Origin of the sequence: Vibrio rotiferianus CAIM 577 = LMG 21460, assembly GCF_002741985.1 — a bacterium.
In the GTDB taxonomy this organism is placed as follows: Bacteria; Pseudomonadota; Gammaproteobacteria; order Enterobacterales; family Vibrionaceae; genus Vibrio; species Vibrio rotiferianus.
Window position 1 is genome coordinate 57,672 of sequence record NZ_APHW01000010.1, and the last position, 57,671, is coordinate 115,342.

The following is a 57,671-nucleotide window of genomic DNA, read 5'->3' on the forward strand; positions in this document are numbered from 1 at the left end:
GCCATTGAAAAAACCAGCGACAAAGATGAAGATAAATATGTTTCGAGGAAGGTATTGATAGCTAAGTAGAAAAATGAAGTAGCTAATTAGTATTGGCGCCAATGCTGAAAGTATAAGCGTACTCGGTAACATCGATAGTGGTATGCCATGAATCAGGTGATTAATAAACATGGCAGGAATACAGAGCAAAAATGCCATGCGCCAGCCATACATCATGGTGAGTGTGGTGAGAGCGAGAAAATGTATCTGTAGGCCTTCCTTTATGCCTGCTTGTGCAGACCATAAAACACTTAGAGTGAAGAGAGTTGCAAAGACTAAGTGTTGAAATGGCTTCTCTTGTTCCATTTTAGGCCAAACGACTTTTCGCCAATCGGGTAGACAATAAACGACAGCGACCCAGCAAACAATGATGACCGAAACGAAATTAAACCAATCCATGTGTTGTCCCAACGCTTTTCCAGTGAACTTTACTTACTGTTTAATATCCCTAATACGTCTAACATGAGTTGGATAGGGCACAAAACCTGTTAGTTAGTTCGACTAGTTTGTACGAAACATATGCCGACGTATAGGTAAAAAAATACCAGCAAGTTGCTGGTATTTTTAATCTATTCAATAACCTGATATGACTTAGTATTTCACATTTGCGTGATATTGGGAAAGGATTGACTGGATTTCATCCATTGTCTCTTTTGATGGTGGATTTACACCCTCAAGTGGGTATTCAATGCCCAACGCTTCCCATTTATGTGCACCAAGTTTGTGGTAAGGAAGAAGCTCTACCTTCTCAATATTGTCCATATCTTTAATGAACTCGCCCAGCATGTGTGCTGCTTCTGGTTCGTCTGTGTAGCCAGGAACCACTACATAACGAATCCAAGTCTTTTGACCAATCTTATGTAGGTAACGAGCAAAGTCTAAAACACGACGGTTAGACACACCGATAAAATCTTGGTGGATCTCATCTTTCATGTGTTTTAGGTCAAGCATGACTAAGTCTGTCGCATCCAGTACTTCATCGATAACGTCAGTATGCTTGCGAATGTAGCCGTTTGTATCCAAACACGTGTGGATCCCTTCGGCTTGAGCAGCTCGGAAGAAATCACGCACGAACTCTGGTTGAAGCATTGCTTCGCCACCAGAGCAAGTAATGCCACCACCTGATGCGTTCATGAAATGACGGTAGGTTTTTGCTTCAGAAATAATTTCATCAACCGTCACTTCTTTACCATCATGAGTATCCCATGTATCACGGTTATGGCAATACTTACAGCGCATTAAGCAACCTTGCAAGAAGACGATAAAACGAATACCAGGTCCGTCTACGGTACCACATGACTCAAATGAGTGAATACGACCAGTTGTTGACATCTTTTGCTCTCATTTTTAATAAATTCTGACCGTTATTTTATTACAAATTGAAGGGTTAAAACAGTCTAAGAGGGCTTTCGATAGCTATATAGTGGGGAAAGAAAGCGGCGAAAGAATGCACTCACGCCGCATCTAGAGTTTTATTTAGAAGAAGGCGAATAACGAGAGAGAACCGGTGCCATAAACGTCGGTTTGAGCTTCTTTGTAATCAGGTGTTTTTACCGTGAACGTTAAGCTTGCGCCATAGTTTTGATTGTACCAAGTCGCGCCAGCAACCGCGCTAGCTTGCCAGTTCTGTAACGTTACATCATATTGTTCAGAGGGCTCTGGAAGAGCAGAACGGTCACCTTCAATGGTAATGTCATTGAAACGGTAGCGACCTTCGAATCCGGTAAACAAGAACCAGCTAGAGGTGCTTTTGGCCAGCATACTTGCGTGGAATGGGCTTTCAACACTGATATTCGCGGCGCCAATGCTGTTGCCTAGGTTTGTGCCCCAACGGAATATTACACCTTGAGATACATCGCTGCGGAAATTCCCCGCGTTAATGTCGTTTACATTGGTGATCTCCCACTGTGTGCTTTCACCTTCACTGCGCATCAGTTTGTTGAATGCACGGTAGCCAACGCTAAAAGCAATTTCGTCATCGATTTGATACTCCCAGCCTTGAGGATCTGTTGAGCCTGTAATGCCGTGAACGATTTGTTGTGCTTTCTCAGACAGTGAGCTTTCACCTGTTGCGCCAATAGTAAAGTTATAGCGAACCGCTTGGTCAGGGGTGAGTGAGATATAGTTGATTTCAGTATGCAAGTAACCGGCGTAAGGGCGATCATTAATGAGAGGGTAGTCAGCTTCAATGTCACTTGGAGTATACATTTTGTGGCCGAGCACGATTTCAATCTTGTCTACGTTATTTTGGCTGTTGTCATTTAGTGTGAGCCACTTCCACTCTGAGTCTTCACGCAGCTTTTCGGTAGCGTACGAGAGGAATAGACCGTTGGTATAGTCTTGGTCCACACCAAATATTCCGTCGTTATCTAGCGTGAAGGAAACTGTGGATTTAGAAGAAGCGAAGGCAGGAGAAGCTATCAAAGCCACAATGATATATTTATTAAGTTTCATAGGCGTTTTTGTGAGGATTTTCCGCATCATACTCAAGTTATGCTAGAAAATCTCAGGGTGGGTCACAACTTCGAACCAAGATAATAAAAAAGGCTGACGCATTGCTGCGTCAGCCTTTCAGTTATCACTCAAAGTGCTACTTCAATGAGTCTTATAGAGACTCAGTGAATGTACGTGCGATTACGTCAGCTTGTTGCTCTGCAGTTAGAGAGTTGAAGCGTACAGCGTAACCAGATACACGGATTGTTAGCTGAGGGTATTTCTCTGGGTGCTTAACAGCGTCTTCTAGAGTTTCGCGGTTAAGTACGTTCACGTTAAGGTGTTGACCACCTTCAATGCCAGATTCGTGGTGGAAGTAACCATCCATTAGACCAGCTAGGTTAGCGCGTTGTGAACCTTCATCTTTACCTAGAGCGTTAGGTACGATAGAGAACGTGTAAGAGATACCATCTTTAGCGTGAGCAAACGGTAGTTTACCTACAGACGTTAGAGACGCTACAGCACCTTTTTCGTCACGACCGTGCATTGGGTTAGCACCTGGTGCGAAAGGAGCACCTGCGCGACGACCGTCAGGCGTGTTACCAGTCTTCTTACCGTATACCACGTTTGAAGTGATAGTTAGGATAGACTGAGTTGGGATTGCATCACGGTAAGTCTTAAGCTGACGAATCTTGTTCATGAATACTTCAACAAGTTCACAAGCGATATCATCTACGCGAGCATCGTTGTTACCGAATTTAGGGTAGTCGCCTTCGATTTCGAAGTCGATTGCTACGCCATCTTCGTCACGAACTGGTTTAACTTTCGCGAATTTGATTGCAGATAGTGAGTCAGCAGCAACAGATAGACCAGCGATACCACAAGCCATAGTACGACGAACGTCACGGTCATGTAGAGCCATTAGTGCAGCTTCGTAGCTGTACTTGTCGTGCATGAAGTGAATGCTGTTTAGTGCAGTCACGTACTGCTTAGCTAGCCAATCCATGAAGTGGTCTAGTTTGCCCCAAACATCGTCGAAGTCTAGAACTTCGTCAGTGATCTTAGGCATTTGAGGACCAACTTGGATCTTCAGTTTCTCATCCACACCGCCGTTGATAACGTATAGAAGAGTCTTAGCTAGGTTAGCGCGAGCGCCGAAGAACTGCATGTGCTTACCAATGATCATTGGAGATACACAACATGCGATTGCGTAATCATCAGACTCGAAGTCTGGACGCATTAGATCGTCGTTCTCGTACTGGATTGATGAAGTATCGATAGATACTTTCGCACAGAACTTCTTGAAGCCTTCAGGTAGCTGCTCAGACCAAAGAACAGTGATGTTTGGCTCTGGAGAAGGACCCATTGTGTATAGAGAGTTTAGGAAACGGAAGTTTGAACGCGTAACTAGCGTACGACCGTCAAGACCCATACCACCCATAGACTCTGTTGCCCAGATTGGGTCGCCAGAGAATAGATCATCGTACTCAGGAGTACGTAGGAAACGAACCATACGTAGTTTCATTACGAAGTGGTCGATCATTTCCTGTGCATCAACTTCAGTGATCTTGCCTGCTGCAATATCACGCTCGATGTACACGTCTAGGAACGTAGAAGTACGACCTAGAGACATAGCTGCGCCGTTTTGTGATTTAACAGCTGCTAGGTAACCGAAGTAAGTCCATTGGATTGCTTCTTGTGCTGTTTCAGCTGGACGAGAGATGTCACAGCCGTATTTCTCAGCCATAACTTTCATTTGGCCAAGTGCACGGTGCTGCTCAGCGATTTCTTCGCGAAGCTGCATAGTCATCTGTAGATCTTCACCGTTCTCAAAACGCTCTTGTAGAGACTTGAATTGAGCCAGTTTGTCTTTCATTAGACGGTCGATACCGTAAAGAGCAACACGACGGTAGTCACCGATGATACGACCACGGCCGTAAGCATCTGGAAGACCAGTTAGAACGCCTGATTTACGACATGCTAGGATATCTGGAGTGTAGATATCGAATACGCCAGCGTTGTGTGTTTTGCGGTATTCTGTGAAGATTTTCTTAACTTGTGGATCAAGCTCGCGATCGTAAGCTTTGCAAGAACCTTCAACCATACGGATACCACCGTTAGGGATGATTGCACGCTTAAGAGGAGCTTCAGTTTGTAGACCTACGATAGTTTCTAGGTCTTTTTCGATGTAGCCTGCATCGTGAGCAGTGATGGTAGAGATAACTGAAGTATCGAAATCAACAGGAGCGTGAGTCGCGTTCTCTTGTTTGATACCTTCCATTACCTTAGCCCAAAGCTTGTTAGTCGCTTCAGTACCTTCAGAAACTAGGAAAGATTCGTCGCCTTCGTACGGAGTGTAGTTCTTCTGAATGAAATCACGAACGTTTACTTCGTTTTGCCAGTCGCCTGCAGCAAAACCTTCCCAAGCTTTAGCAAATTGCTCTGCCATGACATACCTACCTTTTTAGTAGAAAAAAATACGTACTGCTTCGCCGTTGAGCCAGCTATCTCCATTGTTACATGGAGAACAGTACACTCTTAATGAATAACAATATTTATAGTCTTAAATAAGAATATTTGGGTAATAAAACTATAAATATTGTCACTAGTACTAATGTGGGTTCTTCCCAACCACAATTCAAGGCTACACTAAAAAATTTTTGCAAACCTTAAACTAAATCAATAAATCCTAAAAAATCTCGATAAAAATGGGGTAGCGACAAGCGCTACCCACACATTTTTTGAAAGGATGGTATTAAAGCCAAGCTTTAATGCCATATTGTCCTTCTAGCATACCTACTGCAAGCATAGCGACCAAACAGATAATCAGTACACCTACAGGGATCACAATCTTGTCGACAAATGAAAGGCGAGCCGCACGCTCTTTGTCACCAATTAGACCGTTGTTGTCTAGCAGCATAGTTAGTGCCCAAGCAAGTACAGGGTTAACAACCGCTGAACCGAAGATACAGATACCGGCAGCTTGAGAATCTTTCGAGTCTTTTACCATTTGCATACCAGCTTCAAGTAGCGGTAGAGATACACCTACTAGAAGAGCAACACGCATCACTGGTGGCCATACCGCGATATCCATTGGGAAGCCAAGGATCGCGATGATCATAACTAGAAGACCTAGAAGGATAGCACCACCAGGGATAGGGCGTTTTGCGATCGCTGCTGGGATCATGTAAGTACCCCAAGATGAAGTGATGTTACCACCACCTACTGCTGTACCTACCATCTGACGGATAGAACACATAGTCATCGTGTCATCAACGTCCATCAGTACTTTTTCAGTCTTTTTAGGGTAGTTCAGTTCTTGGAAGATACGGTGACCTAGGAAGTCAGGAGACCACATTGCCACGGCAAGGATTGCAAATGGTAGCGATGCGATGAAGTGTTCCATGTTAGGAAGACCTAGCATCCAACCTTCTTCAGTGCTGCCCCACCAGTAAACTGGGTTTAGGTTAGGAAGACCTGTTTCAGTGACGAATTTAATATCGAAACCAGCACCTAGCACTAGAGCGATCGCAAGACCGGTGAAAGCACACACTGGGATTGCTAACCAACGTTTGTTTACTTTTGCAAGGAATGCGTATAGCGCGATAGTGACGGCTAGTACAATAAGACCAACGTAACCCATGCTGCCAGCTTCAACGGTAGAAGATTGTAGGCCAACTGCCCAATCTTGAATCGAAGTGATCTGGCTCATGGTACCCGTTAAGCCCAAGAAGATAAGCAAGCCACCGGCCGTACCTTCTGAGGTGAGGTTCACCAGTTTAGAGCCACCTTTCAAGGCACTCAATAAAAGACCGAATACACCGATTAGAATTGCCAATGCAAGAGGGTGAGCACCAGCTAGAGCGATGGTACCAATAAGAGGGATCATTGGACCGTGGTTACCCGCAAGGTTGGCTTTAGGGTTAATAAAACCAGAAGCAAGTACACAGAAAAGAAGTGCAGGGATAAGCATTTCTACACGCGCAACTTCGATAGCAAAATCTTTGCCTAAGTTGACGTGGTCCCATGCTGCAGTAAGACCTTCAGCCCAAGACATCATTACCGCAGAGTACATTGCGATAATACCGATAGTACCAGCCAGTGCTGGAACAAGGTCTTCAAGCTCAAAGCGGAAATCACGACCTGGCAAGTTCAAGCCAAAGCGACGTGGCTTCATGATTTGCAGTTCGTGGTCTAGGTAGTCTGAACGGCTTGCGAACTCAGAAGATGGACGATGAAGCTCTTTGTAGCTCTTTGTCTCAATATCTGAATCAGAGTGCGCTTTATTTACTGCGTCTGACATAGATTCCTCATATGTTTAAAAAGTTATTAATTCTGAATTGAATTTTAAAATCCGCATCCTGCGGTACTTCCTATGCTAGCTATTATTAGGATTTTGTTGCACGCATACCTCGTGCCTAAGCATAGCTAATAACCTGTTGTGTTGAGGCACAAAAAATTCCTCACCATTGAGGCGGAGTCTAACAAGATAGCCCTTTGGGGTGATTGATTTAGATCACTTTAAGAATAGATGTGAAAGAAAACTACAGAAAGTGTCCAATATGAGAATGAACTGGTTTTTATTGATGTAATTTGATTACACAAGTTGCATAAAATTAGACTGATTGGGTTCTCATTCTAGAAGTAAATAACGAAATGGAGTGAAACATATTTTTAACGACTAAAGATGTTTCAAAAAAACTATTAATGCATTTAGTGTAGAGTATTATGCCTAATTCTGAATATATATGCTTATATTGTGTTGTCTTACTCTGGAGTGGTAAGGTTAATAACTTGTTGCATGTTTTTTTGTGTGGTGATAATTTGTTCCAAAATAAGGAGGGCGGAGTCCCTCTAAGCAGTGACATTACACAGGGAGTAAAGCGCAATGAATGATGTACCAGCGCTAGATATAAAAGACCTGCACAAAACATTTGGCCAGAATGAAGTACTAAAGGGTATTTCACTTGCCGCACATAAAGGGGATGTTATCTCTATCATTGGCTCTTCTGGTTCCGGTAAGAGTACCTTCCTCAGATGTATCAACCTTCTTGAAACTCCAACTGCCGGTGAAATTTGGGTAAACGGTGAGCTTATCCAGATGAAAAACAATCGAGCAGGGGAGTCCGTTCCTGCCAACGAAAAACAAGTACAACGTATTCGCTCTCGCTTAGCGATGGTTTTCCAAGGCTTCAACCTTTGGTCCCATTTAACCGTTCTAGAAAATGTGATTGAAGCACCAGTTCACGTACTTGGTGTACCTAAAGCGCAAGCGATTGAAAACGCGGAGCTACTGCTGAAGAAGGTAGGGTTGTACGAGCGTAAAGACTATTACCCTGGGCATCTTTCCGGAGGTCAGCAACAACGCGCGGCGATTGCTCGTGCACTTGCCGTTGATCCAGAAGTAATGTTGTTTGATGAACCGACTTCTGCTCTTGACCCAGAGTTGGTCGGTGAAGTTTTGGGGGTAATGAGAGATTTGGCAGATGAAGGCCGAACTATGCTCGTTGTAACCCACGAAATGGCATTTGCACGTGATGTATCTAACCATGTGATGTTTTTGCATCAAGGCTTAGTGGAAGAACAGGGAGATCCAGCTAAGCTATTTACAAATCCAGATTCAGAACGATTACAGCAATTTATCTCATCTATCTACTAATATTTCTTGGTTGGCAGTCTTTTGCCACCGATTAAGCACAACAATCAAAACCAAATAAAAGCAATCACAGGAGTATGGAAATGAAAAAGTGGTTATTAGCAGCAACGCTTGCTGCAACAGCAGCGTCTGGTGTCGCCCAAGCGAAAGAATGGAAAACCGTTCGCTTTGGTATTGAAGGCGCTTACCCTCCGTTTAGCTGGACAGAAACGGATGGCTCTTTAAAAGGCTTCGACGTGGATATGGCGAATGCACTTTGTGAAGAGATGAAAGTGAAGTGTAAGATTGTTGCTCAAGACTGGGATGGCATCATTCCTTCTCTACTCGCTCGCAAATATGATGCGATCATCGCTGCAATGTCGATCACTGAAGAGCGCAAGAAGAAAGTGGACTTCACAGGTAAATATGCTCTGATTCCAAACAAATTTATTGCGAAGAAGGGTGCAAATCTAGATTTTGACAACCTCGATGGTCAAAAGATTGCCGTTCAACGCGCAACTACTCACGATAAATACCTGACAGATAACTATGGCGATAAAGTAGATATCGTTCGTTACGGATCGTTCGACGAAGCCTACCTAGACCTTGCAAACGGTCGTGTTGCAGCAGTACTTGGTGATGCATCAGCACTAGAAGAAGGTGTACTAAACAAAGCTGGTGGTGACGCTTACGAATTCGTTGGACCTTCTCTGACGGATCCTAAGTGGTTTGGTGATGGCTTTGGTATTGCGGTTCGCAAGCAAGACAAAGACCTAACTAAGAAACTAGATGCTGCTATCTTGTCATTACGTGAAAAAGGTGTTTACCAAGAAATCGCAGGTAAATACTTCAACTACGATGTTTACGGCGATTAAGCTGTAACTAAGCGACCGTTGGCTTGTTCCTAGAAGTAGCCAACGGTCGATCTTTTGAGTTTAGGGATTAGGAACTCACCTATGCTGGATCTACAAGGATATGAAGCCTCGATCTTAAAAGGGGCTTTAGTAACTATCGAAGTCGCGGTACTTTCTCTGCTGTTAGCTGTCATTCTCGGTATGCTTGGGGCGTTGGCAAAACTAGCACCATACAAGTGGGCGAGGGCTATTGCGACACTTTACACCACCATCATTCGTGGCATTCCAGATTTAGTTCTGATGATGCTGATCTTCTTCGGTGGTCAAATTCTATTAAACAACAGTCTTTATTCGATCAATGAGACACTCAACGAATGGTTTACTGCCAGTGATCCTAACCATGAGTGGACTTCTTACTTGCCGGATTATATTGACGTCAGTCCTTTTATTGCTGGCGTGCTGACCATTGGATTTATCTTTGGCGCTTACATGGCTGAGACGTTCCGTGGCGCGATCATGGCCGTAGACAAAGGCGAGCTAGAGGCGGCAAAAGCTTATGGCATGAGCCCGGTGATGTCGTTTCGCAGAATCTTATTACCTCAAATGATTCGACATGCCTTACCTGGCTTTGGTAACAACTGGCTGGTTCTACTGAAAACGACGGCATTAGTATCCATCATTGGTTTGGAAGATATGGTACGCATGAGCTCGTTGGCGGCGGGTACAACCAAAATGCCATTCACTTTTTATATGGCGGTTGCGATCATCTTCTTGTTCTTTACCAGTGTTTCAACAGGCTTACTTAAGCTGGTTGAACGAAAATTCAGTATTCACGCGAGGTAAACCATGGATTTTTCATTGATCGTTGAAAGTTTCCCGGTCTACCTTGATGGGCTGTGGACAACAGTATGGCTTGTTGCTTTAGCGCTGGTGATTGGTCTGTGTGTATCGATCCCTCTCGCAGTTGCGCGCAATAGCACAAACTACGCCTTGAGTTTACCATCATGGGCATTTATCTACTTTTTCCGTGGGACTCCATTGCTTGTGCAGCTCTACCTTATCTATTACGGTATGGACCAGTTCTTCCCGGTGAAAGACACACTTTGGGAAAACGCGTGGTTCTGTGCGCTGGTGGCTTTCGTACTGAATACATCAGCCTATACGGCGGAAATTATTCGTGGGGCAATTAATGGTTTGCCTAAAGGTGAAGTGGAAGCCGCTAAAGCATACGGTATGAGCAAGTTTATGACTTATCGCCGCATTATTCTGCCAAGTGCATTGCGTCGTGCACTGCCAGCTTACTCTAATGAAGTCATCTTCATGCTCCACGGTAGTGCGGTTGCAGGTATTATTACCATTATGGACCTGACAGGGGCTGCTCGTTTGGTGAACTCTCGTTATTACGCACCATTTGAGTCATTCTTGACTGCGGGATTGTTCTATATGGCACTGACCTTCATCATTTTGTGGTGCTTTAAAATGGCAGAGAAGCGCTTCTTGGCATACCTAAGGCCGTTAAGCTAAATCCTTAGACAGCTAACAAGCAAAAAGAGCGCCTATTGGCGCTCTTTTTCAATTTGAAGACTTTTTCGATTTGGAGAAAACCTAGAACTATTTGAATGTCGACCAGATCGGTGCGTGATCAGACGGTTTCTCAATACCACGTAGTTCGTAATCAATGTCCGATTCAACGCATTTCTTCGCAAGTGATGGTGTTGCCAGGATAACGTCAATGCGAAGGCCACGGTTGTCATCAAAACCACGAGAGCGGTAATCAAACCATGAAAAACGGTCATCGACTTCTGGGTGTAAGTTGCGGAAAGTATCCTCGAAACCCCAATCTAATAACGTTTGCAACCATTCACGTTCTTCTGGTTGGAAAGAACATTTACCTGTCTTCAACCAACGTTTACGGTTTGGTTCGCCAATGCCGATATCTGAGTCAATAGGGCTGATGTTAATGTCACCCATGACAATCAGTTGTTCATCGTTAGTGTGGTGATCGTTCAGGTAAGTCATCAAATCGATGTAGAACTGACGCTTATATGGGTACTTGGTTTCGTGAGCAATGTTATCACCTTGAGGGAAGTAACCATTTAGAACCGTTACCTTCTCACCATTCTCATCTTCAAATGTAGCCATGATCATGCGCTTTTGGTGTTCTTCATTATCAGTTGGGAAGCCTTTTTGAACGCTGAGTGGCTCTTGTTTACATAGCATCGCCACACCGTAGTGGGCTTTTTGGCCGTGAAAGTAAACTTTGTAGCCCATCGCCTCGACATCTTCGATAGGGAATGCTTCATCGTGTACTTTGATTTCTTGAAGACCAATCACGTCTGGTTGGTGTTTGTCGATAAGCGCTTGGAGTTGATGCAGACGCGCACGAAGTCCATTGATGTTAAAGCTAATTACTTTCATTTTTTATCCTTCTCAAGGGGCGTGTTTGCGTATGATGTTACCATTGCAAAAGGAAGGTGCAAATGGTTCTCATGTAAGGGAATAGAGTAGAAAGATATGGTTAAATCGCGAGTTGCTACTGTGCCTTAAGTTTGTTCTCCAGATCACTTTGTACGATCTTTAGCGCTTTAAGTGCAGTCTCAGGATCGATCTCGTTTGTTTCTAACAGGTAAATCAAATCGACAGCGAGTTTGATCTCTGCTGGCGCGTCATCAAGAGGGGATTTTGGCTGTTCAGGCATTACTGGTTTTTTTCCCTATGAGTAATTTGGTTTTCCAATTTAAGAAGTGCAGCTTCGCAACGTTGTAGTCGTTGTTCTGTTGCTAATAAGACTTTCTGAGCTTCAGCCCTTGCAAAGCTTGGTGCCATTTCGACGGCCCGTTCTTTTTCTAATACCATTTCGCGTAAACGACGAGCCCATTCTTGGTGCTGAGCCAGTTCTTGGTAGAGAACGTTAATTGGTTTTCTGAAATGGCTGCTGTGTTTGATTTCACCTTTACGGATTTTGGTCGTAGAAATTTCGCGTTGAATAGCTGTTATTTGAGCGACAAGTCTTTCGGTCAGGTACTCTGCACGAAGTGCTGTGAGCTTTTCTTCTTTCTGTTCACGGACAATAGAATCAAGTGTTGCAGTTGCTTCTTTAACACAAGGGACCAATAACCGAGAACGGCAGTGGAACAAACGTTCATCAAAGAGAGGGACGTGATGTTCACCGCGTTGGCGATCAAGTGCCGCTGCTTGGTTAGACATCTGTTCTAAGCTTTCAGAAAGTTGATTAATGTTCATGTTAATCCCACAAACCACGCGTCATAAGCAAGTTTAATTGCTAATACACTTACTACGGTAACAAATACGGGGCGAATGAATTTAGAGCCAAATCGAATCGCGGAATGCGCACCAACAAAAGCGCCCGCCATTAAACAGACCCCCATGGTTAAGCCCAGTACCCAGTTGATATGACCTAAAATTGCAAAAGTGATAAGAGAAGTAAAGTTGCTAGTAAAGTTCATTGCTTTGGCTAAGCCTGACGCAAGCAAGATGTTCAGTCGATAAAGAGCCATCGAACTTACCGTCCAAAACGCGCCTGTACCAGGCCCTGCTAATCCATCATAGAAGCCGATCGTAAAACCTTGCATATACTGCTTTTTATTGAGCATAGGGCAAGGTTCAGGGGTTGGACTTTGATGTGTTGATTGCGGTGTTTTGTGGAATACGGTGTACATGGCGGCCGCAAGAATAATTAGAGGTAAAACCTTCTCTAACCATTCTGTACTAATAGCATCAACAAACAGCGTTCCTAATGTAGCACCAATGAGTGTTGCTACAAACGCTCGTCCCCAGCACTGTGGTTTGAACAAGCGCTTTCTATAATAGGTAAAAGCGGCAGTGGAAGAAGCAAAAGATGCGGCTAACTTGTTGGTACCTAATGCAATATGTGGCGGAAGGCCTAACGATAGCAAAGCAGGTACGGTTAACATGCCACCACCACCGGCTACAGCATCAATAAATCCAGCAACAAAAGCGACGAGCGCCAGCACCAACAACATGGTTGGCTCAATCATTTCCATAAATAGTTATTCTTCTAATATTCGATCTTGCGTTTAAACGGCGGAAGCGAGTCAATTAAAGCTTGCCCGTAGCGTTTTGTTACTAAGCGTCTATCAAGGATGGTCACTCTACCAGAATCGCGTTCTTTGCGCAGTAAACGACCGACACTTTGAATCAGCTTTTTGCTCGCATCAGGCACGGTGATCTGCATAAACGGATTCCCGCCTTTCTTCTCTATGTATTCCGAGTGTGCTTGTTCTACCGGAGAAGTAGGGACACCAAATGGAATCTTAGTAATGATGAGGTTTTCTAGTAGCTCTCCCGGTAAATCAAGACCTTCCGAGAAGCTTCCTGTACCAAAAAGAATGCTAGTTTTCTGCTGATCTACGAGCTTTTTATGTTTTTTTAGAATTTCTGCGCGTGAACTTTCGCCTTGAACTTGTAGTGCCCAGCCCCGTTTTATGAAATCTGAACTTAACGCATCCGCCACTTGGTTCATTTGCCAATAAGAGGAGAATAATACTAAGTTTGCTTTGTTGTCTTCTAAATACTTAGGCAAAATTTCAATAAGATATTCGGTAAATTGCGGCGCTTGAGGCTCATACTTCATCGCTGGAATCAAAAGCTCGGCTTGGTTTTGATAGTCGAACGGAGAAGCTAATGCTAAAAATTGAGTTCCTGACTCAGGTTTCGCATCGACACCTACTTGATGACAGAAGTAATGGAAGGAGTTTAGTGCGCGCATCGTTGCTGATACTAGGACTGCACCAATGCAGCGGCTCCAGATTTGTTGATCGAGTTGCCAGCCAATCTCCAGTGGCGAAACACTAACAATATAATCGCCTTCTTGGTCTGGGTGTTTTTCCAGCCATCGAGCCAGAGGAGCGCCTTTGTCGCGGGTAGGCTCTGCCATTAGGTTCCACACCTGTGCTAGGTTTTCCAAGCGCTGAATGTAAAAACCTAATTCAGCGAGGGCAGGTTCTGCCAACCTTGATGAAAGTTCACCATCTTTAACTCGCTCAGCTATAAGATCGGCGATCTTAGCCACACTTTGATTCGCTTTCTTACTTAGTTGCTTAAGATCTTTAGATTGATTTTCTAACCAAGTGGGCAGCTCGCCATGTTCAAAGCGATAAATGTACTCTTCGAACTGTGCAGGATCGAACTGTTTGGTTAGTAGGCTCAGTGCAGGGATGAGCTCTTGCACCGATTCCTGTAAATCATTGCGAAAACGGGCGACACGCTTCTCATCAGCTAAGGATGAAAACTTACTGGTCGATTGGTTGAGCTTCTCTAGCCAAGCTGCCGCACCTTTCAAGCTTGCAGATGCGGATGCGTGGTCGCGAGCTACATGGGGTAGGTGGTGGGCCTCGTCAAACACATAAATCGTGTTTTCAGGCTCAGGGAGAATCACGCCACCGCCTAAGTCTGCATCAGCCATCACTAATGAATGGTTGGCAATGATGACATCATTCTTGTCTAACTCTGCTCTAGCCTTCTGAAAAGGGCAGTTGCGATGGGCAGGTAAGCTATTATTACAGCTGTGCTTATCACTCACAATAAGCTGCCATAGACGATCATCTATTGGCTTTGGCCAAGAATCACGGTCGCCATCCCACTTACCTTGAGCAAGAGAACGATACATGGTCTCTAGAAGCTCGATGTCTTTCTTCTTTGGTTTTGTCTCAAACATAGCGAGCTGACCACCATCAACTCCGCTTGCAGTAGCAAGTTTCTCTGCACAGCAGTAGCGTTGGCGGCCTTTGGCCAAAATAAAGGAGAACTCTCGATCTGTAATACGGCGGAAAAGAGGCAAATCTTTGTTTACTAACTGCTCTTGTAAAGCCACTGTTGCAGTCGATATCACAACTTTACGGTTGTTATGTACCGCAACGGGAATCGCCGCCATTAAGTAAGATAAAGACTTCCCGATCCCGGTACCAGCTTCAGCAATTAGCATACGATTTGATTTGTGGTATTGCCCGCATAGCGTTTTTGCAATCTCAGCGACTAGATAGTTTTGTGCTCGACGTGGCACAAAGTTGTCCAGTTGAGCTTGTAAGTTCTGATAGCTGTTTCGAATCGACTTTTGAATGTTACTGGTTAGCATACGGGCCTCAAATGCGTTGGTGGCGCATAGTAGCACACTTCACTAGCTGTACAGTAGTTCACAAAATGGAATGCTTTTGTATGGAATGTAGATCTTGTTCACAAAAAAATATTGAACCTAATTCAAATGAAAATAATTTCATGGAATGAAATATATAAAACTTCAAAAATGCCAGTTTAGTAGTGTTTTGTTCTTTATTGGTGATTGTATAGATTGGTTTTTAATGTTTTAAACTGCTTATTAATGAAATGATAAATTAATAAAAATCAAGTCGATTGTTTAGAAGTTCATCGAATAATTTAAATATAAAAAATCAAGTTATTGTTTTTAAAGTGTATTTTTGTTTTTTGATGTAAATGTTTAGAAAATTTGACAGGCAGAATAATCTTTTGCACTCTAGTGCCCAGATTTTGCAAACCAACATTGTTACGCTTCGATAACAAGTGGTTTCGAAAATAAAAAAAGGGAATCGGACAAGGATATCCCAAACTAAGAAAAGGCAGTGGATTAATTATGAAAAAGACTCTATTAGCTCTAGCTGTAGTTGCGTCTGCAACTTCAGTAAACGCAGCTGAAGTATACAAAGCTGAAGGCGGTTCTGTTGATTTTTACGGTCAACTACGTCCAACTCTTTTATTCCTAGATAGCAACGACCACACAGCTGAGCTAAACACTAGCTCTTCACGTATGGGTGTTAACGGCGTTTACGTTGTAAACGACAGCCTAAAAGTTCTAGGTGAAGTTGAGCTAGGTGTAGGTCTAGGTGACAACTACGGCGCTGAAGAAAACTCAAGCGAGCGTACAGACGATACAGTATACGTTCGTCGTCACATCATCGGTTTCGACATGGGTGAAATGGGTACTATCCGCTTCGGTAAAGAAGGTACTTTCGCGGATGACGTTTACGGTGCTGATTACTCATACTTCTTCGGCGGTTCTGCACTTCTTTACGGACACGCTTGGAACAACTCTTCTCAAATCAAATACGCATTCGAAAACGATGCATTCTGGCTAAAAGCTGGTTACGCACTAGGCGAGAATGACAAGAACGAAGAAGTTCGCGAAGTATTCGTAGGTAAGTCTTTCGGTGACCTATCTATGCACGCGGGTGTTCTATCTTCTGAGAACAAGATCGCTTCTAAAGGCAACAACAGCGAAAACCTATCTTTCGAAGTAACTGCTGAGTACGCTCTAGGTGAACACACTCTAGGTGCAACATACTACTACAACGAGAACGATGACAAAGCTGCAAGCGAAACAATCGACTCTCACGCTCTTTCTCTAGCGGGTATGTTTGCAGTTGCTCCTAAAACAACTCTTTACTCTGGTTACGAGCTAGTAGCATCTTCTTCTGACAAAGCTGGTAAGAAAGACGGCGACCAATCTAAGTTTTACGCTGGCGTTGAATACAAGTTCTCTAAGTGGGCTCGCGTATTCGCTGAAGCTGGTTACAACTTCGATGGTGATAAGCTAGAAGCTGGTAAAGCGACTGCGGCAACAGATTCTAAAACTGACTTCGGTGTTGGTGCACGTTTCTACTGGTAATCAAAACCCAGTTTGATATTGTAAGACCCAGCTTTATGCTGGGTCTTTTTTTATTGAAGATAAGGAATATAAGTCTATGCAGTTATCACTAAAAGCAGCAATGGTATTGTCTTTGTTTGCAAGTGCAAACCTGTACGCTGCGACAACTCTGGTAGTGCCTGAGGATGTGAAATTATTGTCTGTAAATATGGAGAAGCCAAAGTTAGAGGGCGGCTTATTTTCAGATGAGAAAACGATGGAGATCCCGGACGGAACAAACCAGATTGTTTTCAAATATCAGCCAGAGTTTGAAATCGGTGATGACATTAAAGGCGTTTATGGTGACGTCATCATAGCCAAATTCGATGCAACAGATGAAGAACTAACGTTCGAGTTACCTAAATTCAAAACTTATCGCCAAGCACAAACAAACATTTCTCCTTTGGCGTGGCAGTTGCTTGATTCTAAAGGGCAGCCAATTGATTTGGTTGAAGACGTATTAGAATCTGATGGCGTTCAAATCGGTCGTAACTATTCTCAAGAGGCACGCAACTACAATATCGCTGGTGGTCTTGCTAGTGTCGCGGTTACTTACGTGACGGTTAACCAACACCAACAAGCGGTAAGCGAAATAGAGCCTAAAGCTCAGGAAATTAAGAGTAGCCAGAAATCCACAACTCAAGACAGCCAAATGGTTGATCTTTTAAAGACGATGTATAACAAAGCAACGCCACAAGAAAAAGAAACATTTAAGAAGTGGGTCGCTCAACAATAATCGTTATTTGTAGTAGTAAAAGCTAAAAAAGCAGGCCAATGCCTGCTTTTATGTTTTTTGAGGTTTGAGGTTTGAGGTTTGAGGTTTGAAGTTAGAGTTTGGTTTCTTTCCACTCTCCGGGTGTTAAATCATTAAGCTGTATATCGCCCATTGAGTAACGAACTAAACGCAGCGTTGGGAAGCCGATATGCGCTGTCATACGCCTAACTTGACGGTTTCGACCCTCAATGATGGTAATGGATAACCAAGTCGTAGGGATATTTGCTCTAAACCGGACGGGGGGGGATTCTGTCCCAGATCGCTGGCTCAGGCATTATTTCAACTTTTGCTGGTAACGTCATGCCGTCTTTCAGTTCCACTCCCTTTCGTAGCTTCTCTAAGTCTTCTTCTTGAGGCGCACCGTCTACCTGTACCCAATAGGTTTTTGGTGATTTCGATTGAGGCTGCGTTAACTTAGCCTGCAAGATGCCATCGTTTGTTAGCACCATCAGACCTTCACTGTCTCTATCCAATCGCCCTGCAGCGTATACATCTTTCACTGGGATGTAATCCGCTAAGGTTTTGCGACCATCCCCATCAGTAAACTGGCTTAACGTGTCATATGGCTTGTTGAAGATAATCACTTTACGATCTTCAGGTGCAATGCGTTGCCTCGCGGGTTTTGAGGATCGGGTTGTGCGGCCTGGCCTATTTTTAGCTGGTCCATTTGAATGGTTTGGCTTACTTGAGCGTTTAAAATGGCTTGATTTAGATTGGTTGCTGCGGCGACCTTTCTCATGACCCGTGCGAGATGACATGTTAACTACCTTGCAAAAATGTAAATGAACTGTGTTTGAAAGTTTTAAGTTTTCTTCTGATCGGCTATCATTTGCGCGCCTAAAACTAACAAAAGCGCACAGAATAATAGACTATTTAGTGTTATTTGTTTAATGATATAGCCAAGTTGCTTTTAGGGCGGTGTTCCTACATAAGCACAGCATAAAAGTAAACTTGGCACAAAGTGTACTCATGGATAGAGAGCCATAGAGCTTCAAACTATAAAAAAGAGTGCAAACCGCATGTCGCGTTGGTGAGGAGAAATGCACTACTAACGTTTAGCAATGCGTCAATTCAACAAACTCAGTTGCTGAGTTGTTCAGCTTAGTTGAGTAAAAAATAGGGAAATTTCATGCCTACAGAAAAACCTACAATTATCTACACAATCACTGATGAAGCCCCGGCGTTAGCAACCTATTCATTACTACCAATCATTCAATCGTTTACCGCATCGTCTGGCATTAATGTAGATACACGTGATATTTCGTTAGCGGGTCGTATTATCGCTAACTTCCCAGAGCATTTAAATGAAGATCAACGCATCGGTGACGCGCTAACAGAACTTGGTGAGTTGGCAAAAACACCGGAAGCAAACATCATTAAGCTTCCAAACATTTCTGCGTCTATCCCACAGTTAAAAGCGGCTATTAAAGAGCTACAAGCAAAAGGCTACGAACTACCAAACTACCCAGAAGAACCGAACACTTACGAAGAAGAAGCGATTAAAGCGACTTACGACAAAATCAAAGGTAGTGCGGTTAACCCAGTTCTACGCGAAGGTAACTCAGACCGTCGTGCGCCACTTTCAGTAAAGAATTACGCGAAGAAGAACCCACACTCAATGGGTGCATGGTCAGCTGATTCCCAATCTCATGTTTCAAGCATGGCGGACAACGATTTCTTCGGTAGTGAAAAGTCGACAACGGTTTCTGGTGCGACTGACGTAAAAATCGAATTTGTTGCTGCTGATGGTTCGGTAAAAGAACTTAAATCAGCATTCCCTCTGCAAGACAAAGAAGTGATCGATTGTTCAGTAATGAACAAGAAAGCGCTTGTTGAGTTCTTTGAGAAAGAAATTGCAGAAGCAAAACAACAAGGCGTCCTGCTTTCTCTGCATATGAAAGCGACCATGATGAAGGTGTCGGATCCAGTTATCTTCGGCCACGCAGTTAAGGTTTACTACAAAGACGTATTTGCGAAATACGGCAAGCTGTTTGAAGAGCTAGGCGTTGATGTAAACAACGGTATCGGTGACGTATATGCGAAGATCGATGCGCTACCTGCTGAACAAAAAGCAGAAATCGAAGCGGCTATTCTTGCGGTATACGAAACGCAACCAGCACTAGCGATGGTGGATTCAGATCGTGGTATTACTAACCTACACGTACCAAGCGATATCATTGTTGATGCTTCTATGCCTGCAATGCTACGTGCTTCTGGCCAAATGTGGGGACCAGACGGTAAGCAGAAAGATACTAAAGCATTGATTCCAGATCGTAGCTACGCAGGTATTTACCAAGCGGTTATCGACTTCTGTAAAGAGCACGGCGCGTTTGACCCAACAACAATGGGTAGCGTTCCAAACGTAGGCCTAATGGCTCAGAAGGCCGAAGAATACGGTTCACACGATAAAACATTCATTCTAGATGCAGCAGGTACTGTACGCGTTGTAGATGCTTCTGGTGCAGTTCTTCTAGAGCAAGCTGTAGAAGAAGGTGACATCTTCCGTATGTGTCAGGTCAAAGATGCGCCGATCCTAGATTGGGTGAAACTTGCTGTAACTCGCGCTCGTGCTTCGGGTGCACCGGCTGTGTTCTGGCTTGATGAAGCGCGTGCTCACGATGCAGAGCTTATCAAGAAAGTAAATGCATACCTTCCTGCACACGACACTTCAGGTCTGGAAATTAAGATCCTTGCACCAATCGATGCATGTAAATTCTCTCTAGAGCGTATCAAAGAAGGTCTAGATACAATCTCGGTAACAGGTAACGTACTTCGCGACTACCTAACTGATTTGTTCCCAATCTTAGAGCTAGGTACATCTGCGAAGATGCTGTCTATCGTTCCACTTATGAATGGTGGCGGCCTATTCGAAACAGGTGCGGGCGGTTCAGCTCCTAAACACGTTCAACAGGTAGAGAAAGAGAACCACTTGCGTTGGGATTCTCTAGGTGAGTTCCTTGCACTTGCTGCGTCTCTTGAGCATCTAAGTACAGTTGCTGGCAATGCAAAAGCTCAAGTTCTGGCCGATGCACTTGATAAAGCGACAGGTGAGTTCCTCGATGAAAACAAATCACCTTCTCGCAAAGTTGGTGAGTTAGATAACCGCGGTAGCCATTACTACTTGGCATCGTACTGGGCGAAAGCTTTGGCTGAGCAAGCGGTAGACGCCGATCTTGCGGCAGAGTTTGCACCAGTAGCAAAAGCGTTGGCAGAGCAAGAAGACGCGATTGTTTCTGAGCTAAACAATGCCCAGGGTGTAAAAGGTGAGTTAGGTGGTTACTACTCTCTGGATGACGCGCTAGCATCGACATTGATGCGTCCAAGCGCGACGTTGAACGCTATTATCAACAAGTAACTCTGTACGCGCTACTTAGGTAGCGCGTGTCAAAGACTGATAAAAACAACAAACCCGCTTTAAGCGGGTTTATTTTTCTCTTCATAAAAGCAAGTTATGTTGTGCTTTGACGAGAGCAAATGGTTTGTCTTTCCGACAGCGCTCTATTTATTTGGCTAGGTCTTCTATTGGTACTACGCTGCTTGCGTGTGAACCTTTTGGACCTTTTTCAACCTCGTATGAGACTTGTTGGCCTGCTTTCAGTGTACGATAACCGTCCATTTGGATAGTAGAGTAGTGGGCGAATATGTCTCCCTCTTCTTGATCCGAACAGATAAACCCAAATCCTTTGGCATTGTTAAACCACTTTACTGTACCTGTAGCCATGCGTTTACATCCCTCATGCATTTTTTACTGATGTTGTTCTTCACTTCGGCCATACCTTTAGCCAAAGTACTTCTCTTAGCAATAATGCTAATACACGTCATTGTTGCGCAAACTCTCAGCGAAGCAGTAAGCCTCCAGCTACAACACCACTGAAAAAATATGCATCAACACATTCCACTGTAGTCAAAGAGGTGAGACAGTCAATAGCAAATATGTACAAAAAACAACATATTTGAAAACAAATCACTTTTGAGATTAACAATTTTGCAATGTCTTTTGTCAATATAATCTGAGAATTAGAGTATCGGTCTATAAGTGTGATTAAGAGTGGTAAAAGATACTATCCACAAGGCTTATATTAGAAAAATGTGTGGTAAGAGTTGAAACTGCATAAATAGTGAAATTAAGAGGTTGCTCGTGGAGTAAATGTGATCTCTGCCTTTTGCTAGAGAGGGGGATAAATTCCACCAACGAAAAGTACTCAGTTGCTGGTTTAATAATCGGCTTTTGTCCGTATCAGAAAATCTTTTATTTGCAGCGAGTGAACTGGTGGATTAGGCTCTATGTAAGAGAAAAATTTTATCAATCAAAGTGCATTTAGGTGCCTTATCTCACTACACCGCACGGTATGCTTATGGTAGTCTGTTACGAAGCAGGTAAAACCATCAACCCTTTGATACGATAACTTTTAGATAGCCATGAGTAAAAATTTTGAATGGGTAACTCCAGACTCCGATCTTCTGGAGAAAGAAAGTACAAAAATTCAGCCTCCTAAGCTGTATAACGTTGTACTAAATAATGATGATTATACCCCTATGGATTTCGTCATAGAGATACTTGAGCGTTTCTTTTCACATGATATCGACAAAGCGACGCAAATTATGCTCAAGGTTCACTATGAAGGAAAGGCAGTCTGCGGAACCTTTAGCGCAGAAATTGCCGAAACAAAAGTAGCGCAAGTGACGATGTACTCAAGGGAAAATGAGCATCCGCTACTATGTACTATGGAGCAAGCGTAATAAGAAGACTTGCTCGAGCAACCCAAGTTGTTCTTTCGGGAGGTACTTATGCTAAATAAAGAACTAGAGTCAAGCCTTAACGGTGCATTCGCTCGTGCACGTGATAAACGCCACGAGTTCATGACTGTCGAACACCTCCTACTTGCATTATTGGAAAATGATGCAGCTAAGGAAGCCCTTCTAGCCTGCAAAGCGGACCTTGATGCTTTGCGAAATGAACTCGATATTTTTATCGACCAAACAACGCCGCTCATCCCAGAAAGTGATGAGACGCGCGAAACCCAGCCGACATTGAGTTTCCAGCGTGTACTTCAACGCGCCGTCTTCCATGTTCAGTCGTCTGGTCGCAGCGAAGTAACAGGGGCAAACGTCCTCGTTGCCATTTTCAGTGAGCAAGAATCTCACGCAGCTTACCTGCTCAAAAAGAACGACATTTCTCGTTTGGACATTGTTAACTTTATCTCTCACGGCATCACTAAAGCATCGGGCTCAAGTGAAGATTCTTCTTCGTCTGATTCGTTTGGCTCAGAAGCACCTGAAGAAACCAACCCAGAAGAGCGTCTGGAAAGCTTTGCAACTAACCTAAACCAAGTTGCGAAAGCGGGTAATATCGACCCATTGATTGGTCGTGACAAAGAGCTAGAGCGCACGATCCAAGTACTGTGCCGTCGTCGTAAGAATAACCCATTACTTGTGGGTGAAGCTGGCGTAGGTAAAACGGCTATCGCGGAAGGTCTTGCCTGGAGAATTGTGGAAGGCCAAGTGCCTGAAGTGATTCAAAATAGCGTGATTTATTCCTTAGATATCGGCTCCCTACTGGCTGGTACTAAATACCGTGGTGATTTTGAGAAACGCTTTAAATCTGTTTTGAAGCAGCTTGAAAAAGAAGAAGACGCGATTCTGTTCATCGATGAAATTCATACCATCATCGGTGCGGGTGCAGCTTCTGGTGGTCAAGTCGATGCTGCTAATCTGATTAAGCCTCTGCTAAGCAGCGGTAAGTTGCGTTGTATCGGTTCAACGACGTACCAAGAGTACAGCAACATCTTTGAGAAAGAGCGTGCATTGTCGCGTCGTTTTCAAAAGATCGATGTAGTAGAGCCTTCTTTGGATGATACGACGAAGATCTTGATTGGTTTGAAACCTAAGTACGAAGCTCACCATGAAGTGCGTTACACCAACAAAGCGTTGCGCGCAGCAGTAGAGCTATCGGCGAAATACATTAATGAACGCCATCTACCAGACAAAGCTATCGACGTGATCGATGAAGCGGGCGCTCGCAGCCGCCTAGCACCAGCAAGTCGTCGTAAGAAGACCGTTGGCGTTGCAGACATCGAATCGATGGTTGCTAAGATGGCGCGCATTCCGGAAAAATCAGTGTCGTCTTCTGATAAAGACATTCTGAAGAATCTTGATGACAAGATGAAGATGTTGGTATTCGGTCAAGACAACGCGATTGATGCACTCTCTGAAGCGATTAAACTGTCGCGTGCAGGGCTTGGTGTAGATAATAAGCCTGTAGGTTCATTCCTGTTCGCTGGTCCTACTGGTGTTGGTAAAACAGAAGTCACCGTTCAGCTTTCAAAGCTGCTTGGTATTGAACTACTGCGCTTTGATATGTCTGAGTACGGTGAGCGTCACTCAGTAAGCCGCTTGATTGGTGCGCCTCCTGGTTACGTAGGCTATGACCAAGGTGGTCTGTTGACCGATGCTGTGCTTAAGCACCCTCATTCAGTCGTTCTGCTTGATGAAATCGAAAAAGCGCACCCAGATATCTTTAACTTGCTACTTCAAGTGATGGATAACGGCACGCTGACAGATAACAACGGCCGTAAAGCAGACTTCCGTAATGTTATTCTTGTGATGACAACCAACGCAGGTGTGGCTGAAACTGAGAAAAAATCGATTGGTCTTATCCAACAAGATAACAGCCATGACGCGATGGCGGAAATCAAGAAAGTGTTCACACCAGAGTTCCGTAACCGTCTAGATAATATCATCTGGTTTAATAGCTTGGATGAAGCAGTTATCCATCAAGTAGTTGATAAGTTTATTGTCGAACTACAAGTTCAATTGGATGCTCGTGGCGTATCGATGGAAGTATCACAAGATGCTCGTCATTGGTTAGCGCACAAAGGTTACGACAAAGCTATGGGGGCTCGCCCAATGGGACGTGTTATCCAAGAGCAGCTTAAGAAACCTTTGGCGAATGAACTTCTGTTCGGCTCATTGGTTGACGGTGGTACAGTGAAGGTGACACTAGTGAAAGACGAGCTTAAGTTTGAGTACTTGAGCGAGAAAGAAGCTGCGCTTCACTAACATTATCAGTTAGTCCTGATAAAAGCGTGCGACGAGTCGCACGCTTTTTTTTTATTTTTATAGCACGCTGACGTCGCAAACTAATTCTGTTTTAGTCATGGGTAGGATATGGACTGGAGCGTCAATTCAATGAAACGGCTATTAATCGTGCTGTGCTTGCTGTTGGTTGCTTGTGACAATAGTCATTTGCATATAGAGAAAAATACCGCAGTTTTTGAGCCTATAGTCGCTCGCATAGAACGAGGTAAAGCGGCAAACATCCATAGTTTGTTAGTCTGGCAGAATGATCGTTTAGTACTCGAACTTTATCGAGAGGGAAGCGGAAGAAATGGTAATTACCACACCGCTAACTTAGCCGTAGGTCGCGATGTCCTTCATAATGTTCACTCAGTAACCAAGTCGTTTGTAGCCACCCTTATCTTCATTGCGATTGATGAAGGTAAAATAGAAAGCTTAGATGTACCAATTTTTAGCTTTTTTCCTGAATATCAAGCTAGTGATCGAGATAAGAAGCTGAACATCACCCTTCGAGACGTGATGAATATGTCGACTGGCTTTGCGTTGGATGAATTGAGCTCTCCGTACAAGCAGGGCAATATTTTTGCTCGGCACTATAATGCCAAAAACTTGCTTGAGCAGTTTTTGTCTACACCTCTCTCTTTTGAACCTGGAACTCGCTTTGCCTATAGCGGGCTCTCAACCATTGGGCTTTCTAAGGTGATTGAGAAAGTCTATGAAAAGCCTTTTACAAAGGTAATGAAAGAGAAGCTTTTTTCTCCTCTCGGTATTGTTCAGTATCAATGGTTAACTCAATTAGGAAGTGGAGAGCCTGGGGCAGATTGGGGCTTACGCTTAACCTCTACTGATATGGGTAAATTTGGTCTTATGTGGCTGCATAAAGGTGAATATGCGGGCAAACGAGTTGTTGGCAACAAATGGTTTAATGAATTGAGATTGAGCCAATTTACTGGCTATGAAATGGGGTACGGTCTGCATTTTTGGCAAGTATCAAATGTCAATAACGCTGTTGCCGCGGTAGGCATTGGTGAGCAATACATTATGATGCTACCGAGTAAAAATGCGGTAATTGTCGCGACAGCAGGTAACTATGATGTCGGTAACAGGCCGGTATTACAACTCACAAAGGAACTGGCTGAATTGCTTTAGCATTAACTAAAAAACGGAGCAATAAGCTCCGTTTTTTATTTGCATCCGAAAATCTATGATTAACGAGCGCGGAAGACGATGCGGCCTTTAGATAGGTCGTATGGAGTCATCTCTACAGTTACTTTATCACCAGTAAGAATACGGATGTAGTTCTTACGCATCTTGCCAGAGATGTGTGCAGTCACAACGTGACCGTTTTCAAGTTCAACGCGGAACATAGTGTTTGGTAGAGTGTCAAGCACAGTGCCTTGCATCTCAATTACGTCTTCTTTAGCCATTTAATCCTCTTTAGAAATTAGGCGGTATTAGCGCGCTTATTTTGCCGCTAAACAGTAATTATGTAAAGTTGGGGCGTATTCTACCCTTGCCAACGCTGATTTACTAGCCTTTGGTGTCGTTGAAAGCGAGTTTTGTAGTTCATCGCTGGACATTCATCGATCTGATAGCCCAAATATAACCAATCTTTACTCTGTTTTTGGCAGTACTCCAATTGAAACAGTACGGCTAACGTACCAAGAGATAAAGGAAAGTCAGGATCAAAGAAGGTATAAAATGCGCTTGCACAATGCTCCATTATATCGGTAACAGCAACGGCTAATAAGCGATGACTTTCGTCATAAATATGAAGGAACCCAGTGGTTAACCATGTCGTTTGAGCAAATCGTTCAAACTCATCTTCTTTTGGGGGGTACATGGTTCCATTTTTGTGCCTTTGGCAAATGTAATGGCTGTAGAGTTCAAACCAACCATCGTCGAGTTTACTTTTCATTTCCCAATAAAAGGTTTGGCCTTTCTTGAGTAACCGCTTTTGACTCTTTGAGGCGACAAAATCCTGCACTGCGATACGAATGGGCTGGCAAGCATTACAGTTTTCACAATGAGGTTTATAAATCGTGTCACCGCTGCGACGGAACCCATTGGCCATCAAAATCTGATAGTTCTGTTCGTTGTGTAGACTAGCATCAAGCGCAACGGCCACGCGCTCTTCACGCTCTGGTAAGTAGCTGCATGGATGATTGTTCGTTAAACCGATACGAATTTGTTGCAGATCCGTGCTCATGATACGACGCCTTGAAGAGTTTGTGGTTCGAATGTTCCCAGATTGGTTTTCTTGTCTCTTAAAGATAGTAGTTTTTGGACGAACTCGTCACGTTCAATTTCAATTGCTCCAAGTGACTTAAGATGCGGGTTCATTACCTGGCAATCGATCAATTGACCCTGGTTTGACGCCAAATGTTCGCATAAATACCACAATGCAATTTTGGAGGCGTTGTCTTTAAGGCTGAACATTGATTCACCACAAAAAAGTTGCCCTACGCTAATACCGTATAAACCGCCAATTAACTGCTCATCGTGCCATACTTCTACAGAGTGGCAATGGCCGCGTTTTGCTAGCTCAATATATGAAGTTTGCATCTCTTCATTGAGCCAAGTTTCTTCTGCTGGGCGAGTTGAAGAGCATAGCTGAATGACGCGTTCAGTTGCGTTGTTTATTGTTACTTTATACTGTTGTTTACGCTGAAACTTTTTTAAGCTTTTGGAAGGCTTAAATGTCAAAGGATCAAATACAGCGCGCGGTGATGGGCTCCACCAAAGAATCGGCTCTCCGGGACCATACCAAGGGAAAATACCTTGATGGTAGCCATTAAGAATACGTTCAGGATTCAGGTCACCACCAAAAGCGAGCAAACCGTTTGGATCGCTCAATGCTTCGTAAGGTGATGGAAATGAGAGCGAATCACCAAGTTCAGTTAGATAGATAGCCATAAAGATAAAATTACCAACATCAGAGCCTATAGGAGCTTATTATGAGCGGAGTAATATTTAATATAAAACGATGGGCATGGATCATACTGTTTTTGCCATTTTTCGCCAATGCAGCTTATGAAAGAAATGTAGCAAAACCCGTGAATCAAGTCGTGTATGGTAAAGTTGATTCTGTGCGATACATAACGCAGCAAGAGATAAAACAGTCACAAAGTAACGGCTGGGAAACATTGCTCGGAGCTACCATCGGTGGTTTAGTTGGTAACCAATTTGGTGGTGGTACGGGCAAAGAAGTAGCGACTGCAGTTGGTGCGCTTGCTGGCGCTGCGGTAGTCAGAAATCGCGGCAATTACGAATATACCGTGGAATACAAGTTGGTAGAACTGCTGATCAAGGTTGATGGCAACAAACTTATCAACGTAATACAAGACGTTGATAATACTATGTTGTTTTCCCGAGGTGATGATGTTCGAATCTTGTACTTTGATGATGGCGTTAGAGTCGACATTGCCTATTAAGCCAACGTTTGCGTTACAAAAGCAAGGCTGATTAATTATTCAAAAAATAGCTTAGGTTTGCTCTGGTTTTGTGGCGGTTTTTTCGTTAGTCTGAATTTACGAAGAATTGTTTAGCTCTCAAAAACGGTTAAGTTGAGAGCACAAAGGATTATCAACTTTTAATGGAAAGCCTAACGTTACAACCTATCAATAAAATTCAAGGGGAAGTGAACCTTCCTGGGTCAAAAAGCGTTTCCAACCGAGCTTTGCTTCTTGCTGCACTAGCAAAAGGCACCACTCGTTTGACCAACCTTCTCGACAGCGATGATATTCGTCATATGTTGAACGCGCTGACTAAGCTTGGCGTTCAATACAAATTGTCTGAAGACAAAACGGAATGTGTCGTAGAAGGTCTTGGCCGACCTTTTTCTGTTTCTGAACCAGTTGAGCTTTTTCTAGGCAATGCAGGTACAGCGATGCGCCCACTTGCAGCGGCTCTATGTTTAGGTGAAGGTGAGTATGTTCTTACCGGCGAGCCTCGCATGAAAGAACGCCCAATTGGCCATCTAGTTACTGCGTTGAAAGCAGCGGGTGCAGATGTAACTTACCTAGAGAGTGAAAATTATCCACCACTAAAAATCATAGGAACGGGACTTAAGTCTGGCTCTGTATCTATTGATGGTTCAATCTCTAGCCAATTCCTTACCGCATTTCTTATGTCAGCACCGTTGGCTGAAGGTGAAATTCGTATCAATATCGAAGGTGAGTTGGTTTCTAAACCTTACATCGATATCACGTTGCACATCATGAAGCAGTTTGGTGTTGAAGTGATCAACAATGATTACCAAGAGTTCGTGATTCCTGCTGGCCAGCAATATGTCGCTCCAGGTGATTTCTTGGTGGAAGGTGATGCGTCATCGGCTTCTTACTTTTTGGCTGCCGCAGCGATCAAAGGTGGTGAAGTTAAAGTCACTGGTATTGGTAAAAATAGTATTCAGGGTGATATTCAATTCGCTGATGCGCTTGAAAAAATGGGTGCAGAAATCGAATGGGGCGATGATTACGTCATTTCTCGTGTTGGCCAACTGAAAGGCATCGATATGGATTACAACCATATCCCAGATGCGGCAATGACCATTGCGACGACTGCGCTGTTTGCTGAAGGCACCACCGCTATTCGTAATGTATACAACTGGCGTGTAAAAGAGACTGACCGTCTATCTGCAATGGCGACAGAGCTTCGTAAAGTTGGCGCAGAGGTGGAGGAGGGTGAAGATTACATCATCGTGAAGCCAGTATCACAGCTTACGCATGCTGCGATTGATACCTACGATGATCACCGTATGGCGATGTGCTTTTCGCTGGTGGCGCTAAGTGATACGCCGGTGACGATTAACGATCCTAAGTGTACGTCAAAGACATTCCCAGACTACTTCGATAAATTGAAAGCATTGAGCTGCTAATTAATCGTATTGAAAGAGAAAAGCCAGAGTGAGTGCTCTGGCTTTTTTATTGAATTTTAATTATTTATTTATTCAATGTGAATTCTTTAGAAAGATGATGCGCTAGGTATTTAAACATGTTGAATACCGCGGTTGTCTTCGGTGTCGGTAGGCCTTTCTCATCCAAGAAATATTCACCTTTAAATACCAAAACATCGTCTTTTTCTTCAACACTTGTTGCACGCATCCCTTCGATAAAGTCATCGTGCTCTTGGATAATTTGGTTTGCAATCAAAAGAAGGTCAAATTCTTCAATGTGTTTTCTGTCAGACATAGCACTCTCGTCATTCAATGAAAATTGATGGGGCGCAGTATACCCTCAATTGTCTTAGGTTTGCAGGCTAAAAACTGTGATTGCGTGTTTTACGAACATCGCACGTTAATATAGAGGGAGTAGCGAAGCGATTCGCATCTGCAAATAGCCAATATTTCATTGCCATAACTTAAGGTTACGTTCTAATCGCTTATGACAAATTATTTTGTGATGAGAGACAAAATTTATTGAATTCGACTAGCGAGAGGAAACTTTGCCTGCTTAGTATATGCCGCTCAAGACCTTTTGCAGAACCCTGACTTGTCAAAGTATAAAGGCGATGAATTGTCAACCAATCGGATCTGAATTTCAAAAAAGCAGTTGATCTTCTTTTCATCTCGCACAATAGTAAAAAAAGAAGCAATGAAATAGAACATTATGCGGGTAGCTTCCTTTGGGAGTTTTAACCCGCATTATTATGAAGGACGTTAGAGTCAGTTATGGGTAAATCACTCGTTATAGTGGAGTCACCAGCCAAGGCAAAGACGATAAACAAGTACCTTGGTAAAGACTTTATTGTTAAGTCTAGTGTTGGTCACGTGCGTGATCTCCCTACGGCCGGTCAAAGCACTGGTGAGAAAAAAGCCGCGGCAATTTCTACAAAAGGAATGAGCCCAGAAGAAAAAGCGCGAGTCAAAAAAGAAAAAGACCGTAAAGCTTTGATCAAAAAAATGGGGATTAACCCATATCATGACTGGGAAGCGAACTACCAAATCCTTCCAGGTAAAGAAAAAGTTGTAAGCGAACTGCAAAAATTAGCCAAAGATGCTGACCACGTTTATCTCGCAACCGATTTGGACCGCGAGGGGGAAGCAATCGCATGGCACCTTCGTGAGATCATCGGCGGCGATGAAGAGCGATACAAACGCGTAGTTTTTAACGAGATTACTAAGAATGCAATCCAACAAGCTTTCCAAACACCTGGTGAGCTAAATATGGATGGTGTTAACGCACAGCAAGCACGTCGATTCATGGACCGCGTTGTAGGTTTCATGGTTTCGCCATTGCTATGGAAGAAAGTGGCACGTGGTCTGTCTGCTGGTCGTGTACAGTCGGTAGCGGTGAAGCTGTTGGTTGAGCGCGAGCGTGAGATTAATGCTTTTATTCCAGAAGAATTCTGGGATATCAACGTAAATACGCACACTAAAGACAAGACAGCATTCAAACTTCTTGTTGCGCAAAAAGATGGCGTTGCGTTTAAGCCTGTCAACGAGACAGAGACCAAAGCAGCGCTTTCAGTACTGGAAAAAGCGAGCTACGAAGTTTGTAAGCGTGAAGACCGCCCAACAAAGAGTAAGCCGTCTGCACCGTACATCACTTCAACACTGCAACAAGCGGCAAGTACTCGTCTTGGCTACGGCGTTAAGAAGACAATGATGCTCGCGCAGCGTTTGTATGAAGCGGGTTACATCACCTATATGCGTACCGACTCAACCAACTTGAGTGCGGAAGCAGTAGATGCGGTTCGTGGATTCATCGGCTCTGAGTATGGAGACAAGTACCTTCCTGCTAAACCGCTAACGTACGGTAGCAAAGAGGGCGCACAAGAAGCGCACGAAGCGATTCGTCCTTCAGATGTTTCTGTGAAATCAGAAGACCTACAAGGTGTTGATGCGGACGCACACAAACTTTATTCATTGATCTGGAATCAGTTCGTTGCCTGTCAAATGACGCCAGCAGAATACGATTCAACGACAATCAGTGTGAAGGCGGCAGAATACACGCTAAAAGCGAAAGGCCGTATCCTCAAGTTTGACGGTTGGACTCGCGTACAACGCCCAATGGGTAAAAACGAAGATACGATTCTTCCAGCCGTTCAGTTAGGCGAAAAGCTAGACCTAGAGTCACTAGAGCCTAAACAGCACTTTACTAAGCCACCTGCACGTTTTACAGAAGCGGCATTGGTTAAAGAGCTTGAGAAGCGCGGCATTGGTCGTCCTTCAACTTACGCTTCTATCATCTCTACGATCCAAGATCGCGGCTATGTGAAAGTTGAGCAGCGTCGTTTCTACGCAGAGAAGATGGGCGAGATCGTTACAGACCGCTAGATGACAGCTTTAACGACCTAATGAACTACGACTTCACAGCTCGTATGGAACAGAAGCTTGACCAAATCGCAGAAGGCGATGTGATGTGGAAAGATGTCCTAGACAACTTCTTCACCGACTTCACTGGCGATCTTGAGAAAGCGGAACAGGATGAAAACGAAGGCGGCATGAAGCTGAATCACATCGTGATGACAGACATCGAGTGTCCGACTTGTAGCCGTCCAATGGGTATCCGTACTGCATCTACGGGTGTATTCCTGGGCTGTTCTGGTTATGCATTACCACCTAAAGAGCGTTGTAAGACAACGATTAACTTGGGTGATGAAGATGGCATCATCAATGTTCTAGAAGAAGATGTAGAAACTGCAGCGCTGCGCGCGAAGAAGCGTTGTCCTATCTGTGAAACGGCGATGGATGCGTACCTGATCGACGATAAGCGTAAGATGCACGTTTGTGGTAACAACCCGAACTGTGAAGGCTACATCGTTGAACACGGCGAGTTCAAAGTGAAAGGCTACGATGGCCCAGTTGTTGAGTGTGACAAGTGTGGCTCTGACATGGTGCTTAAGAACGGTCGCTTCGGTAAATACATGGACTGTACGAGTGAGACGTGTAAGAACACTCGTAAGATTCTGAAGAATGGCGAAGTTGCGCCTCCGAAAGAAGATCCAGTTCATTTCCCTGAACTGCCATGCGAAAACTCAGATGCGTACTTTGTTCTACGTGATGGTGCTTCTGGCCTGTTTATGGCAGCAAGTAACTTCCCTAAATCACGTGAAACTCGTGCTCCATTGGTATCTGAACTGGCGCGTTTTGAAGAACGTTTGCCTGAAAAGTTCAAATATTTAGCAACAGCACCGCAGGAAGATCCGGATGGTCGCCCAGCTGTAGTTCGATTTAGTCGTAAAACTAAGGAGAACTATGTGCGTTCTGAAGAAAACGGAAAACCAAGTGGGTGGACCGCTCTTTATAACGAAGGCAAGTGGGATATCACTGATAAGCGTAAAAAAGCGAAGTAATTCGATTCTATAACGATAAAGGCGGCTAACAAGCTGCCTTTTTTATTTTCAAAACCCTTCAATTCTTGATTGTCATAGAGCTTTCATCAAGACGCCGTATTTTTATTAAACACACCTATTTGTGCGCTTGCTGTGTGTAAATTGTTTTCATGATGTAAACGATTGCGTTGCTTAGTGTGACCGGATTATCGTCTTGAGCAAGTAACCTCTGTACGTGACACAGAATGGCATATTTAAAATTGTAATTTAATTCCAATTCGATAATTTAATACCTAATAAGTGCAACTGATTGCTGCCAATTAGTATAAAAACAAATCGAATAAATACGGCAGTAGAAAGGAAAGCACAATAGCTTAATTTTGCTCGCTAACTCACGGTTAGAGTTGGTGGAGTAGATACTATAAGGTATCCGCTCGATTACCCCTGAGGCTTATCATGATCGAGTGGATATGGAAATCCAAGCTATAACTATATGGAGAACAACGAATGGCTGGTGTTTTGGGAATGATTCTTGCTGGCGGTGAAGGCTCTCGTCTGAGGCCTTTAACGGAATCCCGCAGTAAACCTTCGGTCCCTTTTGGCGGAAGTTACCGACTTATTGATTTCGCTTTGAACAACTTCGTGAATGCGGATTTGATGCGCATTTACGTCCTTACTCAATTTAAATCTCAATCTTTATTCCATCACATGAAAAAGGGATGGAACATCAATGGCATCACAGATCGTTTTATTGACCCGATCCCTGCCCAGATGCGTACGGGTAAGCGTTGGTATGAAGGCACAGCTGATGCTATCTACCAAAACCTGCGTTTTATGGAGTTGGCTGAGCCTGATCAGGTATGTATTTTTGGTTCAGATCATATCTATAAAATGGACATCAAACAGATGTTGGCTTTCCACGAAGAGAAAGAAGCTTCGTTAACGGTTTCCGCATTACGTATGCCACTTTCGGAAGCATCCCAGTTTGGAGTGATAGAAGTGGATGCGGAAGGGCGTATGATCGGTTTTGAAGAAAAACCAGAAAGTCCGAAATCTATCCCAGGTGATCCAGAGCATGCACTTGTATCTATGGGGAACTATGTATTCGAAGCTCAGACCCTGTTCGCTGAACTGATTGAAGATGCTGACAATGAAGCTTCAACGCATGATTTTGGCAAAGACATCATTCCTAAGATGTTCCCACGTGGCGATGTGTTTGTTTATGACTTCAGTACTAACCGCATCACTGGCGAGAAAGAAGAAGTATACTGGCGCGATGTAGGTACGATTGATGCGTACTGGCAAGCTCATATGGATCTTCTCGAGAAAGACGCACCGTTCTCTTTATACAACCGCAAGTGGCCACTGCATACTTATTACCCACCATTGCCACCGGCGACCTTTACTGACTCTGTTAATGGTCGAGTGCAGATCATCGACAGCTTGGTATGTAACGGCAGCTACGTGCGCGGCTCACGTATTGAAAAGTCAGTACTTGGGTTTCGCAGCAACATTGCTTCAGCGTGTGACATTAGCCAGTGTATTTTGTTGGGCGATGTGAAAGTCGGGGAAGGTTGTGTGCTTCGTCGCGTGATTGTCGACAAAGATGCAGATATTGCTCCAGGTACACAAATTGGGGTAAATCTACAAGAAGATAAGAAACACTACCATGTGTCAGACGATGGCATTGTTGTAATTCCAAAAGGAGCACGTGTTGGCTACTAACAATTTGTCTGTTCTGTTTGTAGCGTCTGAAGTCGAAGGACTGATTAAAAGTGGTGGCTTGGCTGATGTAGCCAAGGCACTGCCGGAAGCCCTTCAAAATCTTCAGCAAGATGTACGAATTTCTATTCCAGCTTATACCGGTATAGAGCAACTGTCAGAAGCTGAGACGGTTCTAGAGACAGAGCTAACGAGTTGGCCTAATACTGCTTATCGAGTTCTAAAACTGATGCTTGGGGACAATCTGGTTTACTTAATTGATTGTCCGCCGTATTTCAATCGTCCTTCTATGTATGCGGAGAATAACCAAGCTTATTCGGACAATGGCGAACGTTTTGCATTTTTTAGTGCTGCTTGCCTTGATATGTTACCAAAGCTTGGTTTCCAACCAGACATCGTACACGCTAATGATTGGCATACGGGCTTAGTTCCATTCCTACTCAAACATCGTTATGGCGACGACGCCTTTTTTGCAAATACTCGCAGTGTAATCTCGATTCATAATGCGGTATTTAAAGGGGTATTTAGTTACGACGATGTTCAGTGCCTCCCTGAATTTCATAGTCGAAACGTACCAGACGCAGCGGTAAGCGCGACACACATCACCATGCTCAAAGCGGGCGTGATGAACGCAGATAAAATCAATGCAGTAAGTCCGACTTATGCAGAAGAGCTTAAGACTGAACTCGGTAGCCATGGCATGGCATGGGAGTTTCAACAACGTGCTGATGATTTAGTGGGCATTCTAAATGGCTGCGATTACAGTGCTTGGAATCCGGAAACAGATCCTAGTTTACCACTGAACTACAAAGCGAATCGGCAAAGTATGGTGCGTGGTAAGAATGCCTGTAAGAAAGCCCTACAAGAAAAGTTGGGGCTTGGTGCGTCAGATTGCGCAATGTTTGGTATGGTGTGCCGCCTCACGCAGCAAAAGGGTGTACATTATTTGCTACCAGTATTGGCAGATTTTCTGAAACACGACGTTCAAGTCGTGGTGGTGGGAACGGGAGACCCTATTCTTGCCGCTCAATTGAAAGAAGTCGCAGCACAGTTTGCAAATAAGTTTGTTTTTGTTGAAGCATACGATAATGAACTCGCACACCTTGTTGAGGCTGGTTCTGATTTCTTCCTGATGCCTTCAGAGTTTGAACCTTGTGGTTTGAATCAGATCTACAGTATGGCTTATGGCACCTTGCCTATCGTTCGTGGAGTTGGTGGCTTGAAAGATAGCGTTAATGACTACGATGTGGACATTGAAGAAGCCACAGGTTTTGTGTTCTATGAGCCGACACCGCAAGCATTGCTGCTGACTATGCTAAGAGCTCTATTGCTCTACGCACAGAGTCCGAACGAAGTAAAGCGTGTTCAGCTTCATGCGATGCAAAGGGATTTCTGCTGGCATAAAGCCGCAGAAGAATATTTGCTGTTGTATAGGTCTGCGTTAAATTAACGCAAAATTTTAAAAAAATGTAACTAAAGGCACCGAATGAGGTGCCTTTATTACCTTGCCCTTATAGAGTGTGGTAGGATTTACTCACTCTTTTTATACAGAACGTTTTCCAGACTGATAAATGACTCAGCCACTTCTATTCCATAAAACCTATTTACACCCTACCAGTAATGAGTGGGTCGTTTTCGTGCATGGTGCCGGTGGCAGTTCTTCAATATGGTTCAAGCAACTTAAGGCTTATAAAGAACATTTTAATTTGCTCTTAATTGACCTCCGAGGACATGGAAAGTCAAACCAGTTAATCAAAGAATTGATGACAAGTCGCTACACCTTTACGGAGGTAACGCAAGACATTCTAAAAGTGTTGGATCACTTGAAGATACAATCTGCACATTTTGTTGGTATGTCACTTGGAACGATCATCGTCCGTAACCTCGCGGAGCTTGCTTCCGAGCGTGTTCGTTCTATGGTGCTTGGTGGTGCGGTGACACGTTTGAACACCCGTTCACAAATTCTGGTGAAGTTGGGTAATTTAGGCAAACACATTTTGCCTTACATGTGGCTGTATAAGTTGTTTGCCTATATTGTGATGCCACAGAAAAATCAGCGTGAGTCGCGTCATCTATTTATCCGTGAAGCGAAAAAGTTGTGCCAAAAAGAGTTCAAGCGATGGTTTATCTTGGCCGCAGACGTTAACCCGTTGATGAAATATTTTAAGGATCGTGAACTCCCGATTCCGACGCTGTATTTAATGGGTGATCGGGACTATATGTTCATCAAGCCAGTTAAGGAGATGGTCGCAGTGCATAAGCAGAGTGTATTACGCGAAATCCCCGATTGTGGCCACGTATGCAATGTAGAAAGACCAGATGATTTTAACCAACATTCCATCGAGTTCATCAAGCAGCAAAGTTTAGCTGCTTAACGCAACGCTAGGTCAAAGCAATGGAAAAAGTAGGGGATATATCACTGCTCCCCGATTTGATATCTGCATTGCCAACACGCACCAAACTGCCCCTCATTTATCTCTGAACATTTTGGACACCGCCAATCTCGATAAGTCTGATTTGCTTGTTTTTGGTAATCTTCAACAATAGCAGCAGCTTTCAACTGTTGCTCTGGGTGTAAAAGCCAAATATAGGGGTCTGTATCGTCACCAAACGGCAATTCGCCCTTTAGCCCAAACATTCCTTCACCTCGAACTTCACAGCCAATTTGCTCGGTCTTGAGAAGCTCACAGACTATGTGAGCTTCAGCTGGGTTTCTCGCGATGAAGATTTTCATTGAGCGTTTCCATTTTGCTGAACTTGAGTTGGGCGAATCTTACTCATAACCCATTTGGCAATGATTGGAAACAAACCAAGTAAGGCAAATGACGCAAGTACGGTGGGTGACACAATGCCAGAAAGACTATCTATGGTGGCTAATTGAGTACCAGCGTTCAGATAAACTGCTGTACCTGGCAACATACCAACTTGGCTAGTGAGGTAGAATCGTGCAATGGTCATTGGTGTCAAACCCATCAGCAAGTTGATAAGGAAAAATGGGAAGACGGGAATAAGACGTAGTGAGAAGAGATAAAACGAGCCGTCTTTCTCAACGCCTTCGTTGATCGCACCTAGCTTATTACCAAACTTGCCTTGTACCCACTCTCGCAGTAAGTAACGGCTGCTAAGGAAAGCAATGGTCGCACCAATAGTGCTGGCAAAAGAAACCAATAAGAGACTGGTCCAGAAACCAAATAGAGCAGCACCCAGAAGCGTTACTACGGCAGCTCCGGGAATGGAGAAAGCGGTGATAGCTATATACGCAAAGAAATACGTTGCTGCAGCAAATACGAAGTTTTGGCTAATAAAAGCATTTAACGCCTCTTGCTGCGCCTTGGCATTTTCTAGGGTTAGATATTGACCAAAATTCAAACCTAAAAAGATAATCGTCGCGAGTAGGATCAGTCCTAAAATCAGTTTCTTATTCATATCTATCACTCCATTTCTGCTTCTTAGATAATAAGACAGAATGGAGTGAGAAAAAATTTCAAAAAAAACCGCAGTGTAAAACTGCGGTTTATGAATACCTGGAGCTCAAACTTGTATTATGAGAGGTGGTTAATTAGCTCTTCTCGGCGAGACTGAGGAACAACGCTCCAATGAGTACCGTTAATAGCGCCTTCAAGGGCCCACAGTAACTCGATGCTTACAGAAGCGGTATGCGTTTCCTGGATCGCTTTATAGGCGTTTAGCGCACCTTGTTCTTCGAGCTGAGTGACAGAGTCAATACCAGCTTTTTTAAGCATTCTCTCTGTCGCTAGTCTAAGGTTCGGTAGGTCTTTTAAACGCGTTGGTTTAGAACTGGCTTGCTGTTCTTTTTCAAGCTTTGCAGTTTCGAGTGAACTTTTGGCTACTTCCACTAAGTGTTGTGGTGTATCCCAAAGGTCTGGTGAAACGGCGTAGTACTTAGTAACAACAGGAAATCCACGCTTCTTGTATACGTAAGGTTTAAGTCCCTGAGTTTCAAAGTCTGAAGATGTCTTTTTATCTGCTCTGATATGAAGCTGGTTGTTAACGACTAATGCAAACATTGTTTCATCAGCAAAAAGGCCAAAGCCGCCAAACATTGAGCGTGACTTGATCGTACCAAGCACCTCAAAAAGCTTCATAGAGTCTTTGAGTATCGGTTTATCCATGATGTGTTATCTCGGTGTAATTTAAATTACGCCACCAAAAATCAGGTCCGAGAGAGTAGCAAACGCATGCAGACACAATGTCATTAAAGGGTAAACTCGTCATATGCATACTTGCCATCGGTAACCCCGCTACCATGCTATCTCATGCGATAGTTTAGGCCGGAAGCTTTGCGTCCCACTCTTTAGAGTGGTTTGCCCTGTGCGTGACACTGAGAGCATACTTGCTATATTGGACTAATATCACACTCTGCGTTTATAAATGTGATCTTGGTTCAATTAATAGTTATTTTTTAGTGAGTTAAGTTTCATAGATTAACAAAGTGGTCTACTAGAAAAAGGTCAGTACTAGAGAGTAGAGTGCACGAAGAAATAACAAGCCTGCAAAGTTTTACATACAAACCTGTTGCCGCGGATGAAATGTGAAATAAAAAAGCACCCATGTGGGTGCTTTTATGATGAGTACACGAGTACTACCTAAAGACTAGTTGAGCTTTCTAACCGTATTTCTAATCACGATCTCTGGCTGCATTTCAAACACTCGTTTTTCGTGTTCTTTATCTTTGATACGCTCTAGTAGGATCTCAAACGCGTTTTTACCCACACGACGTTTTGGTTGGTGGATAGTCGTTAGTGGTGGTGAGAAGTACTCTGCCAGCTCAATGTTGTCATAGCCGATAACAGAAACATCATCTGGTACCTTGATACCGTTCTGCTGAAGGCGGCTCATCAAGCCAAGTGCCATAGTGTCATTGAAACAGAAAACTGCGGTAGGGCGTTTTTCCATTGCAGTAATGTTATCTGCCGCTAGCACAGCGGTATCACATTCAAAGTTGCCTTCAAGAATCCAATCTTCGTTAACCGCAAGGTTTGCTTCTGCCATTGCACGGCGATAACCCGCAATACGCTCTTGGCACGCAGCTTTTTCGAAGTGACCGCTTAAACACGCGATGTCTGTGTGACCATTGTCGATCAGATATTTTGTCGCGATGTAACCGCCTTCTTCTGAGTTATCAATGATCTTGTCTGCTTGTGAGCTTTCTGGACCCCAGTCCATCACAACTTTAGGTATGTCTGAGTGACGATCAAGCATCTCTTTTAGTTCTTCCGTCAGGTCAGAACACATTACTAGAATGCCATCTACACGCTTTTCAGCGAGCATGCGGATGTAGTCACGTTGCTTCTCGTAAATACCGCCCGTGTTACATAGGATAAGAGTGTAACCTTGACGGTAACAGTAGCTCTCAACACCATCGATCACTTCAGAGAAGAACAGGTTGGTAGATTGAGTTACTAGCATACCGATGGTACGAGTTGAGTTGCACTTTAAACTGCGCGCAACGGCACTTGGTGCGTAATTAAGTTCATCCACCGCTTTCATTACTTTTTCTTGAGTTGCTTCTGCAACAAAGCGAGTTTTATTAATTACGTGCGAAACCGTAGTGGTAGAAACGCCGGCTAAGCGAGCAACGTCTTTAATAGTGGCCATAAATGATGTCCTGTATCGAGCTACTGTAAATACCGTAGTGAAGACAACCATACGCTTAGGGTCTTGCGCAAACCGAGCAACTGCGAATAGGGGCATTGCTGAGATATTTGGCAGCGGTTGTTCCGAAATCGGTATAAAAAGGTTTGTAGCAACATTTATCGCTGAGTTTCATATTCCTTTCTTATACTAAGTGAGGAATTGGTCAGCAATCCTGTTAAGAAAACACAAAAACCGCTTTATTTCAGCGGTTTACATATAAATCATATTTAATCGTTTGCGCTCACATTTTAGACTGATGCGGGCAAGCTGGCAATGTTTTAGGTGGTTGTTTTGTGCCTCGGAGGTCACAGTTTAACGGCTAAATGGATTGTATTTCTCTGCGCCAGATTAAAAACAAACGAATAAAATAGGGAGTCTGAATGACAGACTCCCCAAAATAGGCGGCAATTATTCACCAAGAAGGTAGGTGCTGTCCAGTTTACAAAATGCAATTAATAGTTGCGCGACACTAACATAGAAGCCAAATTCATCAAATTGCTTACATTTAGCGGCAAACTGAGGTAGCCATGTCAAAAGGTGTTGCTGGATGAACTCATTTTGCTTTTCGAACGCATCTTCCATGTGTTTTTCCTGCTCGAGTTCATTTGAGCGGATAATCATATTGCCTAAAAAATCTAACTCGACTGCTAAATGATCCGCAGGCTCTTTTAGATTTTCGTCAACTTGCACACCAAAGTCTGCCATCAGCTTTTCCATCTCTTCTGCTGGTTTATCGTTTAATAAACCAGATTCACCGATGTACATTGAGGCATAAGGTAGCGCACCGTGCTTTTCTGTTTTAAGAAAAAGTTCACAGAAGTCCGCAGCTAGCTCTAACTGAGCATCTTCACGATCTTGTAGGCGATTAAGCGCATCAACAAGGGTATCAACCGATGGTTTGAGTGTTTCATTTTCACCCAAACCAGCTAAAAAGCTTCGAATTTCAACACTATGATAAGATTCCAGCTCCTTGTCTGTTAGCTCTTTTGCGAACAGGCTAGAAAACCACCAATAAATCTCAGCTCGTTTTTCGTTAAAAGCTTTCACTTCTTGCATTTTTTTGCTCCCAAATAGTTATCCCCTAAGTGTAAACAATTAAAATGAATAGCAGTAACTATAATTGTTATGGTTTATTGGGAAATATGCATGTTTATGAATGGCGGCAAATAAGCTTGTTTTGCATCAATAAATCCACAAAATCTTGCTTTTTATTGTAACTATTACTAGATATGTTACTAGTTATGAATAGAATACGTCTTGGAAGATAAAAAAGACAGAAAGTGGTGTAAATGAGCTATCACGTATTAGTCGTAGAAGATGATGTTGTAACTCGCAGTAAGCTTGCGGGCTATTTCCAAAATGAAGGTTACAAAGTTAGTGAAGCAGAAAGCGGTGCTGAAATGCGCGAAGTGCTTCAAGAAGGCGATGTAGATTTGATCATGCTGGATATTAACCTGCCGGGTGAAGATGGCCTTATGCTTACGCGTGAATTACGCAGCCAATCAGATATCGGCATCATATTAGTGACAGGACGCACGGATAGCATTGACAAAATTGTTGGCCTAGAAATGGGCGCAGACGATTATGTAACAAAGCCTTTTGAACTAAGGGAATTATTGGTTCGCGTTAAAAACTTGCTGTGGCGTATCTCAGCGGCTCGTAACGGTTCACAAAAAGCAGCAAATGATACGAATGAAGAACACATAGTGCGCTTCGGTGAGTGGACGTTTGATATTCAGCGTCGTGCTCTAAGCCGAAATGGTGAGCCAGTGAAACTAACGAAAGCAGAGTATGAGCTGTTAGTTGCATTGTCTTCATACCCAAATCAGGTATTAAGCCGCGAGCGAATTTTGAATATGATCAGCCACCGAGTGGATGCGCCAAACGATCGTACTATCGACGTTCTGATTCGACGTATGCGCGCTAAGATGGAGTTTGACCCAAAGAACCCACAAATCTTTGTGACCGTTCATGGTGAAGGCTACATGTTTGCAGGTGACTAGAGTCTACTGGCTTAAATCACGCGTTAAAGAAAAAGGAGAGCAACGCTCTCCTTTTTTGTGCCTGCTGGTTTAGTTTTGAAGCTGGCTTAATGCACTTCTTCGACAGGCGCTTGGCCAATATTGTCGCGTAGGTGCTGCCAGATAATACCTAGTGTTTCGTGCCAGTATCGTTCCGTTTGTTCTAGGTACTGTGCTTTTGGAGCATAGCGATGCCAAGGTTGGTTGATATCGGCAACAGCCAAGAAGTTCGTTGGCGCTGGAATGGGCTTAATCCCTGCTGCACGAAACTCGTACATTGCGCGCTTCATATGGCTTGCAGAAGTCACTAGCACAATATCTTTCTGTTTTACGAATGCCGCTGCTTGCCTTGCTTCTTCCCAGGTATCTTTCGCATCTTCAAGCAAGATGATGTCAGATTTTGCCACACCAAGAGAAAGGGCTACGTTAGCCATCATACGGGCATGGCTGAGTTCTGACCCTCCAGCGTAGCCTGACAAAATGAGCTTTGCGCCTGGATACATACGAAGAATACGTATACCTTCAGTGAGTCTCATTAAAGCAGCACGACTCAGTTGTGAGGTGGGTGGTATTTCGTCATCGACCACATGGCCAGCTCCTAAAACCATCACATAGTCGACCGATTCTGACACGGGCAAGAATGCTTTGTATTCGCGTTCCAACGGCACAAGCAGCTTGGTCGAAATAGGTTGAAATGAGGCAAGGAAAATGCCAGCAAAAGTGAATAGAACAATGAAACAACCAGTTTTACGTTTGCTGGTAAAACTAATTAAAAATAGGCCAAATAGACCAATCAGCAGTAAGGCCGGTAAGGGCATGAGCAAGGCTGATATTACTTTTTTCAGCTCAAACATACTTAAATAGTCCGAAAAAACATCAATTGATTATAAAAATGAGGGAGACCCTCTTTATTCCTGCTTTTCTTGTGCCAGAATAGCGGCACAATCCGATATGATAACCCAGTAGACGTGACAGAAGACCGTAATTTCGACGATATCGCCCACAAATTTGCAAAAAATATTTACGGATCCGATAAAGGTGAGATCCGCCAAATCATTGTATGGGAAGATTTTCTACAGATTCTAAGTGAATTAGAGGCTGACCAGCAAGCCCTGCAGGTACTTGATGCGGGTGGTGGCTTAGCACAAATGTCGCAAAAGCTTGCTAAGCTCGGACATCACGTTGCTTTATGTGATCTATCTTCGGAAATGCTGCAACTAGCAAAGCAGGATATTGAAAAAAACGGTTTGCTTGAGCAGTATCGCCTGATTCATTCGCCTGTCCAATCCATTGGTGAACATATGGAAGCGCAGGTGGACCTTGTCATGTTCCACGCAGTGATGGAGTGGTTGGTAGACCCGAAAACCGCACTCGAAACCGTTTTGGAACAGGTCAAGCCGGGGGGGGCATCGCTTCGGTTATGTTCTATAACCACCACGGCTTAGTCTATAAAAATGTGGTTTGTGGCAACATTCCTCATGTTTTAGACGGCATGCCTCATCGGAAAAGATTTAAACTACAGCCACAGAAAGGTCTAAAGCCTGAAGAGGTCTATCAATGGATAGAAGATTCTGGTTTTAGCATTTGTGGAAAATCTGGTATTCGTTCATTCAGTGATTACATAGGCAATATGCAATACATGGGCGATTACGAGTTTGAAGATGTGTTGGCGCTAGAAAAACAACTTTGTCGACAAGAGCCATACCTCTCATTAGGCCGCTACATACACGTGTGGGCTAAGAAGAACGATAAACAGGAATAACGATGAGTGAGATGACTCTCAATGCTGCAGAGCAACCAATCGATGAGTTGGTTGGCTGGGTTAAGCAGCACGATTTCTCGTTGAACCTGACCACTGAGCGATTGGCATTTTTGATTGCCATCGCTGTACTAAGTAATGAAAGGTTCGATGAAGAATTGGGTGAAGGTGAATTGCACGACGCATTTGCCATCGTCACTCGACTTTTTGATGAGACCGGCGAAGCTTCGGCTTTCCGTGCGAACAATGCCATCAACGAGATGGTTAAGCAGCGTCTTATGAGCCGTTTTGTCAGTGAGATTACTGACGGAGCGAGCATTTACCGCTTGTCGCCATTAGCGATAGGAATTACCGACTACTACGTGCGTCATCGCGAGTTCTCGAAACTACGTCTTTCTATCCAGCTATCCATGGTAGCGGATGAAATGGCAAAAGCGATTGAAGCGGCACAAAAGGGTGGCACTCCGGGCCACTGGAAGAAAAACGTTTACGGAATTTTGAAATATTCTGTAGGCGAGATCTTCGATCAAATCGACCTTAACCAACGTGTGATGGATGAGCAGCAACAGTCTGTAAAACAACAGATTGCTGATCTGCTTAATAAAGACTGGCGTGAAGCGATCAACAACTGTGAAGCACTTCTGTCAGAAACATCGAGCACGTTGCGTGAACTTCAAGATACGCTGCAAGCTGCCAGTGATGAACTGCAAACTCAGATCCTAGATATTCAAGAAATTGTTTACGGCGATCCTGAGCTTGAGTTCATCGAAGAAGCCTTATTTGGTCTGCAAATGAAGCTGGACCGAATCACAAGCTGGGGCCAGCAAGCGATCGACCTTTGGATTGGTTACGACCGACACGTACACAAGTTTATCCGTACCGCGATCGATATGGATAAGAACCGTGCGTTTAGCTCGCGTCTGCGTCAATCCGTCAAAGATTACTTCGATGCGCCTTGGTATCTGACTTATGCAGATGCGGAAAGGCTTTCTGACCTTCGTGATGAAGCCCTGGTACTGCGTGATGACGAGGTGACGGGTCAAGTTCCGATGGAAGTAGAATACGAAGAGTTTCAACAAGTCAATGATGAGTTGGCAGAGCGAATTGGTGACATGCTGAAAGCGCATAAAGATCAAGGCACACCAATCGACTTGAGCGTGGTTCTGCGAGATTACCTTGCACAACATCCATACACTCATCACTTTGATTTAGCTCGCATTGTCGTTGATCAGGCGGTACGTCTGGGTTACTCAGAATCCGACTACCAAGCTGTTCAGCCAGACTGGAAAGCAATCAACGAATTTGGGGCAAAGGTACAAGCGAATGTCATCGACCGATACTAATGAATACATGTCAGAAAATCTGGCAAAAGCAATTTCTAATCCTCTGTTCCCAGCGCTAGACAGCATGCTTCGAGCAGGGCGTCATATCTCAAGTGAAGATCTAGACAACCACGCGTTGTTGTCGGATTTCGAACTTGAGCTTTCTTCTTTCTACCAGCGCTACAACACCGAATTGGTGAAAGCGCCAGAAGGTTTCTTCTACCTTCGTCCACGTTCAACGTCTCTGATTGGCCGTAGTGTTCTTTCTGAACTGGACATGCTGGTGGGTAAGGTACTGTGTTTCCTTTACCTAAGCCCAGAGCGTCTTGCGCATGAAGGCATCTTCAATAACCAAGAGCTGTACGACGAACTGCTTGCTCTAGCAGATGAAAACAAGCTGATGAAGCTAGTGACGAACCGTGCGACTGGTTCTGACCTTGATAAAGAAAAGCTGTTTGAAAAAGTACGTACGTCACTTCGTCGTCTGCGTCGCCTAGGCATGATCATCAACATCGGTGAAACCGGTAAATTCAGCATCAGTGAAGCGGTATTCCGTTTTGGTGCCGATGTACGTATTGGCGATGACATGCGTGAAGCGCAGCTGCGTCTGATCCGTGATGGTGAAGCGGTAGTGCACACCAAAGAGCCAAGCCAAGGCAGCCTATTGTCTGAAGAAGATCAAGACGACCAAGCCCAAGAAGAAACAACAGAAGAGGGTGAAGCATGAGCATGATTGAACGCGGTAAATACCAATCGCTGACCATGGTCAACTGGAACGGCTTCTTTGCCCGTACGTTTGACATCGATGGTCTGGTCACCACGCTATCAGGTGGTAACGGTGCAGGTAAATCAACCACAATGGCGGCATTCATCACCGCATTGATTCCTGACCAAACGCTACTGCACTTCCGTAACACCACAGAAGCAGGCAGCAGCCAATCGTCTCGCGACAAAGGTCTGTACGGTAAGTTACAGCCGGGCGCATGTTATGCGGCGCTAGATGTGGTGAACTCACGTAACCAACGCCTATTGTTTGCAGTAAAACTGCAGCAAGTAGCGGGTCGTGATAAGAAAGTAGACATCAAACCGTTTGTTATCCAAGGTCTTCCAAGCCATGTGAAACCAACGGATATCTTGGTTGAAAGCGTATCTGCGACTCAAGCTCGTGTACGTCAAATCAATGAAGTAAAAGAATCGATCGCAGAATTTGAAGGCGTTCAATTTAAAGCCTTCTCTTCTATCGTGGATTACCACTCGCAGATGTTCGAATTCGGTGTGATTCCGAAGAAACTGCGTAACTCTGGTGACCGTTCTAAATTCTACCGCCTGATCGAAGCATCGCTTTACGGTGGTATCTCAAGTGCAATCACGCGCTCGCTTCGTGACTACCTTCTGCCACAAAACGGCGGCGTGAAGAAAGCGTTCCAAGATATGGAATCAGCACTGCGCGAAAACCGCATGACGCTAGAAGCGATCAAAACCACGCAAGCAGACCGTGACTTGTTCAAACACTTGATCACAGAGTCGACTAACTACGTGGCGGCGGACTACATGCGTCACGCGAACGATCGTCGTAACAAGTTGGATAAAACGCTGTCATTACGTTCAGAGCTGTTCGGTTCTCGTGAAACTCTCGTTGAGCAAAACAACCTGCTTAACCGTGTTCAAGAAGAGCTAGAACTGCTGATCGAGTCGGAATCTGCGCTAGAGCAAGATTACCAAGCGGCTTCTGACCACTTGCAACTGGTGCAAAACGCACTGCGTCAGCAAGAGAAGATCGAACGCTACCAAGAAGATCTTGAAGAGCTGAGTGAGCGTCTTGAAGAACAGATGATGGTAGTGGAAGAAGCGCAAGAACGCGTGATGATGGTGGAAGAGCAAGCGACCGTTGCGGAAGAAGAGGTGGATAGCCTTAAGACGCAACTGGCGGACTACCAACAAGCACTCGACGTTCAACAAACTCGTGCCCTTCAATACCAACAAGCGGTTCAAGCGCTGGAAAAAGCGAAGCAACTACTTGGCGATGACAGCCTAACGGCAGAATCGGCACAAGCGCTTGTCTCTGAGCTTAAGAGCAAAGAATCAGAAAGCACCAACGCGTTGCTATCGGTTAAGCACAAACTGGACATGTCTTCTGCGGCAGCAGAGCAGTTCGAAACCGCGCTTAAACTGGTACAAAGCATCGTTGGTCAAGTTGAGCGTAAAGACGCGTCTGAACATGCGAAAACCGCAATAGCGAAAGCGCGTGAATCTCAGCAAGTCGCGCAAAACGAACAGCAATGGCGTGCACAGCACCGTGACCTTGAGCGTAGCCTTAACCAGCAACGTCAAGCGCGCGAGCTAGTCAACGAATACCAAAAGCAATTCCATGTTGAACTGACTGACGAAATCACGTTTGAACAAGAGCGTGAACGTCATGCGATGCAAATCGACTCGCTAGAAATGACGCAAGAAGACGTGCGTGAACAACGCAGCGAACAGCGTCGTCTAGAGCAAGATGCAGCGGCGGAAATCAACAAGCTAGAAGCCATTGCTCCAACGTGGATTGCAGCGAACGATGCGCTAGAAAAACTGCGTGAACAAAGTGGCGCTGAGCTAGAAGATAGCCAGTCAGTCATGAGCCAAATGCAAGTGGTGCTTGAGCAAGAGAAAACTCTTTCTCTGGCGAAAGACAAACTGGCAGAGCGTCGCAGCCAACTTGACACTGAGATTGAGCGTCTTGCTTCTCCTGGTGGTTCAAACGACCCTCGCCTGAAAGGTTTGGCAGATACTCTAGGCGGCGTATTGCTGTCTGAGATCTACGATGACATCACTATTGATGACGCGCCTTACTTCAGTGCGATGTACGGTCCGGCTCGTCACGCTATCGTCGTTTCTGATCTGTCTGGTATCGAAGAGAAATTGGTAGAACTAGACGACTGTCCAGAAGACTTGTACATCATTGAAGGTGACATCGATGCCTTTGATGACAGCTCATTCGACGCAGAAGAGCTAGAAGGCGCGGTTTGCGTTCGCATGAACGATCGCCAAATGCGTTACTCTCGCTTGCCTGAAATCCCACTGTTTGGTCGTGCGGCACGTGAGCAGCGTTTAGAGTTACTACGTAACGAACGTGAAGAAGTGGTTGAGAAGCACGCGAAAGCAGCATTCGATTCGCAAAAAATGCAGCGTCTGTACCAAGCGTTCAACCAGTTTGTGGCAAGCTACATTCAAGTAGCATTCGAAGCTGACCCAGAGCAAGCACTGGCAACCATTCGTGACAAGCGTAACCAAATTGCCCGCGTACTGACTGATCTGGATGCAAAAGAGCAACAACAACGTTCTCAGCTTCAAACCAGCAAGCAAGCGTTGTCTTCTCTAGACAAGCTAGCACCAAACATGGCGTTGATTGAAGATGAATCGCTGCAAGCGCGCTTTGACGAGTTGGAAGAGAAAATCGCCCAGCTTTCAGAAGCAAAAGCTTTCCTAAATAACCACGCGAAAGCGGTGGCGGAACTGGAAAAAGTCGCAGTTGCTCTAGATGCCGACCCAGAGCAATTCGATGCGCTAGAAGCAGAATACAAAGCGGCAGACGAACAGCTACAAGATCTTAAGAAGCAAATCTTTGCACTTTCAGATCTCGTTGAACGTCGCCACTACTTCGCTTACTCAGATTCAGTAGACCTACTGAACAAGAGCAGCGAACTGAGTGAGCAGCTAAAAGCGAAATTGGTTCAAGCTGAACAAATGCGTACTCGCTCTCGTGAAGAGTTGAAGCAATCGCAAGGTCAAATGAACCAATACAACCAAGTATTGGCATCATTGAAGAGTTCACACCAAGCGAAACTGGAAACGGTTCAAGAGTTCAAACAAGAACTTCAAGAGTTTGGCGTTAACGCGGACGAAGGTGCAGAAGAACGTGCAATGCGTCGTCGTGATGAGTTGCATGAGCGTCTACACACGTCTCGTAGCCGTAAGAGCGAATACGAGCGCACGATCACCTCTACTGAACTAGAGATGAAAGGCTTGGCGAAACGTCTGAAGAAAGTTCAGAAAGAATACGTTGAGTTGCGTACCTTCGTGGTTGCAGCGAAAGCTGGTTGGTGTTCAGTACTTCGCCTGGCGCGTGAGAACGATGTTGAGCGTCGTCTACACAAGCGTGAACTGGCTTACATGTCAGCGGATGAACTGCGTTCAATGTCTGATAAATCATTGGGTGCGCTGCGTCTAGCGGTTGCGAACAACGATGATCTTCGTGATGCGCTGCGTCTATCAGAAGACAACGCACGTCCAGAGCGTAAAGTTCTGTTCTACATTGCTGTATACCAACACCTTCGTGAGCGCATTCGTCAGGATATCATCCGTACTGATGATCCAGTGGAAGCGATCGAAGAGATGGAAGTAGAGCTAGCGCGTCTAACGGAAGAGCTAACCCAACGTGAAAATCGCCTAGCGATCAGCTCTGAGTCGGTAGCGAGCATCATCAAGAAGACGATTCAGCGTGAGCAAAACCGTATCCGTATGCTGAACCAAGGTTTGTCGAACATCTCGTTCGGTCAGGTGAAGGGCGTACGTCTAAACGTGAAGATCCGTGAAAGTCACGAAGTGCTACTGAACGGTTTAGCAACACAACAAGAGCAGCATAAAGACCTGTTTGAATCGACTCGCTTTACCTTCTCTGAAGCAATGGCGAAGCTGTTCCAACGTGTGAACCCACATATCGATATGGGTCAACGTTCTCCTCAAGTTCTGGGTGAAGAGCTACTGGATTACCGTAACTACCTAGAGCTAAGTGTTGAGGTGAACCGTGGTACAGATGGTTGGCTACAGGCTGAGTCTGGCGCGCTATCAACAGGTGAAGCGATCGGTACCGGTCAGTCAATCCTTCTAATGGTTGTTCAAAGCTGGGAAGAAGAGTCTCGTCGTCTACGCAGCAAAGACATTGTGCCTTGTCGTCTGCTCTTCTTGGATGAAGCCGCGCGTCTGGATGCGAAATCGATCGCTACATTGTTCGAATTGTGTGACCGTCTGGATATGCAGCTTCTTATCGCGGCACCAGAAAACATCAGCCCAGAGAAAGGTACGACCTACAAACTGGTGCGTAAGGTGTTTAAAGACCACGAGCACGTACACGTAGTGGGTCTGCGTGGTTTTGGTCAAACGGATAAGCCTAAGACTAAAGCGCAAGAGATGATTGAAGAGTTTGAATCGTAAACTCCGAATCTAATAAAACGCCCGCAATGAACGCGGGCGTTTTTGTATCTGTTGTATCAAAGCTCAAGTCGTAAGATTCGCTTCTTGACGATATTGCTTTGGTGAGTTGCCACTCCATTTACGAAAAGCATGACGGAAGTTGGCACTGTCTGAGAAACCAATGCGTTCCGAAATCTCTTCGACGCTCATTTGTGTTGACGCAAGGTAATGACGAGCTAAGTGGAAGCGAACATGATCAAGGATTTGCTGATAGCTGGTTTCTTCCGATTTGAGATGACGTCGCAACGTTCTTGAAGACATACCCAACTCGGCAGACAACTGCTCAATGGAGGGATAACAACCTGGCCGCTCGAGAAACATTTGTGTGATCTTCTCTTTTAAACTGACATGACCGCTTACTTTGGCCAGCATTTCATCACAAGATTTCAAACACATTTGCAGCGTCATAGGGTTCGCCGCTGGCAGCGGATCGTACAAGCTGGTGGCATCGAACTGCCATTCCAAACGGTCGCTGTTGAACTCTATTTTGCAATGGAAGACTTGTTCATATAGCTCGCTGTGTTCAGGTTCCGGATAAGGGAAGCGAATCAATTTTGAGGGAAAAGGTTTTTGCATTACCTCTTCACACAAACTTTGAATGGCCGCGAACCAATATTCACAGCAAAAAGGCAAAATGGATTGTAGGTCGATAAGCTGCTCAGCTCGAAAGTATCCTGAGTTATCTTCCACCCACATTTTTTTCTTTAACACCGGCCCTGCAAGCCGAAGATACTTAAAGCCCATCATTAATGCATCGAGTAAGGTATTACTACTAAACACAGCATACCCAAGTACACCAAAGTCACTAAAACGAGCTTGTTGTCCAACTTCAAGCCCCAGTCCTGGCTCATCAGAATGGACGAGGGCATTGCTAAAAATCACCAGCTTTTGTGCGAGGGTGATGTGTGTGTCCGGGGCATAAAGTTCGGGGGCACTAATGCCACTGCCTTCAAGTAACGTTCCCACTTTCACAGAGGCTGAAGGTAGCGAGTAAGTAGCTGCAAGTCCAAAACACCACAGGATTCGGTATCTGGCTCATAAACTGCGGTGTATTCCATCATTGCCCCCTTTACATTCAGATCAATCCTAGCGGGTATTGGGATGGTATTCAGTCATGCTTGTCTCAAAGCTGTCCGAATATCACCGTTTTTTGTCTTTTTGTAACCTGTGCCTCATGTTATCAAAATGTTGTAATTGAATAAATTGCACAGTAGGAGAGAAACATGAATGTACTGGCTAAGCAAGATACGGATGTACAGCGTGATCAAGGAATGATTGCTACTAATGATTCGACAGTGAACGAACTTGAAATGTGGTTTGCTGAGTTACAAGCCGCTTATCAAGCAGAACCAGCAGCGAGCTATGCAGTGAGAAAGCATCGTTTATTGGCACTGAAGAAGCAACTTTCTCGATACCAAGATGTATTGGCACAAGCAATGAGCCAAGATTTTGGAGGTCGTTGTCACACTGAGTCTGTTATGGCTGACATACTTGCTCCTATCCTCGATATCAACCACGTTGTCCGTCACTTAAAAAGCTGGATGAAGCCAAGTCGTAGGCCTACTGAGTGGCTGTTCAAAGGCAATAAATTGGAAGTTCGATATCAGCCGAAAGGCGTGGTCGGGATTATCTGTCCTTGGAACTTTCCTCTTTATCTTTCCATTGGCCCAATGATCACGGCGTTAGCGGCTGGTAACCGTTGCATGATCAAGATGCCACCAAACTGCCCTGAGACGACTCGACAGCTGCGTCGCATGCTCGCTGAGATTTATCCAGACAACTTGGTCCGCATTGTTGAGGGGAATCATCCAGAGGCGATGGAAATCTCTCATCTGCCTTTTGATCATCTAGTGTTCACTGGATCGCCAGCAAGCGGCAAGATCATCAAGGCTAACGCTGCTGCCAATCTCACTCCTGTGACCTTGGAGCTAGGGGGCAAATCACCCGTGGTGGTATTTGATGATTATGACGTTGCGAAATCAGCAGAGCGTATCGCCCACGGCAAAGGCTTTAACTCTGGCCAAATCTGTATTGCGCCAGATTACGCCTTTGTGCCGGAAGGTAAGCAAGACGCTTTTGTCGAGGCGTTAAAGCTTGCTCATCAGAACATGTACGGCGAAATTAAAGCCAATCAGGATTACACTGCATTGGTGGATGATGCACAGCATAAACGCTTCCATGATTTGCTCGATGATGCACGCGAGAAGGGGGCGATCATCACTCAATGCCTCGACTATGGTGAAGGGCGAAAAACACCGTTGTACATCGCTACCAACCTGACTCCCGAAATGCGTATCTGCCAAGAAGAGATCTTTGGTCCACTATTACCTGTTCATACCTATCGCTCAATCGACGAAGTGATTCAATATATCGTCCAAAGACCTCGACCACTGGCTTGCTATCTGTTTAGCAACAACTCAGAACAACGTGAAACCTTGCTTACTCAGACCCACAGCGGTGGTGTAACTATCAATGACTGGGGATGGCATGTCCTTAATCACTCTGTGCCATTTGGTGGTGTGGGCAACTCAGGTATTGGCAATTACCATGGCGAAGAAGGTTTCCGCGAACTCAGCCACGCGCGCACAGTGCTAAAAATGCGCGATTGGTTCCCAATCCAATTGTTTGCACCGCCATACGGCAACATGGTGCAAAAGCTGGTGCTGCGCGTGTTTGTAGGTAAACCCGACTCAGACTTAAACAAGCACTCGTAACCCTCAATTCTTACCTCTCTACACAAAGAATCTTCAGCAGCCAGTGCTCGCTGGCTGCCTTGCGACCAAAGGAGATCATGGATGCATAACCTTGCTGTCAATCTGGAGCGCAGTGCTGCGCTCTTCCCTTCAAAAGTGGCGCTCAGGATGGGCGATGATGAAATTAGCTACGCTTCACTCGACAAATTCGCAGGCAACATAGCTGCCAACTTGAAACGACTGGGACTCCAAGTTGGAGATAAAGTCGCGCTGTCTTGTCCAAACATCACTTACTTCCCCATGGTGTATTACGGCATTTTAAAAGCAGGTTGTGTGGTCGTGCCTTTGAATGTGCTGTTTAAAGGCCGTGAGATTGCGTATCACCTCAATGACTCTGATGCTAAAGCGTACTTTTGCCTTGAAGGAAGCGAAGAATTACCAATGGGGAGCTATGGCAGGCAAGGATTTTCTCAGGCCGAGCAGTGCGAATATTTTATCTCGCTCTCTGCTCAATGCGAGGAAGGAGAACATGCAATAGACTCTTGGCTTGCTGAAGAGCATGAGAGTTTCGAATCGGTAACGAGAAATGGTGATGACACCGCAGTGATCCTTTATACCTCCGGTACCACAGGACAGCCAAAAGGGGCTGAATTATCCCACACCAATATGCTAACCAACGCCATGTCCTCCCAGTACCTGATGCGTCTGGAATACAGCGATACAACCATGGCGACCTTGCCGCTATTCCACAGCTTTGGGCAAACCGTGATGATGAATGCCAGCGTGCTGACAGGCTCTACCATGGTCTTGATTCCACGCTTTGAGCCGAAGTTCGTGATTGAGCAAATTATCCAGCACAAAGTCAGCGTGTTCGCTGGTGTGCCAACCATGTATATCGCACTGCTAAGAGCAGGTGAGCAATCTCCGGAACATTCAGAGTTAGTGAAGCACAGCCTTCGGTTAGGTGTATCGGGTGGTGCCTCTATGCCAGTAGAAGTGATTCGTCAGTTTGAACAGCGCTTCGAGCTTCCTGTGTTGGAAGGCTATGGGCTGTCAGAAACCGCGCCAGTAGCGACATTTAATCATATTGATGGTGATCGACTCCCGGGGAGTGTTGGACAGCCCTTATGTGGCTACGTGATTAAGATTGCCGATGTAAAAGGACACGCCCAAGCCGTTGGGGAATTAGGCGAAGTCTGCATAAAAAGCCCGAGTGTGATGAAAGGCTATTACGGACGACCAGAAGCAACACGCGATGCGTTACGTGATGGTTGGTTCTTAACTGGTGATATTGGACGTGTGGATGAGCACGGCAATTTGTTTATCGTCGACCGCGTCAAAGACATGATTATTCGCGGTGGCTACAACGTGTATCCGCGTGAGATTGAAGAAGTCTTGATGTGCCACCCCGATGTAGAAATGGTGGCCGTCGTTGGTGAGCATGATGACCGCCTAGGTGAAGAAGTACATGCCCATGTCGTGCTTCATCAAGATGCGCATTGTTGCCCCGATGCTCTGGTTGCGTGGTGTCGTGAGCAACTGGCCGATTACAAGTACCCGCGTCGTGTATTTATCCGTAAAGCACTGCCGATGACAGCAACTGGCAAGATTTTAAAACGAGAGCTTCATCCTTTAGACTTTGTGGAGGTCGAAAATGGACAAGTATGATTTTATCGTCGTTGGTGGCGGTTCAGCTGGTTGTGTTTTAGCGTCTCGCCTCACCGAAGATCCTAATGTCACCGTTTGTTTATTGGAAGCGGGTGGCACAGATTCAAGCCCTTTTATCCATACACCCGTTGGTGTGGTTGCCATGATGCCGACCAAGATAAACAATTGGGGTTTTGAAACGGTTCCTCAAGCGGGCTTGAATGGTCGTAAAGGCTATCAGCCGAGGGGCAAGACACTCGGTGGTTCGAGTTCCATCAATGCGATGATGTATGCCCGAGGTCACCGATATGATTATGACTTGTGGGCAAGCCTTGGTAATGAAGGGTGGAGCTATCAAGATTGCTTGCCGTACTTCAAGAAAGCGGAAAACAACGAAGTTCATCATGATGAATTCCATGGGCAAGGTGGTCCGCTTAATGTCGCTAACTTACGCTCGCCGAGTGGGCTCTTAGATCGCTACTTAGAGGCGTGTGAGTCTATCGGTATTCCACGCAACCTAGATATAAATGGTGCCGAGCAATTGGGTGCTATGCAAACCCAAGTAACACAAATCAATGGTGAGCGATGCAGTGCCGCCAAAGGTTATCTGACGCCCAACCTGAACAGACCTAATCTGACCGTTATCACTAAGGCGACCACGCATAAAGTATTGTTTGAAGGTAAACGAGCGATTGGTGTGGAATACGGCCTGAAAGGGCACAGCTTTCAGCTCAAGTGCAACAAAGAGGTGATTCTCTCTGCAGGTGCATTTGGCTCACCGCAAATCCTAATGCTCTCAGGTGTTGGTGCTAAGAAAGATCTCGACACTCACGGAATCGATCAAGTACACGAATTGCCTGGAGTAGGTGAGAATCTACAAGATCATATCGATCTAGTGCACACTTATCGATGCTCGGCTAAGCGCGACACGTTTGGTGTTTCGCTGCAAATGGCAACGGAAATGACTAAAGCGTTACCGCAGTGGATGAAAAACCGTAACGGGAAAATGAGCAGTAACTTTGCTGAGGGCATTGGTTTTCTCTGTTCGGATGAAGATGTCATGGTCCCAGATTTAGAGTTTGTTTTTGTGGTTGCCGTTGTTGATGACCACGCCCGTAAAATGCACCTGAGTCATGGCTTTAGCTCTCATGTGACTTTATTACGCCCCAAGAGCACTGGCACAGTGAAGCTTAATAGCATCAATCCCTATGATGAGCCGCGTATCGACCCGGCGTTTTTCAGCCACCCCGAAGACATGGAAATCATGATCAAAGGTTGGAAGAAGCAGCATCAAATGTTAGAGAGTGATGCGTTCGCAGAGATTCGCGGCGAAAACTTCTATCCGGTGGATGCCTGCGATGATAGCGCCATTGAGCAGGATATCCGTAATCGAGCCGATACCCAATACCATCCAATTGGCACCTGTAAAATGGGAATGGAGACGGATCCTTTGGCTGTGGTTGATAACGAGCTTAAGGTGTATGGCTTGGAGGCACTGAGAGTTGTCGATGCCTCTATTATGCCGACGCTGGTGGGCGGGAATACCAATGCACCAACCATCATGATAGCCGAGAAAGTCTCAGATAAGATAAAAGCGGAATATGCAGACAGTCAGGAAGTTGAAATGCAAGCGGCGCAAATGGGTTAGTGTAGTTATCTCCCTGAATGAATTAAGCCGAGTCTGTAGGGCAACAGGCTCGGCTTATTTTATTGCATGGCAGCAAAGTGCTACTCGTCTGAATAATCTTTTCCTTTTTCGATCATTTCAGCGAGTTCATTAAGTGCTTGGAATGAGATTTCTGACAAACGTTGAAGCTGCTCATCAATATCGTCATTCTCAGGGATGGTATTATTATTATCTGCATTTGTCGTATGCATTGCCCAACCTCTCTGAGTTGAGTTAGGGGAGCTATAATCATAGACAAATTTCGAGGATAAAAAGAAATGATTAATGACTAAAATGTTAGCTTGATCATTTAACAAAGTAAAAGTGTGCAAATAAGCTCATTTGCTTTGTAAGGGTTACTGAGAGAGTTAGTAAAAAAAAGAGCCAGCTCTCAGGCTGGCTCTTAGTTAGAATTGAGATTTAACCCCAAACTGCTCTGCGGCATAGGCCACTCGCTCTTTAGGTTTTGGGTACTCGGCAGGAGTGCCCAGATTTTCGATGTGTCTTAGACGAGGAAGCAGACCTGCCCCGTTTGCTATTTGGATGGCCAAGCCTGGGCGAGCATTTAGCTCCAACACCATTGGACCTTCTTCTTTGTCCAAAACCATATCGGTACCCATATATCCCAGTCCAGTCATCTCCCACGCGCTGGAAGCAAGTTCTAGTAAACGCTCCCAGTGAGGCACTTGCAGTGTAGACAAGTCTTTCCCAGTATCTGGGTGGTGAGTGACGGGTTGGTCAAACTGTACCGCACGAATGGCTTTGCCTGTCGCGATGTCGATACCAACGCCAACCGCACCTTGGTGAAGGTTAGCTTTGCCATCAGAAGCTGCTGTAGAGCAACGCATCATTGCCATCACAGGGTAGCCTTTGAACACGATGATTCGTACGTCTGGCACACCTTCATAACTGAAACCATCGAAACAGTCATCAAACTTAATCAAGTTCTCAACTACGGCTACATCGTTCTTACCGCCAAGAGAGAAAAGGCCTGCTAGGGCGTTACTAATGTGACGCTCCACCTCTTCTTTATTGCAGGTAGCACCGGATGGTTTGGTATAAACACCGTCTTTATGCGACGTAATGACCAAAATACCTTTACCACCACTGCCTTGTGCGGGCTTGATAACAAAGCCAGGCCATTTTTCGACCATCTTATGAATGGTCTTTACTTCTGCTTGGTTGT

45 protein-coding genes, 4 pseudogenes and 1 riboswitch (2 of these 50 cut by a window edge) are annotated in these 57,671 nt (G+C 44.7%); of the genes and pseudogenes, 24 read left to right on the plus strand and 25 right to left on the minus strand.

Annotated elements, in window-relative coordinates:
- The 5 genes from B853_RS04825 to B853_RS04845 form a co-directional block, all read right to left on the minus strand.
- Positions 1-438: the 5' portion of an energy-coupling factor ABC transporter permease gene (locus B853_RS04825; protein ID WP_010447174.1), read on the minus strand. The gene continues 228 nt to the left of window position 1, outside the view; the window shows 438 of its 666 coding nt (coding positions 1-438); it begins with the start codon at positions 436-438; its stop codon lies beyond the left edge, outside the window.
- A 192-nt stretch (positions 439-630) separates the two neighbouring features.
- Entirely contained in the window at positions 631-1,371 is a 741-nt protein-coding gene (gene pflA, locus B853_RS04830) for a pyruvate formate lyase 1-activating protein (RefSeq protein ID WP_010447176.1), read from the minus strand.
- A 144-nt stretch (positions 1,372-1,515) separates the two neighbouring features.
- Positions 1,516-2,493 (minus strand): lipid A deacylase LpxR family protein, encoded by a 978-nt coding sequence (locus B853_RS04835; RefSeq protein WP_038883835.1) that lies wholly within the window; start codon positions 2,491-2,493, stop codon positions 1,516-1,518.
- Between the two features lie 151 nt (positions 2,494-2,644).
- Complete coding sequence (pflB, locus tag B853_RS04840; RefSeq protein ID WP_071235717.1) at positions 2,645-4,921, minus strand: formate C-acetyltransferase; 2,277 nt, start codon at positions 4,919-4,921, stop codon at positions 2,645-2,647.
- A gap of 306 nt (positions 4,922-5,227) precedes the next feature.
- Positions 5,228-6,775 (minus strand): DUF3360 family protein, encoded by a 1,548-nt coding sequence (locus B853_RS04845; RefSeq protein WP_038887831.1) that lies wholly within the window; start codon positions 6,773-6,775, stop codon positions 5,228-5,230.
- A gap of 585 nt (positions 6,776-7,360) precedes the next feature.
- Here B853_RS04845 and B853_RS04850 point away from each other — a divergent pair.
- The 4 genes from B853_RS04850 (at position 7,361) to B853_RS04865 (ending at position 10,485) form a co-directional block, all read left to right on the plus strand.
- On the plus strand, positions 7,361-8,131 hold the full coding sequence (locus tag B853_RS04850) for an ABC transporter ATP-binding protein (protein ID WP_005446708.1): 771 nt from the start codon (positions 7,361-7,363) through the stop codon (positions 8,129-8,131).
- Between the two features lie 80 nt (positions 8,132-8,211).
- Positions 8,212-8,982: an ABC transporter substrate-binding protein gene (locus tag B853_RS04855; RefSeq protein ID WP_038887830.1), complete on the plus strand. Its 771-nt coding sequence runs from the start codon at positions 8,212-8,214 to the stop codon at positions 8,980-8,982.
- Between the two features lie 81 nt (positions 8,983-9,063).
- The gene (locus B853_RS04860) at positions 9,064-9,804 is read left to right on the plus strand and encodes an ABC transporter permease (protein ID WP_010447186.1); all 741 of its coding nucleotides are present in this window, start codon (positions 9,064-9,066) and stop codon (positions 9,802-9,804) included.
- Positions 9,805-9,807: 3 nt separating this feature from the next.
- On the plus strand, positions 9,808-10,485 hold the full coding sequence (locus B853_RS04865) for an ABC transporter permease (RefSeq protein ID WP_010447189.1): 678 nt from the start codon (positions 9,808-9,810) through the stop codon (positions 10,483-10,485).
- Between the two features lie 87 nt (positions 10,486-10,572).
- Here the strand turns inward: B853_RS04865 and xthA are convergent, their stop codons facing one another.
- The 5 genes from xthA to dinG form a co-directional block, all read right to left on the minus strand.
- Complete coding sequence (gene xthA, locus B853_RS04870; RefSeq protein ID WP_038887828.1) at positions 10,573-11,379, minus strand: exodeoxyribonuclease III; 807 nt, start codon at positions 11,377-11,379, stop codon at positions 10,573-10,575.
- A 115-nt stretch (positions 11,380-11,494) separates the two neighbouring features.
- On the minus strand, positions 11,495-11,659 hold the full coding sequence (gene rsmS, locus B853_RS04875) for a pleiotropic regulatory protein RsmS (protein ID WP_038887825.1): 165 nt from the start codon (positions 11,657-11,659) through the stop codon (positions 11,495-11,497).
- Complete coding sequence (locus B853_RS04880; protein WP_038887824.1) at positions 11,659-12,204, minus strand: primosomal replication protein; 546 nt, start codon at positions 12,202-12,204, stop codon at positions 11,659-11,661. Before B853_RS04880 ends, rsmS begins: the two co-directional genes overlap by 1 nt.
- On the minus strand, positions 12,201-12,986 hold the full coding sequence (locus B853_RS04885) for a sulfite exporter TauE/SafE family protein (protein WP_038887822.1): 786 nt from the start codon (positions 12,984-12,986) through the stop codon (positions 12,201-12,203). The genes B853_RS04880 and B853_RS04885 overlap by 4 nt, the downstream gene beginning before the upstream one ends.
- 14 nt (positions 12,987-13,000) lie before the next feature.
- The gene (gene dinG, locus B853_RS04890) at positions 13,001-15,076 is read right to left on the minus strand and encodes an ATP-dependent DNA helicase DinG (protein WP_038887820.1); all 2,076 of its coding nucleotides are present in this window, start codon (positions 15,074-15,076) and stop codon (positions 13,001-13,003) included.
- 513 nt (positions 15,077-15,589) lie between these two features.
- Between dinG and B853_RS04895 the strand changes: the two genes are divergently transcribed.
- Together B853_RS04895 and B853_RS04900 are read left to right on the plus strand one after the other, a co-directional pair.
- Positions 15,590-16,621, plus strand: coding sequence for a porin (locus B853_RS04895; RefSeq protein WP_038885811.1), 1,032 nt, complete (start codon positions 15,590-15,592; stop codon positions 16,619-16,621).
- 100 nt (positions 16,622-16,721) lie between these two features.
- A complete protein-coding gene (locus B853_RS04900; protein ID WP_373854512.1) occupies positions 16,722-17,375 on the plus strand; it encodes a DUF2057 family protein in 654 nt (217 codons plus the stop codon).
- Positions 17,376-17,466: 91 nt separating this feature from the next.
- Here B853_RS04900 and B853_RS04905 read toward each other — a convergent pair.
- A pseudogene (locus B853_RS04905) lies at positions 17,467-18,172 on the minus strand (pseudouridine synthase).
- A gap of 371 nt (positions 18,173-18,543) precedes the next feature.
- Between B853_RS04905 and B853_RS04910 the strand changes: the two are divergent.
- The gene (locus B853_RS04910; RefSeq protein WP_038885814.1) at positions 18,544-20,769 is read left to right on the plus strand and encodes an NADP-dependent isocitrate dehydrogenase; all 2,226 of its coding nucleotides are present in this window, start codon (positions 18,544-18,546) and stop codon (positions 20,767-20,769) included.
- Between the two features lie 147 nt (positions 20,770-20,916).
- On the opposite strand, the gene cspD is transcribed toward B853_RS04910, so the two are convergent.
- Positions 20,917-21,135, minus strand: a complete 219-nt coding sequence (gene cspD, locus B853_RS04915) for a cold shock domain-containing protein CspD (protein ID WP_010447207.1) — start codon at positions 21,133-21,135, stop codon at positions 20,917-20,919.
- A gap of 698 nt (positions 21,136-21,833) precedes the next feature.
- Between cspD and clpS the strand changes: the two genes are divergently transcribed.
- From clpS to B853_RS04930, 3 genes are all read left to right on the plus strand, one after another.
- Positions 21,834-22,154, plus strand: coding sequence for an ATP-dependent Clp protease adapter ClpS (gene clpS, locus B853_RS04920; RefSeq protein WP_010447208.1), 321 nt, complete (start codon positions 21,834-21,836; stop codon positions 22,152-22,154).
- 48 nt (positions 22,155-22,202) lie between these two features.
- Positions 22,203-24,473 (plus strand): ATP-dependent Clp protease ATP-binding subunit ClpA, encoded by a 2,271-nt coding sequence (gene clpA, locus B853_RS04925; RefSeq protein WP_038885816.1) that lies wholly within the window; start codon positions 22,203-22,205, stop codon positions 24,471-24,473.
- Between the two features lie 129 nt (positions 24,474-24,602).
- The gene (locus B853_RS04930; RefSeq protein ID WP_038885817.1) at positions 24,603-25,640 is read left to right on the plus strand and encodes a serine hydrolase domain-containing protein; all 1,038 of its coding nucleotides are present in this window, start codon (positions 24,603-24,605) and stop codon (positions 25,638-25,640) included.
- A gap of 59 nt (positions 25,641-25,699) precedes the next feature.
- On the opposite strand, the gene infA is transcribed toward B853_RS04930, so the two are convergent.
- From infA to aat, 3 genes are all read right to left on the minus strand, one after another.
- Positions 25,700-25,918 carry a translation initiation factor IF-1 gene (gene infA / locus B853_RS04935; RefSeq protein WP_001040192.1) on the minus strand — a complete coding sequence of 73 codons (219 nt, stop codon included), beginning with the start codon at positions 25,916-25,918 and terminating at the stop codon, positions 25,700-25,702.
- Positions 25,919-25,998: 80 nt separating this feature from the next.
- The gene (locus B853_RS04940; protein ID WP_010447211.1) at positions 25,999-26,700 is read right to left on the minus strand and encodes an arginyltransferase; all 702 of its coding nucleotides are present in this window, start codon (positions 26,698-26,700) and stop codon (positions 25,999-26,001) included.
- Complete coding sequence (aat, locus tag B853_RS04945) at positions 26,697-27,407, minus strand: leucyl/phenylalanyl-tRNA--protein transferase (protein ID WP_038885818.1); 711 nt, start codon at positions 27,405-27,407, stop codon at positions 26,697-26,699. The genes B853_RS04940 and aat overlap by 4 nt, the downstream gene beginning before the upstream one ends.
- Before the next feature lie 41 nt (positions 27,408-27,448).
- Between aat and B853_RS04950 the strand changes: the two genes are divergently transcribed.
- Entirely contained in the window at positions 27,449-27,925 is a 477-nt protein-coding gene (locus B853_RS04950) for an outer membrane lipoprotein (protein ID WP_010447213.1), read from the plus strand.
- Between the two features lie 161 nt (positions 27,926-28,086).
- Positions 28,087-29,367, plus strand: coding sequence for a 3-phosphoshikimate 1-carboxyvinyltransferase (aroA, locus tag B853_RS04955; RefSeq protein WP_038885820.1), 1,281 nt, complete (start codon positions 28,087-28,089; stop codon positions 29,365-29,367).
- A gap of 64 nt (positions 29,368-29,431) precedes the next feature.
- Here the strand turns inward: aroA and B853_RS04960 are convergent, their stop codons facing one another.
- Entirely contained in the window at positions 29,432-29,680 is a 249-nt protein-coding gene (locus B853_RS04960) for a YciN family protein (protein ID WP_010447215.1), read from the minus strand.
- Positions 29,681-30,159: 479 nt separating this feature from the next.
- Here B853_RS04960 and topA point away from each other — a divergent pair.
- The 4 genes and pseudogenes from topA to B853_RS04980 all read left to right on the plus strand — a co-directional run bounded on the left by topA (position 30,160) and on the right by B853_RS04980 (position 36,862).
- Positions 30,160-32,786: pseudogene (gene topA / locus B853_RS04965) on the plus strand (type I DNA topoisomerase).
- 486 nt (positions 32,787-33,272) lie between these two features.
- Positions 33,273-34,490, plus strand: a complete 1,218-nt coding sequence (gene glgC / locus B853_RS04970) for a glucose-1-phosphate adenylyltransferase (RefSeq protein WP_010447217.1) — start codon at positions 33,273-33,275, stop codon at positions 34,488-34,490.
- A complete protein-coding gene (gene glgA / locus B853_RS04975) occupies positions 34,480-35,937 on the plus strand; it encodes a glycogen synthase GlgA (RefSeq protein ID WP_038885823.1) in 1,458 nt (485 codons plus the stop codon). Before glgC ends, glgA begins: the two co-directional genes overlap by 11 nt.
- Positions 35,938-36,058: 121 nt before the next feature.
- Positions 36,059-36,862 (plus strand): alpha/beta fold hydrolase, encoded by an 804-nt coding sequence (locus B853_RS04980; protein ID WP_038885824.1) that lies wholly within the window; start codon positions 36,059-36,061, stop codon positions 36,860-36,862.
- Positions 36,863-36,903: 41 nt separating this feature from the next.
- Here B853_RS04980 and B853_RS04985 read toward each other — a convergent pair whose 3' ends face one another.
- The 5 genes from B853_RS04985 to torD all read right to left on the minus strand — a co-directional run bounded on the left by B853_RS04985 (position 36,904) and on the right by torD (position 41,201).
- Positions 36,904-37,221 carry a putative signal transducing protein gene (locus tag B853_RS04985; protein ID WP_038885825.1) on the minus strand — a complete coding sequence of 106 codons (318 nt, stop codon included), beginning with the start codon at positions 37,219-37,221 and terminating at the stop codon, positions 36,904-36,906.
- Complete coding sequence (locus B853_RS04990; RefSeq protein ID WP_038885826.1) at positions 37,218-37,913, minus strand: TVP38/TMEM64 family protein; 696 nt, start codon at positions 37,911-37,913, stop codon at positions 37,218-37,220. The genes B853_RS04985 and B853_RS04990 overlap by 4 nt, the downstream gene beginning before the upstream one ends.
- 116 nt (positions 37,914-38,029) lie before the next feature.
- Positions 38,030-38,620 (minus strand): TfoX/Sxy family DNA transformation protein, encoded by a 591-nt coding sequence (locus B853_RS04995; protein ID WP_010447229.1) that lies wholly within the window; start codon positions 38,618-38,620, stop codon positions 38,030-38,032.
- 116 nt (positions 38,621-38,736) lie between these two features.
- A riboswitch (cyclic di-GMP riboswitch) is annotated at positions 38,737-38,827 on the minus strand.
- 274 nt (positions 38,828-39,101) lie between these two features.
- Complete coding sequence (gene purR / locus B853_RS05000; RefSeq protein WP_038885828.1) at positions 39,102-40,106, minus strand: HTH-type transcriptional repressor PurR; 1,005 nt, start codon at positions 40,104-40,106, stop codon at positions 39,102-39,104.
- A 447-nt stretch (positions 40,107-40,553) separates the two neighbouring features.
- Positions 40,554-41,201 (minus strand): molecular chaperone TorD, encoded by a 648-nt coding sequence (gene torD, locus B853_RS05005; protein WP_038885829.1) that lies wholly within the window; start codon positions 41,199-41,201, stop codon positions 40,554-40,556.
- 233 nt (positions 41,202-41,434) lie between these two features.
- Between torD and torR the strand changes: the two genes are divergently transcribed.
- Positions 41,435-42,148, plus strand: a complete 714-nt coding sequence (gene torR, locus B853_RS05010; RefSeq protein WP_010447235.1) for a two-component system response regulator TorR — start codon at positions 41,435-41,437, stop codon at positions 42,146-42,148.
- Positions 42,149-42,234: 86 nt separating this feature from the next.
- Here the strand turns inward: torR and elyC are convergent, their stop codons facing one another.
- Positions 42,235-43,020, minus strand: coding sequence for an envelope biogenesis factor ElyC (elyC, locus tag B853_RS05015; RefSeq protein ID WP_038885831.1), 786 nt, complete (start codon positions 43,018-43,020; stop codon positions 42,235-42,237).
- A 114-nt stretch (positions 43,021-43,134) separates the two neighbouring features.
- Here elyC and cmoM point away from each other — a divergent pair.
- From cmoM to mukB, 4 genes and pseudogenes are all read left to right on the plus strand, one after another.
- Positions 43,135-43,928, plus strand: a pseudogene (cmoM, locus tag B853_RS05020) (tRNA uridine 5-oxyacetic acid(34) methyltransferase CmoM).
- Positions 43,929-43,930: 2 nt separating this feature from the next.
- Positions 43,931-45,268, plus strand: coding sequence for a chromosome partition protein MukF (gene mukF / locus B853_RS05025; protein ID WP_009707095.1), 1,338 nt, complete (start codon positions 43,931-43,933; stop codon positions 45,266-45,268).
- Positions 45,249-45,974: a chromosome partition protein MukE gene (gene mukE, locus B853_RS05030; protein ID WP_038885832.1), complete on the plus strand. Its 726-nt coding sequence runs from the start codon at positions 45,249-45,251 to the stop codon at positions 45,972-45,974. Before mukF ends, mukE begins: the two co-directional genes overlap by 20 nt.
- Positions 45,975-45,976: 2 nt before the next feature.
- Positions 45,977-50,440 carry a chromosome partition protein MukB gene (gene mukB / locus B853_RS05035; protein ID WP_038885854.1) on the plus strand — a complete coding sequence of 1,488 codons (4,464 nt, stop codon included), beginning with the start codon at positions 45,977-45,979 and terminating at the stop codon, positions 50,438-50,440.
- Between the two features lie 63 nt (positions 50,441-50,503).
- Here mukB and B853_RS05040 read toward each other — a convergent pair.
- A pseudogene (locus B853_RS05040) lies at positions 50,504-51,537 on the minus strand (AraC family transcriptional regulator).
- A 165-nt stretch (positions 51,538-51,702) separates the two neighbouring features.
- Here B853_RS05040 and B853_RS05045 point away from each other — a divergent pair.
- The 3 genes from B853_RS05045 (at position 51,703) to B853_RS05055 (ending at position 56,467) form a co-directional block, all read left to right on the plus strand.
- Positions 51,703-53,193, plus strand: a complete 1,491-nt coding sequence (locus B853_RS05045; protein WP_038885835.1) for a coniferyl aldehyde dehydrogenase — start codon at positions 51,703-51,705, stop codon at positions 53,191-53,193.
- 81 nt (positions 53,194-53,274) lie between these two features.
- Positions 53,275-54,840, plus strand: a complete 1,566-nt coding sequence (locus B853_RS05050; RefSeq protein ID WP_038885836.1) for a long-chain-fatty-acid--CoA ligase — start codon at positions 53,275-53,277, stop codon at positions 54,838-54,840.
- The gene (locus tag B853_RS05055) at positions 54,827-56,467 is read left to right on the plus strand and encodes a GMC family oxidoreductase (protein ID WP_038885837.1); all 1,641 of its coding nucleotides are present in this window, start codon (positions 54,827-54,829) and stop codon (positions 56,465-56,467) included. Before B853_RS05050 ends, B853_RS05055 begins: the two co-directional genes overlap by 14 nt.
- Positions 56,468-56,547: 80 nt before the next feature.
- On the opposite strand, the gene B853_RS25930 is transcribed toward B853_RS05055, so the two are convergent.
- Positions 56,548-56,697: a hypothetical protein gene (locus B853_RS25930; RefSeq protein ID WP_088881076.1), complete on the minus strand. Its 150-nt coding sequence runs from the start codon at positions 56,695-56,697 to the stop codon at positions 56,548-56,550.
- A 195-nt stretch (positions 56,698-56,892) separates the two neighbouring features.
- Positions 56,893-57,671, minus strand: partial view of an alpha-L-glutamate ligase-like protein gene (locus tag B853_RS05060; protein ID WP_010447257.1) — the 3' portion only. The gene runs 190 nt beyond the window's last position; only the last 779 of its 969 coding nucleotides appear in the window; the start codon falls outside the window, past its right edge — the gene reads right to left on this strand; its stop codon occupies positions 56,893-56,895.

Excerpts from the sequence above, each read along its gene's own strand:
- pflA (WP_010447176.1), bottom strand. The coding sequence starts at position 1,371 with ATGTCAACAACTGGTCGTATTCACTCATTTGAGTCATGTGGTACCGTA.
- B853_RS04835 (WP_038883835.1), bottom strand. The coding sequence starts at position 2,493 with ATGAAACTTAATAAATATATCATTGTGGCTTTGATAGCTTCTCCTGCC.
- pflB (WP_071235717.1), bottom strand. The coding sequence starts at position 4,921 with ATGGCAGAGCAATTTGCTAAAGCTTGGGAAGGTTTTGCTGCAGGCGAC.
- B853_RS04845 (WP_038887831.1), bottom strand. The coding sequence starts at position 6,775 with ATGTCAGACGCAGTAAATAAAGCGCACTCTGATTCAGATATTGAGACA.
- B853_RS04850 (WP_005446708.1), top strand. The coding sequence starts at position 7,361 with ATGAATGATGTACCAGCGCTAGATATAAAAGACCTGCACAAAACATTT.
- B853_RS04855 (WP_038887830.1), top strand. The coding sequence starts at position 8,212 with ATGAAAAAGTGGTTATTAGCAGCAACGCTTGCTGCAACAGCAGCGTCT.
- B853_RS04860 (WP_010447186.1), top strand. The coding sequence starts at position 9,064 with ATGCTGGATCTACAAGGATATGAAGCCTCGATCTTAAAAGGGGCTTTA.
- B853_RS04865 (WP_010447189.1), top strand. The coding sequence starts at position 9,808 with ATGGATTTTTCATTGATCGTTGAAAGTTTCCCGGTCTACCTTGATGGG.
- xthA (WP_038887828.1), bottom strand. The coding sequence starts at position 11,379 with ATGAAAGTAATTAGCTTTAACATCAATGGACTTCGTGCGCGTCTGCAT.
- rsmS (WP_038887825.1), bottom strand. The coding sequence starts at position 11,659 with ATGCCTGAACAGCCAAAATCCCCTCTTGATGACGCGCCAGCAGAGATC.
- B853_RS04880 (WP_038887824.1), bottom strand. The coding sequence starts at position 12,204 with ATGAACATTAATCAACTTTCTGAAAGCTTAGAACAGATGTCTAACCAA.
- B853_RS04885 (WP_038887822.1), bottom strand. The coding sequence starts at position 12,986 with ATGGAAATGATTGAGCCAACCATGTTGTTGGTGCTGGCGCTCGTCGCT.
- dinG (WP_038887820.1), bottom strand. The coding sequence starts at position 15,076 with ATGCTAACCAGTAACATTCAAAAGTCGATTCGAAACAGCTATCAGAAC.
- B853_RS04895 (WP_038885811.1), top strand. The coding sequence starts at position 15,590 with ATGAAAAAGACTCTATTAGCTCTAGCTGTAGTTGCGTCTGCAACTTCA.
- B853_RS04900 (WP_373854512.1), top strand. The coding sequence starts at position 16,722 with ATGGTATTGTCTTTGTTTGCAAGTGCAAACCTGTACGCTGCGACAACT.
- B853_RS04910 (WP_038885814.1), top strand. The coding sequence starts at position 18,544 with ATGCCTACAGAAAAACCTACAATTATCTACACAATCACTGATGAAGCC.
- cspD (WP_010447207.1), bottom strand. The coding sequence starts at position 21,135 with ATGGCTACAGGTACAGTAAAGTGGTTTAACAATGCCAAAGGATTTGGG.
- clpS (WP_010447208.1), top strand. The coding sequence starts at position 21,834 with ATGAGTAAAAATTTTGAATGGGTAACTCCAGACTCCGATCTTCTGGAG.
- clpA (WP_038885816.1), top strand. The coding sequence starts at position 22,203 with ATGCTAAATAAAGAACTAGAGTCAAGCCTTAACGGTGCATTCGCTCGT.
- B853_RS04930 (WP_038885817.1), top strand. The coding sequence starts at position 24,603 with ATGAAACGGCTATTAATCGTGCTGTGCTTGCTGTTGGTTGCTTGTGAC.
- infA (WP_001040192.1), bottom strand. The coding sequence starts at position 25,918 with ATGGCTAAAGAAGACGTAATTGAGATGCAAGGCACTGTGCTTGACACT.
- B853_RS04940 (WP_010447211.1), bottom strand. The coding sequence starts at position 26,700 with ATGAGCACGGATCTGCAACAAATTCGTATCGGTTTAACGAACAATCAT.
- aat (WP_038885818.1), bottom strand. The coding sequence starts at position 27,407 with ATGGCTATCTATCTAACTGAACTTGGTGATTCGCTCTCATTTCCATCA.
- B853_RS04950 (WP_010447213.1), top strand. The coding sequence starts at position 27,449 with ATGAGCGGAGTAATATTTAATATAAAACGATGGGCATGGATCATACTG.
- aroA (WP_038885820.1), top strand. The coding sequence starts at position 28,087 with ATGGAAAGCCTAACGTTACAACCTATCAATAAAATTCAAGGGGAAGTG.
- B853_RS04960 (WP_010447215.1), bottom strand. The coding sequence starts at position 29,680 with ATGTCTGACAGAAAACACATTGAAGAATTTGACCTTCTTTTGATTGCA.
- glgC (WP_010447217.1), top strand. The coding sequence starts at position 33,273 with ATGGCTGGTGTTTTGGGAATGATTCTTGCTGGCGGTGAAGGCTCTCGT.
- B853_RS04980 (WP_038885824.1), top strand. The coding sequence starts at position 36,059 with ATGACTCAGCCACTTCTATTCCATAAAACCTATTTACACCCTACCAGT.
- B853_RS04985 (WP_038885825.1), bottom strand. The coding sequence starts at position 37,221 with ATGAAAATCTTCATCGCGAGAAACCCAGCTGAAGCTCACATAGTCTGT.
- B853_RS04990 (WP_038885826.1), bottom strand. The coding sequence starts at position 37,913 with ATGAATAAGAAACTGATTTTAGGACTGATCCTACTCGCGACGATTATC.
- B853_RS04995 (WP_010447229.1), bottom strand. The coding sequence starts at position 38,620 with ATGGATAAACCGATACTCAAAGACTCTATGAAGCTTTTTGAGGTGCTT.
- purR (WP_038885828.1), bottom strand. The coding sequence starts at position 40,106 with ATGGCCACTATTAAAGACGTTGCTCGCTTAGCCGGCGTTTCTACCACT.
- torD (WP_038885829.1), bottom strand. The coding sequence starts at position 41,201 with ATGCAAGAAGTGAAAGCTTTTAACGAAAAACGAGCTGAGATTTATTGG.
- torR (WP_010447235.1), top strand. The coding sequence starts at position 41,435 with ATGAGCTATCACGTATTAGTCGTAGAAGATGATGTTGTAACTCGCAGT.
- elyC (WP_038885831.1), bottom strand. The coding sequence starts at position 43,020 with ATGTTTGAGCTGAAAAAAGTAATATCAGCCTTGCTCATGCCCTTACCG.
- mukF (WP_009707095.1), top strand. The coding sequence starts at position 43,931 with ATGAGTGAGATGACTCTCAATGCTGCAGAGCAACCAATCGATGAGTTG.
- mukE (WP_038885832.1), top strand. The coding sequence starts at position 45,249 with ATGTCATCGACCGATACTAATGAATACATGTCAGAAAATCTGGCAAAA.
- mukB (WP_038885854.1), top strand. The coding sequence starts at position 45,977 with ATGATTGAACGCGGTAAATACCAATCGCTGACCATGGTCAACTGGAAC.
- B853_RS05045 (WP_038885835.1), top strand. The coding sequence starts at position 51,703 with ATGAATGTACTGGCTAAGCAAGATACGGATGTACAGCGTGATCAAGGA.
- B853_RS05050 (WP_038885836.1), top strand. The coding sequence starts at position 53,275 with ATGCATAACCTTGCTGTCAATCTGGAGCGCAGTGCTGCGCTCTTCCCT.
- B853_RS05055 (WP_038885837.1), top strand. The coding sequence starts at position 54,827 with ATGGACAAGTATGATTTTATCGTCGTTGGTGGCGGTTCAGCTGGTTGT.
- B853_RS25930 (WP_088881076.1), bottom strand. The coding sequence starts at position 56,697 with ATGCATACGACAAATGCAGATAATAATAATACCATCCCTGAGAATGAC.